44 protein-coding genes are annotated in these 44332 nt (G+C 67.6%); 18 read left to right on the top strand and 26 right to left on the bottom strand.

Annotation, left to right across the window (positions count from 1 at the left end):
* Positions 1 to 1687 (bottom strand): single-stranded-DNA-specific exonuclease RecJ (gene recJ, locus IRZ30_RS02670; RefSeq protein ID WP_294082646.1); only part of this gene is annotated, 1687 nt, incomplete at its 3' end.
* 113 nt (positions 1688 to 1800) lie between these two features.
* A complete protein-coding gene (locus tag IRZ30_RS02665; RefSeq protein ID WP_294082644.1) occupies positions 1801 to 2478 on the bottom strand; it encodes a metal-dependent transcriptional regulator in 678 nt (225 codons plus the stop codon).
* 328 nt (positions 2479 to 2806) lie between these two features.
* Here IRZ30_RS02665 and IRZ30_RS02660 point away from each other — a divergent pair, with 328 nt between their 5' ends.
* The gene (locus tag IRZ30_RS02660) at positions 2807 to 3754 is read left to right on the top strand and encodes a metallophosphoesterase (RefSeq protein ID WP_294082642.1); all 948 of its coding nucleotides are present in this window, start codon (positions 2807 to 2809) and stop codon (positions 3752 to 3754) included.
* Between the two features lie 62 nt (positions 3755 to 3816).
* Complete coding sequence (locus tag IRZ30_RS02655) at positions 3817 to 4908, top strand: DUF1786 domain-containing protein (protein WP_294082640.1); 1092 nt, start codon at positions 3817 to 3819, stop codon at positions 4906 to 4908.
* A gap of 31 nt (positions 4909 to 4939) precedes the next feature.
* Here IRZ30_RS02655 and IRZ30_RS02650 read toward each other — a convergent pair whose 3' ends face one another.
* Entirely contained in the window at positions 4940 to 5980 is a 1041-nt protein-coding gene (locus IRZ30_RS02650; RefSeq protein ID WP_294082638.1) for a polyprenyl synthetase family protein, read from the bottom strand.
* Positions 5981 to 6200: 220 nt separating this feature from the next.
* On the opposite strand from IRZ30_RS02650, the gene IRZ30_RS02645 reads away from it, so the two are divergent.
* Complete coding sequence (locus IRZ30_RS02645) at positions 6201 to 6893, top strand: zinc metallopeptidase (RefSeq protein ID WP_366945312.1); 693 nt, start codon at positions 6201 to 6203, stop codon at positions 6891 to 6893.
* A 151-nt stretch (positions 6894 to 7044) separates the two neighbouring features.
* Complete coding sequence (locus IRZ30_RS02640; protein WP_294082634.1) at positions 7045 to 8625, top strand: glycosyltransferase family 39 protein; 1581 nt, start codon at positions 7045 to 7047, stop codon at positions 8623 to 8625.
* Between the two features lie 10 nt (positions 8626 to 8635).
* On the opposite strand, the gene allB is transcribed toward IRZ30_RS02640, so the two are convergent.
* A complete protein-coding gene (gene allB / locus IRZ30_RS02635; RefSeq protein ID WP_294082632.1) occupies positions 8636 to 10018 on the bottom strand; it encodes an allantoinase AllB in 1383 nt (460 codons plus the stop codon).
* 178 nt (positions 10019 to 10196) lie between these two features.
* Here allB and IRZ30_RS02630 point away from each other — a divergent pair, with 178 nt between their 5' ends.
* Positions 10197 to 10640: a maleylpyruvate isomerase N-terminal domain-containing protein gene (locus IRZ30_RS02630; protein WP_294082631.1), complete on the top strand. Its 444-nt coding sequence runs from the start codon at positions 10197 to 10199 to the stop codon at positions 10638 to 10640.
* A gap of 89 nt (positions 10641 to 10729) precedes the next feature.
* Here IRZ30_RS02630 and clpX read toward each other — a convergent pair whose 3' ends face one another.
* The 4 genes from clpX to IRZ30_RS02610 form a co-directional block, all read right to left on the bottom strand.
* Positions 10730 to 11989 (bottom strand): ATP-dependent Clp protease ATP-binding subunit ClpX, encoded by a 1260-nt coding sequence (gene clpX, locus IRZ30_RS02625; RefSeq protein ID WP_294082629.1) that lies wholly within the window; start codon positions 11987 to 11989, stop codon positions 10730 to 10732.
* 26 nt (positions 11990 to 12015) lie between these two features.
* The gene (locus IRZ30_RS02620) at positions 12016 to 12642 is read right to left on the bottom strand and encodes an ATP-dependent Clp protease proteolytic subunit (RefSeq protein WP_294082627.1); all 627 of its coding nucleotides are present in this window, start codon (positions 12640 to 12642) and stop codon (positions 12016 to 12018) included.
* 41 nt (positions 12643 to 12683) lie between these two features.
* Positions 12684 to 14234, bottom strand: a complete 1551-nt coding sequence (gene tig / locus IRZ30_RS02615; protein ID WP_294082625.1) for a trigger factor — start codon at positions 14232 to 14234, stop codon at positions 12684 to 12686.
* A 185-nt stretch (positions 14235 to 14419) separates the two neighbouring features.
* Positions 14420 to 14692 carry an iron-sulfur cluster assembly accessory protein gene (locus IRZ30_RS02610; protein ID WP_012871877.1) on the bottom strand — a complete coding sequence of 91 codons (273 nt, stop codon included), beginning with the start codon at positions 14690 to 14692 and terminating at the stop codon, positions 14420 to 14422.
* A 186-nt stretch (positions 14693 to 14878) separates the two neighbouring features.
* On the opposite strand from IRZ30_RS02610, the gene IRZ30_RS02605 reads away from it, so the two are divergent.
* The 13 genes from IRZ30_RS02605 (at position 14879) to IRZ30_RS02545 (ending at position 28973) form a co-directional block, all read left to right on the top strand.
* On the top strand, positions 14879 to 15682 hold the full coding sequence (locus IRZ30_RS02605; RefSeq protein WP_294082609.1) for an SCO1664 family protein: 804 nt from the start codon (positions 14879 to 14881) through the stop codon (positions 15680 to 15682).
* 324 nt (positions 15683 to 16006) lie between these two features.
* Entirely contained in the window at positions 16007 to 16450 is a 444-nt protein-coding gene (locus IRZ30_RS02600; protein WP_294082608.1) for a carbon monoxide dehydrogenase subunit G, read from the top strand.
* Positions 16451 to 16506: 56 nt separating this feature from the next.
* On the top strand, positions 16507 to 17001 hold the full coding sequence (locus IRZ30_RS02595) for a (2Fe-2S)-binding protein (protein WP_294082606.1): 495 nt from the start codon (positions 16507 to 16509) through the stop codon (positions 16999 to 17001).
* Between the two features lie 63 nt (positions 17002 to 17064).
* The gene (locus IRZ30_RS02590; RefSeq protein ID WP_294082604.1) at positions 17065 to 19422 is read left to right on the top strand and encodes a molybdopterin cofactor-binding domain-containing protein; all 2358 of its coding nucleotides are present in this window, start codon (positions 17065 to 17067) and stop codon (positions 19420 to 19422) included.
* 4 nt (positions 19423 to 19426) lie between these two features.
* Positions 19427 to 20290 carry a xanthine dehydrogenase family protein subunit M gene (locus IRZ30_RS02585; protein ID WP_294082602.1) on the top strand — a complete coding sequence of 288 codons (864 nt, stop codon included), beginning with the start codon at positions 19427 to 19429 and terminating at the stop codon, positions 20288 to 20290.
* A 349-nt stretch (positions 20291 to 20639) separates the two neighbouring features.
* On the top strand, positions 20640 to 21542 hold the full coding sequence (locus tag IRZ30_RS02580; RefSeq protein ID WP_366945313.1) for a MoxR family ATPase: 903 nt from the start codon (positions 20640 to 20642) through the stop codon (positions 21540 to 21542).
* A 6-nt stretch (positions 21543 to 21548) separates the two neighbouring features.
* The gene (locus IRZ30_RS02575; protein ID WP_294082598.1) at positions 21549 to 22817 is read left to right on the top strand and encodes a VWA domain-containing protein; all 1269 of its coding nucleotides are present in this window, start codon (positions 21549 to 21551) and stop codon (positions 22815 to 22817) included.
* A gap of 23 nt (positions 22818 to 22840) precedes the next feature.
* Complete coding sequence (locus IRZ30_RS02570) at positions 22841 to 23152, top strand: XdhC family protein (protein ID WP_294082596.1); 312 nt, start codon at positions 22841 to 22843, stop codon at positions 23150 to 23152.
* Positions 23153 to 23160: 8 nt separating this feature from the next.
* Positions 23161 to 23964 carry an XdhC family protein gene (locus tag IRZ30_RS02565; RefSeq protein WP_294082594.1) on the top strand — a complete coding sequence of 268 codons (804 nt, stop codon included), beginning with the start codon at positions 23161 to 23163 and terminating at the stop codon, positions 23962 to 23964.
* 2 nt (positions 23965 to 23966) lie between these two features.
* Entirely contained in the window at positions 23967 to 24581 is a 615-nt protein-coding gene (locus IRZ30_RS02560; RefSeq protein WP_294082592.1) for a nucleotidyltransferase family protein, read from the top strand.
* Entirely contained in the window at positions 24578 to 25108 is a 531-nt protein-coding gene (locus IRZ30_RS02555) for an NUDIX domain-containing protein (RefSeq protein ID WP_294082591.1), read from the top strand. The genes IRZ30_RS02560 and IRZ30_RS02555 overlap by 4 nt, the downstream gene beginning before the upstream one ends.
* A 231-nt stretch (positions 25109 to 25339) precedes the next feature.
* A complete protein-coding gene (locus IRZ30_RS02550) occupies positions 25340 to 27658 on the top strand; it encodes a xanthine dehydrogenase family protein molybdopterin-binding subunit (RefSeq protein ID WP_294082590.1) in 2319 nt (772 codons plus the stop codon).
* Between the two features lie 316 nt (positions 27659 to 27974).
* Positions 27975 to 28973 (top strand): hypothetical protein, encoded by a 999-nt coding sequence (locus IRZ30_RS02545; RefSeq protein WP_294082588.1) that lies wholly within the window; start codon positions 27975 to 27977, stop codon positions 28971 to 28973.
* Between the two features lie 96 nt (positions 28974 to 29069).
* Here IRZ30_RS02545 and IRZ30_RS02540 read toward each other — a convergent pair whose 3' ends face one another.
* From IRZ30_RS02540 to atpF, 18 genes are all read right to left on the bottom strand, one after another.
* Complete coding sequence (locus IRZ30_RS02540) at positions 29070 to 29267, bottom strand: CcmD family protein (RefSeq protein ID WP_294082586.1); 198 nt, start codon at positions 29265 to 29267, stop codon at positions 29070 to 29072.
* Positions 29267 to 30010, bottom strand: a complete 744-nt coding sequence (ccsA, locus tag IRZ30_RS02535; RefSeq protein ID WP_294082584.1) for a cytochrome c biogenesis protein CcsA — start codon at positions 30008 to 30010, stop codon at positions 29267 to 29269. Before ccsA ends, IRZ30_RS02540 begins: the two co-directional genes overlap by 1 nt.
* Before the next feature lie 4 nt (positions 30011 to 30014).
* Positions 30015 to 30686, bottom strand: a complete 672-nt coding sequence (locus tag IRZ30_RS02530; protein ID WP_294082582.1) for a heme exporter protein CcmB — start codon at positions 30684 to 30686, stop codon at positions 30015 to 30017.
* Positions 30683 to 31432 carry a heme ABC exporter ATP-binding protein CcmA gene (gene ccmA, locus IRZ30_RS02525; protein WP_294082580.1) on the bottom strand — a complete coding sequence of 250 codons (750 nt, stop codon included), beginning with the start codon at positions 31430 to 31432 and terminating at the stop codon, positions 30683 to 30685. The genes IRZ30_RS02530 and ccmA overlap by 4 nt, the downstream gene beginning before the upstream one ends.
* Positions 31429 to 31815, bottom strand: a complete 387-nt coding sequence (locus IRZ30_RS02520) for a hypothetical protein (protein WP_294082578.1) — start codon at positions 31813 to 31815, stop codon at positions 31429 to 31431. Before IRZ30_RS02520 ends, ccmA begins: the two co-directional genes overlap by 4 nt.
* Positions 31812 to 32303, bottom strand: coding sequence for a cytochrome c-type biogenesis protein (locus IRZ30_RS02515; protein WP_294082576.1), 492 nt, complete (start codon positions 32301 to 32303; stop codon positions 31812 to 31814). Before IRZ30_RS02515 ends, IRZ30_RS02520 begins: the two co-directional genes overlap by 4 nt.
* On the bottom strand, positions 32293 to 34281 hold the full coding sequence (locus tag IRZ30_RS02510) for a heme lyase CcmF/NrfE family subunit (protein WP_294082574.1): 1989 nt from the start codon (positions 34279 to 34281) through the stop codon (positions 32293 to 32295). The genes IRZ30_RS02515 and IRZ30_RS02510 overlap by 11 nt, the downstream gene beginning before the upstream one ends.
* Positions 34282 to 34293: 12 nt before the next feature.
* The gene (locus IRZ30_RS02505; protein WP_294082573.1) at positions 34294 to 34746 is read right to left on the bottom strand and encodes a cytochrome c maturation protein CcmE; all 453 of its coding nucleotides are present in this window, start codon (positions 34744 to 34746) and stop codon (positions 34294 to 34296) included.
* An 82-nt stretch (positions 34747 to 34828) separates the two neighbouring features.
* Positions 34829 to 35311, bottom strand: a complete 483-nt coding sequence (locus IRZ30_RS02500; RefSeq protein WP_294082572.1) for a copper resistance protein CopD — start codon at positions 35309 to 35311, stop codon at positions 34829 to 34831.
* Positions 35312 to 35390: 79 nt separating this feature from the next.
* On the bottom strand, positions 35391 to 35981 hold the full coding sequence (locus tag IRZ30_RS02495) for a TlpA disulfide reductase family protein (protein WP_294082570.1): 591 nt from the start codon (positions 35979 to 35981) through the stop codon (positions 35391 to 35393).
* Positions 35982 to 36113: 132 nt separating this feature from the next.
* Complete coding sequence (locus IRZ30_RS02490) at positions 36114 to 36704, bottom strand: TlpA disulfide reductase family protein (RefSeq protein WP_294082568.1); 591 nt, start codon at positions 36702 to 36704, stop codon at positions 36114 to 36116.
* Between the two features lie 374 nt (positions 36705 to 37078).
* Positions 37079 to 38353 (bottom strand): UDP-N-acetylglucosamine 1-carboxyvinyltransferase, encoded by a 1275-nt coding sequence (gene murA, locus IRZ30_RS02485; protein WP_294082566.1) that lies wholly within the window; start codon positions 38351 to 38353, stop codon positions 37079 to 37081.
* Between the two features lie 191 nt (positions 38354 to 38544).
* Positions 38545 to 38994, bottom strand: a complete 450-nt coding sequence (locus IRZ30_RS02480) for a F0F1 ATP synthase subunit epsilon (RefSeq protein ID WP_294082564.1) — start codon at positions 38992 to 38994, stop codon at positions 38545 to 38547.
* Between the two features lie 127 nt (positions 38995 to 39121).
* Complete coding sequence (gene atpD, locus IRZ30_RS02475; protein WP_294082562.1) at positions 39122 to 40531, bottom strand: F0F1 ATP synthase subunit beta; 1410 nt, start codon at positions 40529 to 40531, stop codon at positions 39122 to 39124.
* 57 nt (positions 40532 to 40588) lie between these two features.
* Positions 40589 to 41455, bottom strand: coding sequence for a F0F1 ATP synthase subunit gamma (locus IRZ30_RS02470; RefSeq protein WP_294082560.1), 867 nt, complete (start codon positions 41453 to 41455; stop codon positions 40589 to 40591).
* A 29-nt stretch (positions 41456 to 41484) separates the two neighbouring features.
* Complete coding sequence (gene atpA, locus IRZ30_RS02465) at positions 41485 to 43008, bottom strand: F0F1 ATP synthase subunit alpha (RefSeq protein ID WP_294082558.1); 1524 nt, start codon at positions 43006 to 43008, stop codon at positions 41485 to 41487.
* An 84-nt stretch (positions 43009 to 43092) separates the two neighbouring features.
* The gene (gene atpH, locus IRZ30_RS02460; protein ID WP_294082556.1) at positions 43093 to 43626 is read right to left on the bottom strand and encodes an ATP synthase F1 subunit delta; all 534 of its coding nucleotides are present in this window, start codon (positions 43624 to 43626) and stop codon (positions 43093 to 43095) included.
* 24 nt (positions 43627 to 43650) lie between these two features.
* A complete protein-coding gene (gene atpF / locus IRZ30_RS02455) occupies positions 43651 to 44154 on the bottom strand; it encodes a F0F1 ATP synthase subunit B (RefSeq protein ID WP_294082554.1) in 504 nt (167 codons plus the stop codon).
* Between the last annotated feature and the right edge of the window lie 178 nt (positions 44155 to 44332).

Here is a 44332-nt window from a genome sequence, read left to right as displayed (position 1 = left end):
GGCGAGCCGTGGCGGGGCGGAAGTCTACGACATCGAGGGAGAGGCGTTCGGCGCCGTTCCAGCGGTCGCGGCGGAGGGTGAAGGCCACGTCCGCTCGTTGCAGGGATGCCAGTTCGTCGAGGCGCTCACCGCCATTGAACGACACCGCGCCCACCCGGCGCACCAACGTACGGTTCCGCGCGACCACGTCGAAGAGGAGATGCTTGCCGTCCCGGCTGAGACGCGGGCGCTGGACGCTGACGTCTCGCATGAAAAAGACGGGGGTCGGGTTACCGGTCCCGCACGGTTCGAGCGCCTCGATCAGCCGCGCCGTCTCGGGGACCAGTTCGTCCGCGTGGAGCTCGGCGTCGAGTTGCAACACCGGGCGTGGGAACCCGTCCGGGAAGGTCTCGCCCACCAAGCTCTGCAGACGCTCTTCCAGGGTGCGAAGGTGCGCGGTCTCGACCGTCAGACCGGCCGCCCGGCTGTGCCCACCGTGCGCCACGAGCAGATCCCGGCAGGCGTCGAGTGCCTCAACGATGTTGAACCCGTCGATGCTGCGCGCTGAGCCGCGGCTCAGTTCCCCGTCCCGCGCCAGCACGACCGCCGGGCGCTGGTACCGGTCCGCCAGGCGGCTTGCCACGAGCCCGACCAGCCCCACGCTCCAGCCCTCCTCCGCCACGAGCAGGACCGATGCGAGGTCGCCCTCACCGAGCGCCAGCCGCTGCTCGGCCTGGACCAGCATCCGCTCGGTCGCCTCCTGCCGACGGGCGTTCAACTGGGAGAGTCGCCGCGCCAGCCGGCGAGCCTCGGCCGCATCCTCCGTCAAGAGCAGGCGCAAGGCCGGCATGGGGTCGTCCATCCGGCCGGCGGCGTTCACGCGGGGCGCGAGGATGAAGGCGAGATGCCAGGCGGTGAGCGCGCGGGCATCCACGCCCGCATCGACGCACAACACTTGCAGCCCCAGCGGCGCGTCGGCGGCGAACCGTCGCAGCCCGTGGTGCACAATGGCCCGGTTGTCTCGCTCCAGCGGGACGACATCGGCAACGGTCGCCAGCGCTGCCAGCGGCAGGAGCTTCGCGGCGCGTTCCTCCCCCAGCAGCGCCCGCGCCACTTGGTAGGCCACCCCGGCCGCGGCAAGACCCGTGAAGGGATAGCGCGAGTCCGGTCGCCGGGGTGAGACGAAGGCCGCGGCGGGAAGGTTGGGATCGCGGACATGGTGGTGATCGAGGACGACCGCCGGGACGCCCGCCGCCTGGAGGATGCGCAGCGCGTCGGCGTCACCCGTGCCGCAGTCGATCAGGATCGCCAGTCCCGCACCGTCCGCCGCGATCCGGTGAGCGGCATTGAGGTTCAACCCGTAGCCGTCCGTGAGCCGGTTGGGGACCATGGTGCGCACGTCGGCGTCCAGCGCTCTGAGCGTCCGCGTCAGCAGCGCGGTACCGCAGAGGCCGTCGGCGTCGTAGTCCCCGTAGACCACGATCCGCCGCTGGGCGTCGATCGTGTCGCGGATCAGGCTGACCGCCGCGGTGAGGTCCGGTAGGGCGTGTGGGTCGGGTAGATCATCGAGCCGTGGCTGGAGAAAGGCATCGACCGTCGCACGGTCGCGGAACCCTCGCCGCCACAGGATCTCACCGAGGAGGAAGTCTTCAGAGAGCCTATGTGCCCAGGGCGCTGGGTCGGGCTCGATCCACTGATACCGTGCCACGGCTCCGCCGCAATCTCTATCCCGCGGGTGTACGTTCACATGAACGATGATACCAGGCGAGAGGCGGACGGGCGAGCCCGGCGAGCGGGGAGTCCAGGCGGCGGGCCGGTCCGTCACCGACGGGACCGCGTGACGTGAACCGACTGCGCCAGCTCCCGGCCGAGGATGTGCTCGGTGCCCCCGAGCGAAATGCGGATCGGGCCGTCAAACGGGTAGCGCTCCAGAACCTCGACCTCGGCCGCGGGGTACAGCCCGAGGGCGCCCAGGTAGCGGAGCTTCTCCGGGTCGCGATCGCACACCCGGTTGACGACGGCCACCTCTCCCACTTCCAACTCACCGAGGTGGACATCGGCGGATTGTTCGATTTCGCCCTCCGGAGTGGGGATGGGATGCCCGTGTGGGTCGGTCGTCGGATAACCGAGCGCCCGGTCGATGCGTGCCTCCAACTCCTCCGAGATGCTGTGCTCCAGCCGGTCGGCCTCCTCGTGCACCTCATCCCAGGAGTACCCGAGCGCCTCAGCGAGGTACAACTCCAGGAGCCGGTGGTGGCGCAAGACTTCCAGGGCGGCCTTCTTGCCGCTCGGGGTCAGGACCACGCCACGGTACGGGGTGTGCTCCACCAGGTTCAGCTCCGCCAGGCGCTTGATCATGTTGGTCACCGACGGGCTCTGCACGTTGAGCCGTTCAGCGATTTGCTGCGTCGTCACGACCTCGGTTTCGGCCTGGAGGCTGTAGATGGTCTTAAGGTAGTCCTCCATGGCGTGGGTGATGGTATCGTCACGTCGCCGCACAGATTCTCACCGCCGTTTCGCCTGGACGTCACTGCCGGAAGGGTGTCGATGGAGCCGGAGGTCGCTCGGCACGGATCGATCACACCGACCCGGCGTATCATGCTGGACGGGCGCCGCCCCCTGGCCCGGCCGCGAGCCGTCACTCGCCGGAGATCGGACCGCGTTCGGCAGCGGTGGTCGCCTGGTTCAAGTATACGCAAATCGACGCTGCTCAGGGTGACGGGCGTCCCGCGCACCTTGCCGAGGTACCGCGCCCTGTCGCAAGATGTCGGGGTGCACGCGGACGGGTACACCGCCGCGGCATTCCGTTGATGGGAGGGTCCAATCCATGCCGCACGACCGCGTCTCCCGGCGTGCCCTGCGGCGCTCCGGCATCGCCCTGAGCGCGCTAGGTGGCCTCGGAGCGGCCGCGCTCCTCTACGCGATCTTCATCGAGCCCCGTCGGCTGCGCGTCCGGCACGTCGCGGTCACCGTGCCGGACCTGCCGGAGGGGCTGGAGGGACTCCGCGCCGCGTTCTTGAGCGATTTCCACCTCGGAGGAGCGCCCGGCAACGAGCGGGTGGCGCGCGCCGCGCGGGCTGCCATCGACCGGGAGCGCCCGGACCTGATCCTCCTGGGCGGCGACTACTTCGACCACGCGCGCTGGCAGAGCGACGGGGAGTCGGCAGCCCCACTTGCCGAATGGCCCGCGCCGACCTTCGCCGTCCTCGGCAACCATGACTTCAAGGGAGGCCCGGCAAACAGCGAGGCCATCGCCGCGCTCCTTGAGCGCCAGGGTGTGTGCGTCCTGCGCAACGCGTCGACCAGCATCCGACTGCGCGGCCAGGACGTGGTCATTGCCGGCGTAGACGACCCCTATCTGGAGTTGGCCGACCTCGACAAGGCATTGGGTGGTGCCACCCGATCACGCCCGCTGGTGCTGCTGGCTCACGCGCCGTCGATCGCGCCGCTGCTCCCGCCGGGCGCGGCGGGAGTGGTCCTCACCGGCCACACCCACGGTGGGCAGGTGCGCCTCTCGCCGTTCACCACGCTGACGCCGCTCGATATCTCCTTCTACCTGGATGGCCTGTACCGGCGGCCCCACTCACCACTCCAGCGGGGATTCCACTGGGTCCGGGGCTCGCTGTTGTACGTCACCAATGGGCTCGGCGTCACCCGCTGGCGAATGCGATTTATGTCGCCTCCGGAGGCCGTCATCCTCCACTTCACGGCGACGCCGGCCGATCCGGACGCGCCCTGCGACGACGTGCGCCGCTACGTCCGTTGGCTCCGATAGCGCCGTCGCTGGCATAATCTCGCGGGATGGCAGACCAAACGGAAAGCGGAGAGCGGTCGGGAATGCTGGCTGAGCCGATCCGGATCCTGGCTATCGACGTCGGCGCCGGGACGCAGGACGTCCTGGTCTATGAGAGCGATCGCGCCCCGGAGAACTGCGTCAAGCTGGTCCTGCCGTCGCAGACCCAGGTGGTCGCCGAGCGCATCCGCCGGGCCACCGCCCGCCGCCTCCCGATCCACCTGGCCGGCACGCTCATGGGCGGCGGCGCCAGCAGCGCCGCGGTGCAGGAGCATCTGGCCGCCGGGCTCCCGGTGACGGCCGCTCCCCAGGCAGCGCGGACGCTGCACAACGACCTGGAGCGCGTCCGAGCGTTGGGCGTGGAGATCCGCGACGAGCCCCCGCCCGGCACCGAGATCATCCGCCTGGGCGATATCGATATCGGCGCCATCGAGGCGGCCCTTGACCGGTTCGAGATCCCGCTTCCGTCGCTCTTCGCTATCGCGGTCCAGGACCACGGCTACGCGCCGGATGCGGGCGGCCGTGAGTTCCGCTACGAGTTCCTGCAGGATCTGCTTTCGCGGGGCGGCGATCTGCTGAGCATGGTCTACCGTGACCCCCCGCCCTACATGCTCCGTATGCGCGCGGTGCGCGAGCTGTTGCCCGGTGCGGCGGTCATGGACACCGGCGCCGCGGCCGTCCTCGGAACGCTGGGCGATCCGGTCGTGGCGCGGGAAGCCGCGACGGGCGGGGCGATCCTGGTCAACGTCGGCAACCTGCACACGTTCGCCGTGGCGGTGCGCGGGATGCGCGTCCTCGGTCTGTTCGAGCATCACACCGGGGGCGTCACGCCCGACAATCTACGGGAACTGGTCGACGCCCTGCGCAGCGGGCACCTCACGCACGACGATGTGGTCGCGCTAGGCGGTCATGGAGCGGCGTTCGCCCCCGACTACTCGACCATGGATCCGATCACGTTCGTCGCCATCACCGGCCCGAACCGAGGGCTCGTCCGCTCCCTCGGCTACTACGAGGCGGTGCCCCACGGCGACATGATGCTCTCGGGCTCCTATGGGCTCGTGGAGGGGTTGCTGGCGCTCCTGGCCCGCGAAGGGTTCCCCACCGGAAAGAGCCTGATCGCGACCAACGGGCGGTAGTCGCAGCCGCACCCGACGCGGTGCGGAGGGGTTAGAAGCGACGGGTCGCCAGCCGCTCGGCCAGCGCAGCCAGCCGCTCGCGGGCCGGACCGGTCGCGCCGGCCTCGTCCAGCAGGCGCAGCGCTTCGGCGTGGTAGTCGGCCACCGCGACCTGCACCTCCGTCTGTACCTCGTACTTCGCGAGCAGGCGCAGCACGGCCTCGACCGCGGCGTCGTTGACCTCGGGCTGTGCGTAGATCGCCTGCAACCGCTGCAGGTCGTTCGCGTCGGCTTTCGACGCCAGCAGAAGGATCGGGAACGACTTCTTCCGGCGGCGGATGTCATCACCTGCCGGCTTGCCGGTTACTTCCGCTTCGCCCCAGATCCCGAGCAGGTCGTCCTGGATCTGGAAGCCGAGGCCCAGAGCTCGCCCGAACGCGCGGTAGCGCTCGGCCCGCTCCACGTCAGCCCCGGCCAGCACCGCACCCGACCATGCTGCGAAGGCCACCAGCGAAGCGGTCTTCCCCTCGATCATGTGCAGGTAGGCCGCGACTGGGATATCCCAGCGCTCCTCGTAGCACAGGTCGAGCACCTGCCCTTCGACGATCCGCAGCACGGTAGCGTTGAACTCGCGGGCGACCTCGATCACGCGCGCCGCCGGCACGCCGCGCGCGTTCGAATCCAGCAGGGGAAGCTGGCTGAGCGCGAAGAGCGCGTCACCGGCGTTGATCGCCTGCCCCACGCCCCACAACGCCCAGACCGTCGGACGGTGGCGACGTCGGTCGCTGCCGTCCTGCACATCATCGTGAACGAGCGTGAAGTTGTGCAGTAGCTCGATCGAGGCCGCGGTCGGCACGGCCACCTCGGGATCCCCGCCCGCGGCCGCGCAGGCCAGGACGCAGATCAGGGGCCGGATGCGTTTCCCGGCGTCGGCCGTCGCAGGCCGGAAGTCCGGATCGGCCCAGCCCAGGTGGTACCGGAGCACACCGTAGAGGGGGAGATCACGGTCGGAGAACCGGTGGCCGGCAGCGGCTTCAGCCTCGGCGACGACCTGCCGCATCGTCCGCTCGACATCGGCGATCGCGTCGTTCACCTGCGGTGTGCCTTCGCCATGAGAGCTCGTGTCCCGCTTCGTTGCCCACCGGCCCACCCAACGGGCATACTATAGCATGATCGGAGGCGATCACCACCCCAAGCCGACGCCACCACGCACCGGGTGGTGCGCCCGCCGAACCTACCCGATTGACCATGCGTATTCGGCAAGGTTGTCCGGCGTGAAAAAGGCCGGAAAGACATAGAGTGAGGGTACGGCTGTGTTTTACATGGATCCACGGTACTTCTTGTTCATCTTACCCCCGCTCTTGTTGATGCTCTTCGCTCAGGCCCGGGTGCGCGGAGCGTTCGCCAAGTACAGCCAGGTTCCCAACCAGCGCGGCATGAGCGGCGCTGAGGTGGCGCGGGCGATCCTCGACGCGAACGGCCTCAGCGACGTGCCGGTCGAGATGGTGCCGGGTGAGCTCACCGACCACTACGACCCGCGGGAGCGGGTACTGCGGCTCTCGCCGCCGGTGTTCCAGGGTCGCTCGGTCGCGGCAATCGGGATTGCCGCACATGAGGCCGGACACGCCCTGCAGCACAAGTCGGGCTACGTGCCGCTTCAGATCCGCTCGCTGCTGGTGCCGGCGGCGAGCATCGGCTCGAACCTGGGTTGGATCATGATCCTCGCCGGGATCGTGATCGGCTTGACCCAGCTCGCCTGGTTGGGTATCGCTTTTTTCGCGGCCGGGACGCTCTTCGCCCTGGTCACGTTGCCGGTCGAGTTCAACGCCAGCAACCGCGCGCTGCAGATGCTGACGACGATGGGCATTGCCGACCGGACCGAGTATCAGCAGAACCGTGAGGTGCTCAACGCGGCGGCGCTGACCTACATTGCTGGTTTCCTCGCCGCCCTGATGCAGTTGCTCTACTGGCTCAGCATCGTCAGCGGCATGAACCGCCGCGACTAGCCATGCCCCACACCGTGACCGCGGGCGGGGCATGCGGGAAGGACCACACGCCCTGAACCCGAGGGATACTACCGGCACCGCCGGACCTCCCGCGGACGTCACCGCACCCTCCCCGCCCGCGGGTCGCATCTCTCGTGTCTCCACACGCCGCGTGATCCTGGCCGGCCTCGTGCTGGCCGGGATTGCCCTCCGCGTCTGGAGCATGGCCCGGGCAAACTGGATGATCGACGGCGACGAGGCCACCTTCGGCCTCATGGCCCGCCACATCCTGCACGGGGAGCGCCCTGTCTTCCTCTACGGCCAGCCGTACATGGGAAGCCTCCAGGCCTACCTGGGGGCGGTCTTCTTCGCGATCTTTGGCATGTCCCGCACCGCGTTCAAGGCGGTGACGTTCATCGAGTTCATCGCCTTCGCCGCGAGTGTCTACCTGCTTGCCCGGCGCGTGGCCGGCAGCCGCGCCGCGGTCATCGCGACTGCCTTTGTCGCCCTCCCGCCGGTGTACGTCCTTTCGGCTACGGCGCGGCTCTGGGGGCCACTGCTCGACGCGATGACGCTGGGCAACCTGATACTCCTCCTGGCCATCGACGAGGCGTATCCCCCGTCCGTGTTCCCTCCGCGTCGCCGCTGGGTGCGCTACCTGCTCATGGGTGTCTTCGCCGGCTTCGGCTTCTGGTTGCACGGGCAGATCGCGACCTACGTCGCAGCCGCAGCTATCATCCTCGTCCTGCACGACAAACGCGTCCTGATCCGGCCCGGTCTGATCGCGGCTGCCGTCGTCGGGTTCGCCGTCGGTGCCGCCCCGGTGCTGGAGTTCGCCCGAACCCACGAGTACACGACGTTCCACCACCTCCTCGGCATCGGCGCCGAGCGGCAGCACGGGGACTATGTCGACGTCGCCAAGTTCTTCTTCCGAGTGAACCTCCCGCGCGTGCTCGGTGTCGCCAATGCCTGGGCGCCGCTCCCCTACTGGCTCAAACTCTTGGGCGCGGTGGCGATCGCGGCGCTGGTCATCGCGGTGATCGTGCAGCGGCGCGCCGGATTCCTCGATTGGCTCCGGCTCTCGCTGCGCCGAGGTCAGCCGATCGACGCGCTCTTCCTCTTCTGCGCCGTGGTCACGCTCAGCTTCATCTTCAGCGCCTTCGGCGACCTGGCGCTCCAGTTCCAGTCATTCGACGCCACAGGGCGCTACGCCATCCCACTGGTTTCAGCGGTCCCCATCATTCTCGCGGTGGGCATTCTCCAGGTGGAGCGATGGGTCCGTGCCCTCGGGTGGGCGCTGGGCGCGCTGATCCTGGCGGTGTCGCTCGCGGGTTATGTCACGGCACCGCCCGAGCAGGTCTGGCAGTCCGCCTACTGGCGGAACCTGCCGCCGTCGAGCACGGAACTGGTGGCGGCACTGGACGAACTCGGAGTCGATGCCGTCTGGATGAACCACTGGGCCGGAAAGCCGCTGATGTTCGACACGGAAGAACGGATCGCGGCGGCGGACTACTACGACCTGGCCATCGGCCACGGCATCGACCGGCTGCCGGCCGCGACCGCCCGCGTTCACGCGTCGCCGCGGCCGGCGTACGTCTTCACCACCGATCAGACTGATCTGCCGATCGAAGACTGGCTAAAGGCCCACGGCATCGGCTACGACAAGCGCGTCGTCCCCGGCTACGTGGTGATCTACCCGCACGAGCGCGTCGACCCGGCCGAGGTCGTGGACTTCCTCGGGTACGACTGGTAACGGGCAACGGTTAATCCCGCATCCGCCCGTACCCACGTGGCAGGAACCGCCCGTGGCCCGGCTCGCCCGTCACCATCGGGGCCCCGTCGTCCTGGTACACGGTTCGTCCGCGGATGATCGTCCGCACGACCCGGCTGCGGACCACGCGCCCCTCGAAGGGCGTCCACTTGTTCCGGTGGAGCATCTCCTCGCCCCGGACCGTCCACTCGCGCTCGGTGTCGTAGATCACCACGTCTGCGTCGGCGCCGGGCTGGAGCGTCCCCTTACGCGGGTACAGGCTGAAGATCCGCGCCGGATTGGTCGCCGACAGCCGGACGAAGGTGCCGACGTCCAGTCCCCGCTGGTGCAGCATGTCGTCGAGGACGATCGGGTACATCGTCTGAATGCCCGACAGCCCGAGCGGCGCCTGCCAGATGTCGTCCAGGCCGGCCTCCTTGCTCTCGATGGTGTAGCCGCAATGGTCGGAGGAGATCACATCGACCGTGCCGTCGGCGACGTAGCGCCACACGCCCTCGACTTCATCGCGGGCCCGGAGCGGCGGCGCGCAGCGCCCGAACGGTCCGAGGCGGCGCAGGTCGTCCTCGTCGAGCGCCAGGTACTGCGGGCATGTCTCGACCGAGACGGGCACGCCCCGCGCCTTGGCCGCCTTGACCAGCTCCAGGCCGCCCGCAGTGCTGCAGTGGCAGATGTAGGCGTGACCGCCGGTCTGCTCGGCGAAGAAGATTGCGCGATGGATGGCCTCGATCTCGACGATCGGCGGCCGTGACTCCGCGTGCGCCAGCGGGTCCTTCCGTCCCTGCGCCTTCATGCGCGCGATACCGGCTTCCAGCAGGTCATCGTTCTCCGCATGCAGCCCGTAGGGGATGCCGGCCTCGGCCACGCGCCGAAAGACCGCGAGGAGTGTGTCGTCGGTCGCCGCCGGGAAGCTGGGGCTGGATCCCGCCATGAACGACTTGAGGGCGACGATCCCCTCGTCGATCATCTCGTCGATCTTGTCAAGATCCTGGTTGACCGCCCCGCCCCAAAGCGCGAAGTCTACGATCGAGTGCTGCTCCCCGACCGCACGCTTCTGCCGGATGTGCGCACCCTCGCTCGAGGTCGGCGTCGCCTGCGGCATCTCGACAACCGTGGTGATGCCGCCCGCGATCGCGCCCAGGCTCCCGTAGTAGAACCCCTCGGTCGGTGGATCACCTGGGTCTTTGAAGTGCGTGTGCACGTCGACGCCCCCGGGGACGACCAGCTTCCCCCGGGCATCGATCCGCTCGTCGGCGTCGATGTCGGACGCATCGAGGGTGATGGCGGCGATGCGCTCCCCCTCGATCACGAGGTCTGCCCTGAAGGCACCCTCCTCGGTCCCCAGCAGGCCCCCTTCAATGACGACGCGGCGCCCCATCGCGCTCCTCCCTCCCGGTGATCCAGGCCGACGCGCGGCCCGGGCCGTGTTACCATTGCCGGCGTGACCGCCTCCGCGAACGACGATGCCGACGGTGCTCTGATGCAATCCGCCCCGTAGTCTAACCGACCTCCAGCCGCCTGACGCGACCCCCGCGACGTCTGAGAGGAGCCATCCAATGCCGATCAGTACGGACGAACGGATCGCCATCCTGCAAGACATCCAACGGGAGTGGCTGGCGCTAGCGCGCGCGGTGCGCGATCTCAGCGACAACGACCTAGAGCACGGGGAGCTCGCGAATGGCTGGACGATCAAGGTGACGATGGGTCACGTCACCGCCTGGGAGCGGAAGCTGATCGACGAGGTCCGGCACGGGGAACGCGGCGAGGCGTTCACCTGGCCCCACATGGACGTTTTCAACCCGCAGCGTGCCGCCCTCGATGCCCGTCGGCCCGCGTCGGAGATTCGAGAGGACTTCTGGCGGACGCACGACGAGCTGATCCAGCTCCTCGAAACTACGCCGATCCTCTCGCGGGAACTCGTTGAGTCCGACACTTACACGCACTACCCGAATCACACCACCCAGATCATGGAGTGGCGTAAACGATCTCGCAGCGGCTAGCGGACTCGCGCGTCCACACGCGGAGACAGACAGCGGGCCGGGCAATCGTGCCCGGCCCGCATATGTCTGTTCTCTTGCTAGGTGTTGACCTAGGCAGACGCCTGGTATTCCACCGGCTCCTCACCGACGCTCATCAAGAGCGGCGGGCGGCGGCGGTTGATGACGTCGGCGTTGATGATGCACTTCCGCACGCCCTCGAGCGACGGGATCTCGTACATGACATCGAGGAGTACCTCCTCGATGGTCGTCCGAAGGCCCCGCGCGCCCGTGCCGCGCTTCAAGGCGTAGTCGGCCGCCGCCTCGAGCGCATCCGGCGTGAAGACCAGCTCGACGTCGTCGAGCTTGAGCATCTTCTGGTACTGCTTCACCACGGCGTTCTTCGGCTCGACCAGGATGCGCGCCAGTTCGTCGCGCGTCAGGTGGTCGAGGGCCACCACGACCGGCAGCCGGCCGACGAACTCGGGGATGAGCCCGTACTTGAGCAAATCCTCCTGTTGGACGTGGTGCAGTACGCTCTCCTGCCGCTCCGTGCGCAGCGGCGCGCCGAAGCCGAGCGTTGCTTCCCGCCCCAGGCGACGGCGGACGATGTCCTCCAGCCCTTCAAAGGCACCGCCGCAGATGAAGAGGATATTGCGGGTGTCGATCTGGATGTATTCCTGGTGGGGGTGCTTGCGCCCGCTCTGCGGCGGCACATTGGCGACGGTCCCCTCGATAATCTTGAGGAGCGCCTGCTGGACCCCCTCGCCCGAGACGTCGCGCGTGATCGACGGGTTGTCGCTCTTCCGGGCGATCTTGTCGATCTCGTCGATGTAGATGATCCCGGTCTGGGCCCGCTGCACGTCTCCGGCCGCCTGGATCAGGCGAAGCAGGATGTTCTCGACATCCTCACCGACGTAACCCGCTTCGGTCAGCGCGGTCGCGTCGGCGATGGAGAAGGGCACATCGAGGAGCTTGGCCAGCGTCTGCGCCAGCAGCGTCTTGCCGCTCCCCGTCGGGCCGAGAAGCAGGATGTTGCTCTTCTGCAGCTCCACGTCATCGTCGTTGGGCGCGGTGATCCGCTTGTAGTGGTTGTACACCGCCACCGAGAGGATCTTCTTCGCCCGGTCCTGGCCGATGACGTAGTTGCTCAGTTGCTCGTAGAGCGCCTTCGGAGTCGGGATCCGACCTAGCGACGGCTCAGGCCGGCGAGCAGGAGCTTCTTCCTCCTCGATGATCTCCCGGCAGAGCTGCACGCACTCATCGCAGATATAGACCGCGCCCGGTCCCGCGATGAGCCGCCGGACCTCCTCCTGTCCTTTCCCGCAGAACGAGCAGCGGTAATGGACTCTTCCCCCACGAGAACTCGACATCCCCCGTACCCCTCAGCGTCGGCCCGCTAGGACGTAGTCACTAGCTTTGCGGGCTCCAGCACGTGATCAACGATCCCGTATTCCTTTGCCTCCTGAGCCGACATGAAGTAGTCGCGTTCGGTGTCGCGCTTCACACGCTCAAACGACTGCCCGGTGTGATACGCCATGATCTCGGTCATCTTGGTGGTCAGGTTGATCGTCTCACGCGCCTGGATCTCGATGTCCGGCACCGAGCCCCGGAACCCCGACGACCCCTGATGGATCAAGATGCGCGAGTTCGGCAGCGCAAAGCGCTTGCCCTTCGTGCCCGCCGCCAGGAGCACAGCCGCCATGCTGGCGCCCAGCCCAATGCAGTACGTGGCGACATCGCACCGGATCATCTGCATCGTATCATAGATGGCTAGCCCGGCATAGACGAGGCCACCGGGGCTGTTGATGTAGAGCTTGATATCCTGCTCCGGGTTTTCGTACTCCAGGAAGATCATCTGGGCGATGATCGCGTTCGCGATCTGGTCATCAACCGGCGTGCCCAGAAAGATGATCCGGTCCCGCAGCAGCCGCGAGTAGATGTCGTAGGCACGCTCGCCCCGGTTCGTGGTCTCCACCACCATCGGGATGAGCGCTTCCGGTCGCGCCCGCTCGTAGAAGTACATCGTGGGGTTCCTTTCTCGCTGTCGGTCGGTGCGCACCCCGGTTAGCCGGTCGACTCCTGCGACTCGGCCTCCTCGGCCTCTTCCTCCGCGGAAGCGGCCGACGCCTCCTCAGCCGCGCCTACCGTCACCGCGGCCCCATCCTCAGGGGCTGCTTTCGAAGACGCGTCCTCCGCGTCCTGGGTCTCCTGCGAGTCGTCCGTATTCTCTGCCTCGTCGCCCTCAGGCGCTGCGGCTGCCTGCTCGGGCTCAGCCGTCACGCCCGCTTCTGCCCGAGCCAGCACCTCGGCGGCCTCGCCGATGACGGCGCCCCGCCCCTCGGTGACCAGCTCGACGAGCCGGTCCATGACCTTCCGGTCCTTCAACTCGGACATCAGCAGGTCGGTGAAGTAGGGGCTGGAGTAAATCTGGCGCATCTGGTCGGGATTCTGCGACTGGTTGGACAGCCGCTCGATCTCCCCCAGCAGATCCTCTTGGTCGACGTCGATGCCCTCGGCCTCAGCAAAGGCCTCCAGCACCAGCGAATTGCGGAGCCGCCGGACGGCATCCTCGCGCCGCGACTCCTTGAATTCCTCCAGCGTCTGCCCTTCGAAGCGCAGGTACTCTTCGAGGCTGCTGCCCTGCTGGGCCAGCCGCGTGCGGAGTTGCTCCACCTCCCGGTCGAGCTGGCTCGTCACCATCGCCTCAGGGATCTCCAGCGTCGCCTGCTTCGCCAGCGCCTCCACGGCCTGGTCGTAGAACTCGGCTCGCGCTGCCAATGCACGGCTGCGCAGCAGATCCTCGCGGATCGCCGCCCGCAGGTCGTCCAACGTCTCGTAGTCGCCGACGCTCTTGGCGAGGTCGTCGTCCAGCTCGGGCAGTTCCCGCTCCTTGATCTCGTTGAGCGTCAGCCGGTAGTGCAGGGTGGAACCGCGGATCTCCGGGCTGACCTTCTCATCGTCTTCTTCAAAGGTGATATCGAACTCGGCGGTCTCCCCCGGGTGGAGCGACTTGATCGCCTCTTCGATCTGGGAGAAGAGGCTGCTCTCACCCAAGACGAAGTCCGCACCCTGCAGCGGTTCCTGGAAGGGTTCGCCGTCGCGGGTCACTTCCAGGTCGATGATGACCTGGTCTCCGTCCTTCGGCGCCCGCTTCTCGGCGGGCTCGACCCAGACGGCGTTCGCTCGCTGCACCTCGGCGAGCGCCTCGTCCACATCCGCGTCGGTCACCTCGACCTCGCGCGGGTCGAGCCGGATACTGCGGTAGTCACCGAGATCGACCTCGGGATAGACCTGAACCTCGACCCGGAAACCGACCGGCTCGTCCTGGTAAACATCAACCTGGGGATCCGAGACCGGGATCAGGTTCTCCTGATCGAGCGCCCGGCGATAGAGCGTGTCCATGATCTCACGCTGGGCTTCCTCGACCAGAACCTCGCGCCCGAGCCGCTGTTCGAGGATGAACCGCGGCGCCTTACCGGGACGGAAGCCCGGAATCCGCACCTGCTGGTTCACCCGCCGGAACGCGCGGTCCAGCGCCTGGTTGAATTCATCCGAGTCGGCGACGATATCCAGTCGCACTGAGCTCTGCGGCAGCTTCTCGACCGATACTCTCACCTACTCCACCCTTGTCGCAGCACGGATTCGCCCGCCGGATTATAGCAAAGCCCTTTCACTCCAAACCATCGCGCCACGGGGGTGGCTCGGCACCCGATCTCGTCCGCCGTGCCGCCCGGCATCAAAGCCGCCGCGCCCCGGCAACGGCGGGGCACGGCGGCGCATCTGCAACGGCGACCAGTTGGTCAGGGGCGCGTCAGGGTAAACCCCTCTTGCCCCGGCACATCCTGGTAGTCGATGATCACGCCATCGAGCGGGTCCATCAGGACCTTCGGGATGATGATCACCGGCTGCCCGTCCCGCTCGACCACCTGATCGTCCTCCTGGGGCCATGCCAGGGCAAGACCGAGGTCACCGCTGTCGTCCACCACCAACGTGATGCCCTGTCCAGGCTGCGGGTTGCTGGCCTCGCGGATTGCCTCAAGCTCGTCCAGCGCCCGCTCAGTCACTTCAATCACCAGAAGACTCCCTCCATACTGGCGCCCATTCAGGCACGTCCACACGAGAACGTCCGACGCGCGTGATCCGTGCCACCGCTTCTGAAGGCACGGGGCGTGCCTCCGAACCGCCACCGTTGGGTACACTTGTCACCGACACGCTGTGACCACGTCGCATCGGGCCGTCGCCCCAATCCGGGAAGTGCTATGACCGACCTCCTCCCACGCAACCGCACCGACCGTGACGGAGACTCCCCGGGGATCCCCCCGAGACTCGCTCCAGTCGATCGATGCACCTGGCATGCCCCGGATGACGCCATACTCCGCCTCCTCCGGGAGGCGCGCATCACCGACTGCGAGCTCGTTCCCTGGGGGTCGAACTACACCTTCGCAGTCCGCCTGGAGCACGACGAGCACCCACCGACCGTCGCCATCTACAAGCCACGCGATGGCGAGATCCCGCTCTGGGACTTCCCCTCCGGGACCCTCTACCGCCGGGAGTACGCGGCGTTCCTGGTCAGTTGCATGCTCGGGTGGTACTTCGTGCCGCCTGTCGTGATCCGCAACGGGCCTCACGGGGTTGGCACCGTTCAGCTCTACGTGGAGCCGGCCCGGGGCGTGCACGACGGGAGGCTTGGGGATGACTTCACCAGCCAGTTACAGCGCATCGCGCTCTTCGACCTTATCACCAACAACGCGGACCGAAAGGCGAGCCACTGCTTCGTCGGCGGTGACGAACAGCAACTGTGGGGCATCGACCACGGTTTGACCTTCCACGTCCATCCCAAGCTGCGCACCGTCATCTGGGACTTCTGTGGCCAGCCGATCGAGCCAGAGTTGCTGGAGGCGATGGCGGCCCTGGAGCGCGAGGCTGACCGAGTGCGCGCCACACTGCGGCCGTATCTCACCCGGCAGGAGGTCGAGATGTTCCTTCGCCGGGTCGCGGCGCTGCGGGAGGCGGGCATCTTCCCCCACCTCAACCCGCGGCGCAACATCCCCTATGGCTGGTAGGCGGCCCGTCAAGACAGGAAACTCTTGACCGAATTCGACGCTGTGCTACGATGATGCTGCACGGCGCACGACCCCGCACGATCCGCCCGCCGGAGCGGCCAAAGCCGCGCGAGCTCGGGACACCCTGGGACTCGGGACGGGCACCGCCCACCGCCAGGGATATAGCTGGCGCGACGCGCCGAGCGCCGATCCGGCCGGACAGCGCAGGAGGGAGGCAACAGAGGGAGCCTGGTAGCCCTGCCGCGATGGCAGGAACGACGGTTCGCAGACTCTGATGCGGCCGGCAGCCGGGCACCGAAGCCCGGGCCTGGTCAGGGGGGTAGGATGAAAATCTCAGGTTCGTACACCATGCAGGCGCCGCGCGAGGCGATCTGGGACAAACTGATTGATCCCGATGCCATCGCCGGTTGCTTGCCCGGCGTCGAACAGCTCGAGAAGGTCGGCGAAAACGAGTACACCATGGCGATGACCGTGGGCGTTGGGCCGGTCCGCGGGACCTACTCCGGGAAAGTGTCGCTGGCCAACCTCAACCCGCCCGAGAGCTACGAGATGCACATCGAAGGATCGGGCCGACCCGGGTTCGTCAAGGGCACGGGCATGCTCCGCCTGGCAGAGGGCGCCAACGGTTCGACTGAGATCACCTACGAGGGCGACGTCGAGGTCGGTGGCCCCGTCGGCTCGGTTGCGCAGCGCATGCTCGGCGGCGTCGCCCGGCGCATGGTGGAACAGTTCTTCAGCTGCATCGAGAAGCAGATCAGCGGTGGTTAGAGCCGTCGCTGGCGCGGCAGTCTGATGGCATCCACTCCAATGCAGGAGGGAGATCGATGAAACAGCAGATAACTGTGACCGTCAACGGCGTCCAGTATACGAGCGAGGTGGAGCCGCGCCTCTTGCTCGTCCATTACCTTCGCGACGTCCTCAACCTCACGGGCACGCACGTCGGCTGCGATACCAGCCAGTGTGGCGCCTGCACCGTCATCATGAACGGGTCCGCCGTCAAGTCCTGCACCGTGTTGGCTGTCCAGGCCGACGGCGCCGAGATCACCACCATCGAGGGTCTGGCCAAGGACGGGCAGCTCCATCCGCTCCAGGAGGGCTTCTGGGAGATGCACGGCCTGCAGTGCGGCTTCTGCACGCCGGGCATGATCATGACCGCCTACGACCTGCTCCAGAAGAACCCGAACCCGACCGAGGAGGAGATCCGCCACGGTCTGGAGGGGAACCTGTGCCGCTGCACGGGCTACCAGAACATCGTGCGCTCGATCCAGTACGCCGCTGACAAGATGCGCGGTGCCGCGGCCGCGGCGGGCGGCGAGTAGCCCACCGATCGCCGGACCACTCGGCGTCGCCCATCGGGTCCGTACCAGCCGAAGGAGGTTCCCGTGGCCGTCACGAAGATGTTCGGTGCCTCAGTCAAACGGCGGGAAGACCCCCGAATGATCACCGGCCGGGCTAACTACACGGACGACGTCCGTCTGCCCGGCACGCTCTCGCTGGTGATCCTGCGCAGCCCCTACGCGCACGCCCGCATCAAGTCGATCAACGTCGAGAAGGCGCGCCAGATGCCCGGTGTGGTCGCCGTCTACACCGGCAAGGATCTTGTCGATTCCCTTGCTCCCGTCCCGTGCGCCTGGCTGCCGCCCAATTCCGATCTGAAGGTTCCGGAGTACCGCGCGCTCGCCGTTGACACGGTCCGCTACGTCGGCGACGGCGTCGCCGCGGTGGTGGCGGAGAACCGGTACCAGGCACAGGATGCGGCGGCCGCGATCGAGGTCGAGTACGAGATGCTGCCGGCGGTCGTCGACCAGGAGAAGGCCACGCAGGACGGCGCGCCGCAGCTCTACGCGGATGTACCCAACAACACGGCATTCGTCTGGCGCCTGGCCGGCGGCGACATCGACGCCGCGCTGCGCGATGCGGACGTGGTCGTCTCCCAGCGGCTGATCAACCACCGGCTCATCCCGACCGCTATGGAGCCGCGCGCCGCCGTAGCCCACTACAACCCCGGCTCGGGCGAGCTGACGCTCTGGTGCACCAGCCAGAACCCGCACATCCATCGCCTGCTGATGTCGGCGGTCACCGGCATCCCCGAGACCAAGATCCGGGTCATCGCCACTGATGTCGGCGGCGGCTTCGGCTCGAAGATTCCCTTCTACGCCGGGGAGATGATCGCGGTCGCCATCTCCAAGGATCTCGGGCGGCCCGTCAAGTGGGTAGAGGACCGCCGCGAGAACTTCGTTGCCACCACTCACGGCCGGGACCACATCGACTACGTCGACGTTGCCGCGAAGCAAGACGGTACCATCACCGGCATTCGGGTCAAGGCGTACGCCAACATGGGCGCCTATCTCTCGACGGCCGCGCCCGGCGTGCCCACCTGGCTGTTCGGGCTGATGCTCTCGGGTCCGTACAAGATCCCGAACATCAGCGTCGAGGTCCACGGAGTCCTGACGAATACCACCCCGACCGACGCCTACCGCGGCGCGGGCCGGCCTGAGGCGACCTACGTCCTGGAGCGGATGATGGATCTAGTGGCCGACCGGCTGGGCATGGACCCGGTCGAGGTCCGCCGCAAGAACTTCATCCCCAAGGAGGAGTTTCCGTACACCGTCGCCACCACGCTCCAGTACGACAGCGGCGACTACGAGGCCGCCCTGAACCGGGCGCTGGAGATCGTCGGCTACGAGCAGTTCCGCAAGGAACAGGAAGCGGCGCGGGCGCAAGGCCGGCTCCTCGGCATCGGGTTCTCCACCTACGTCGAGGTCTGCGGCCTGGCACCGTCCCAGGCGGCCGGCGCGATGGGCTTCCAGGGTGGCCTCTGGGAGAGCGCGACGGTCCGCGTCCACCCCAGCGGCAAGGTCTCGGTCTTCACCGGCTCCAACCCGCACGGGCAGGGTGAGGAGACGACCTTCGCCCAACTCGTGGCCGATGAGCTCGGCGTGCCGCTGGACGACGTCGAGATCGTGCACGGCGACACCGGCCGCATCCCCTTCGGCATGGGGACGTACGGTAGCCGCAGCACCGCGGTCGGCGGCAGCGCGCTCATCTACGCCGCCCGCAAGGTCCGGGACAAGGGCGCCAAGATCGCGGCGCACCTGCTGGAGGTTTCCCCGGACGACATCGTCTTCGATCAGGGCCGCTACTACGTCAAGGGCGCGCCTGATCGGGTCAAGACCTTCCAGGAGGTCGCCGGTGCCGCCTACCTGGCCTGGAACATGCCGGAGGGCGTCACGCCGGGCCTGGAGGAGACGCACTTCTTCGACCCGATCAACAACACGTACCCGTTCGGCACCCACGTTTGCGTAGTGGAGGTCGACCCGGCCACGGGCAAGGTCCAGTTCCTCCGTTACGTCGCGGTGGACGACGTCGGCAACGTCATCAACCCGATGATCGTGGACGGGCAGGTCCACGGCGGGATCGCCCAGGGGCTGGCGCAGGCCGTCTACGAGACGGCCGTCTACGACGAGAACGGCCAACTCCTATCCGGCTCGCTGATGGACTACGCGCTCCCCACTGCCAGCATGGTGCCGACCTACGAGGTCGATCGCACCGTCACCCCGACGCCCGTCAACCCGATGGGCCTCAAGGGGGCCGGTGAGACCGGGACGATCGCGTCGACGCCGGCGGTGGTCAACGCCATCATTGACGCGCTGAAGCCGTACGGCATCACGCATCTGGACATGCCCTTGACGCCGCAGCGGATCTGGCAGGCGATCCAGGAGTCGCAGAAAGGAAGCTGAATCGATGTATCCGGCAGCTTTCGAATACTACCGGGCAACGAGTGTTCCCGAGGTCGTCCAGCTCCTGCAGCAGCACCCGGACGGCAAGATTCTCGCCGGTGGTCATAGCTTGCTCCCGATGATGAAGCTCCGCCTGGCGGAGCCGGCTGCCCTGATCGACATCGGGCGCGTGCCGGACCTGAACGGGATCCAGGACGCGGGCGACAGCATTGTCGTCGGGGCCACCACCACCTACTGGAACCTCTTACAGTCGGATGTGATCCGGCAGTCGCTCCCGCTGATCACCGAGGCGGCCAATGTGGTCGGCGACATCCAGGTCCGCAACCGCGGCACGCTGGGCGGTGCGATGGCGCACGCCGACCCGGCCGCGGATATGCCGGCCGTCGCCCTCGCGCTCGACGCCTCGATGAAGGTGGTCGGACCGAACGGCGAGCGGACCATCCCGGCGAGCGAGTTCTTCGTCGATATGTTCACCACGGCCCTCAGCCCCGACGAGGTGCTCACCCAGATCATCTTCCCGAAGCCGCAGGGCACCTCAGGGCAGGCGTATGAGAAGTTCGCCCACCCCGCCTCGGGCTACGCGGTCGTGGGGGTAGCGGCCTTCGTGACGCTCGACGGTGGCAAGGTCCAGACGGTCCGCGTCGGGATCACCGGTGCCGGCACCGTCGCCAAGCGGGCCAGCGCGGTGGAGCAGGCGCTCGCCGGGCAGGAGCCGACCGAGCAGGCCATCGAGAGCGCAGCCGCCCACGCCGCCGAGGGTCTGGAGCTGAACGGCGACATCTTCGCCTCGGAGGAGTACCGGGCGCACCTCGCGCGGGTCTTCACCCAGCGGGCGCTCTCGCGCGCCGTTGCGGCCGCGCGCGGCTAGGTCGCCTACGCAGCGCATCCACGGGGGCGGCCGGATGGCCGCCCCCGTTTGTCATCATCGGCGAGCCGAGTCAACCGCATACGCTGAAGAAAATGTCACTCGGTGTCACGAGTGGTGCGGGCTCACCGGTGACGTCGCTGACGGGCTGAGGATTCACGCCCCACATCGCAGGAGGTCCGGCCGACGGCTGGGTCGCGTCGCAGGGGCACCGCTCGCCGAAAACGTGCGCCCGCTTCCGGATTGGTCACGGAACCGTGCGCCCCGATGGGGCCGGATTTGCTATCATTGAACACGGTGCCCTATGCACGGACGGAATGTCGGACCGGGATCACCCGGATTCCATGAGGTGATGTGCTTGGAACTCAACTCTGTTGAAGCAGTTCAGAAGGCGCTTGCCACTCAGCGGTACGTTTGCGAGGAGAGCCTCGCCACGGCGATCTTCCTGGCGCTTCGCCTGCCCAAGCCCCTGTTGCTCGAAGGCGAGGCCGGCGTCGGCAAGACCGAGGTCGCCAAGGCATTGGCCGCGATCCTGGACACCGACCTGATTCGCCTCCAGTGCTACGAGGGGCTCGACGTCAGCCACGCCGTCTATGAGTGGAACTACCCCCGCCAGATGCTGGCGATCCGCCTCCTGGAGGACAAGTCGGTCGCGCGCGATGAGGCCATGGAGGAGATCTTCAGCTCCGAGTATCTCATCGAGCGCCCGCTGCTCCAGGCGGTTCGCCACAAGGGGAAGGCGCCCGTCCTGCTGATCGACGAGATCGACCGGGCCGATGAGGAATTCGAGGCGTTCCTCCTCGAGTTGCTGTCGGACTTCCAGATCACGATTCCGGAGATCGGCACAATCCGGGCGGAGACGCCGCCCATCGTGATCATCACGTCGAACCGGACTCGGGAGCTGCACGACGCGCTCAAGCGCCGCTGCCTCTACCACTGGATCGACTACCCGAACGTCGAGAAGGAGCTGCGGATCATCACAGCCAAGGTGCCGGGGATCTCGGAGCGCCTGGCTCAGCAGGTGGCGGTCTTCATCCACCAGTTGCGGCGGGAAGATCTGTACAAGCTGCCCGGCGTCGCCGAGACGCTGGACTGGGCCGCCGCGCTCCTGGCGCTCAACCAGCAGGAACTGACCGCCGAGATCGCGTCTGCAACGCTCGGGGCCATCCTTAAGCACCAGGAAGACGTGCACGCGATCCGGAAGAACAAGTTGGATTCCCTTGTCTCGACCGCTACAGCGGCGAGCGGAAGCTAACGGAACATGGCCACACCGGACACCTTTGTCAACCGCGCCATCAGGTTCGGGCGTGCGCTGCGCCGGGCGGGGATCAACACCACGTCCGGGCAGGTCATGGACTTCGTGCGCGCCGTCGAACACATCGACATCGGCCGCCGGTCAGAGTTCCGCGAGGCCGCGCGCGCCTGCCTCGTCACGCACCGGGACGACCTCGAGGTCTTCGACAAGATCTTCGACATCTACTGGCGGGCCAAGCCGGACTTCACGGTTGAGGCCCCCGAAGGCGTCCAGCCGGACGACACCATCCCCTTCGAGGACGAAGAAGCGGAGGAGGGCGAGGGCGAACAGCAGCAGGACGGCGCCGAGCGCGAGGGTGCGGAGGGTCGCCGCCGCCTGGAGATGGTGGAGTCCTCCGAAGAGGCGGCGGATCTCGACGACAGCGACAGCGAGTCCGACGTCTTCAGCTACAGCGCGGCGGAGATCCTGCGCGAGAAGGACTTTGCCGACCTGACCGAGGACGAGCTGGCCCAGACCCGCCGGCTGATGGAGAACCTCCAGTGGCGCCTGGGCAAGCGCCGATCGCGGCGGAAGGTCGCCTCGCCCAAGGGGCGCTTCATCGACCCGCGCCGCACCATGCGCCGCAGCCTGCAAACCGCGGGCGTGCCGCTGCGCATCTCCCGGCGCCAGGTGAAGCTGAAGCCGCGTCAGTTGGTGGTGATCTGCGACGTCAGCGGCTCGATGGACCGCTACTCGCGGATCCTGCTCCAGTTCATCTACGCGATCGAGAACGGCATGGCTCGGGTCGAGGCATTCGTCTTCGGCACGCGGCTCACCCGCGTCACCCGGCTGCTACGCCACCGCTCGATCGACGAGGCGATGGAGCGTGTCTCGCGCGAGGTGCAGGACTGGTCCGGCGGGACACGCATCGGCCAGTCGCTCCAGACGTTCAACCAGGACTGGGCGCGTCGCGTGCTGCGCAACGGCGCCGTGGTCCTGATCATCAGCGACGGCTGGGACCGCGGCGACCCCGAGATCCTGCGCCGGGAGATCGCCAAGCTCCAGCGCAGCAGCTACCGGCTGATCTGGTTGAACCCGCTCCTCGGCTCGCCGCGCTATGAGCCGCTCACGCGGGGAATGCAGGCGGCCCTCCCGTACGTTGATGATTTCATGCCGGTCCACAACCTGGCGAGCCTTGAGGCGCTCGCCAAGCACCTCAGCACCATCGACGATCACCGCCCGGACCGGCGCCAGCAGCCGCTGATGATGAGCGGCGCAAGCTCGCCCGCGGCCTGACCCAGCACCTGAGGAGGTCCACCATGCGCGACATCCTTCCAGAGATCGAGAAGTGGCAGCAGGAGGGTGAGGAGATCGCCCTCGCGACCGTCGTGCGGGCGTCGGGCTCCGCGCCACGACCGGTCGGCGCCAAGCTGGCGGTGACCGCCAGCGGGCGCATGGCCGGCTCGGTCAGCGGCGGCTGCGTCGAGGGCGCTGTCTTCGAGACCGCGCGCGAGGTCATCAAGAGCGGCCGGCCACAGCTCGTGCATTACGGCATCAGCGATGAGATGGCGTGGGACGTCGGCCTGAGCTGTGGCGGGCAGATCGACGTCTTTATCGAGAAGCTGGTGTGAGGGCGCCGATGAGTGCCACGTTCCAGGAGCTACGCGACGCGATCAACCAGGAAATCCCGGTCGCCCTGGCCACCGTCGTGGCCGGCGAGCAGGTGGGCGCCAAACTCCTCGTCTATGAAGATGGGCGCCGGTCGGGCTCGCTCGGGAACCCGGAACTGGATGCGCGCGTCGCGGCCGACGCGCTGGAGTTGCTGCCACGGGGTGAGGCCCAGACACGCACCTACACCCTCGACGACGCGACCACGGCGGACGTGTACATCGAGAGCCACCGCCCGCCGCGGCGCATGATCATCGTCGGCGCGGTCCACACCGCCATCCCACTCGAGAAGTTCGCGCGGGAGCTCGGCTACTACACCATCGTGGTCGATGCGCGCGAGTTCTTCGCCACCCGCGAACGCTTCCCCGATGCGGGGGAGTTGATCGTCGGCTGGCCGGACGAGGTACTGTCGCAACTCCCGCTCGGGCCGGAGACGGACATCGTGCTGCTCTCGCACGATCCGAAGTTCGAGGATCCCGCCTTGGAGGTCGCCCTGCGCAGCCGGGCCGGTTACATCGGCGCCATGGGCAGCAAGAAGACCAGCGCCGAGCGCAACGAGCGTCTCCGCGCCGCCGGCTTCACCGATGAGCAGATCGCCCGCATCCACGGGCCGATCGGCATCAACATCGGTGCACGAACCCCGGGGGAGATCGCGGTCAGCATCCTCGCCGAGATCATCGCGGTACGTCGTGGCCGCGACCCGCGCCAGCCCGGATCGGGCCTGGCCCCGGCCAAGGCCGACGCAGCCCCGGCCGCAGGCGAATCCGGCACGTAGCCATGCCCCGCGTTGCCGGTGTCGTCCTCGCCGCCGGGGCCGCCACCCGCATCGGCGGCCGGAAGCAGCTCCTCTCCCTCGGCGGCCGCCCGATCCTCGACTATGTGTTAGATGCAGCACGCCAAGCGCCGCTCGACCCCTTGCTCGTCGTCCTCGGCAGCGCCGCAAGCGAGATCAAGGCCCAGGTCGACCTCACCGGCACCCAGATCGTCTGCAATCCCCGCTACCGCGAGGGTCAGAGCACCTCGGTCATCGCCGCCGTCGAGGCGTTGCCCGACGACGTGGAGGCCGCGGTCTTTCTGCTTGGAGACCAGCCCGAGGTCGCCGTGCCGGTGCTGGAGCGGATCGTCGAGACGTACCGCGGCACGCGATCCCCGATCGTCCAGCCGCGCTATGCCGAAGGCCGAGGCAACCCCGTGCTGATCGCCCGCGAGCTCTTCCCCGAGTTGCGCCGCCTCCGCGGCGACGTGGGCGCCCGCCCCCTGCTGGTACAGCACCGTGACCTGATCGCCTTCGCCGACGTGAGCGAGTTCTCCCGCCCCGTCGACATCGACACTCCCGACGACTACGAGCGCGCCCGGGAACGCTTCACCGCACGGCAGGAGGAATCACGGTGAGCGTGAACATCGTGGGCGAGATCCGCTTCTGCCCCCACTGCGGCCGCCCGGTCGAGCAGCGCGAGGTCGCCGGACGGTCTCGGCCCCACTGCCCTGCCTGCGGCGAGACTTTCTTCGCCGACCCGAAACTCGCCGTGGCCGTCGTCATCGAGCAGGACGGGAAGGTCGTGCTGCAACGGCGCAGCATCGACCCGGGCCTCGGTGCCTGGACCTTCCCATCCGGTTACGTCGATCGAGGCGAGCCGCCGGAGGTGGCGGCCGTCCGTGAGGTACAGGAAGAGGTCGGGCTGACCGTCCGCCTGACACGGCTGATCGGCCTCTACGCCGAGCCGGGCGACATCGTGGTCCTCGCGGTCTACGCCGGCGAAGTGGTCGACGGCGACCTCTCTTGCGGGGATGAAAGCGACGCCGTCGGGCTCTTCTCTCCCGACGATCTGCCGCCCCTCGCCTTCCCCCACGACGCTGAGATCATCGCCGCCTGGCGTGCCGGATCGTCCGCATCACCGTCCCCCGATCGCGCTCCATGATGCCTGGAGCCAACACCGGGCCACGCCCGAGGCATGTGCCACGAGGCGGTGAACTCGGATATCCCGCAGGCCCGGATGCCGGCGAGGATGCGGCAACGCCGGCGCGGGCGACCATCCTGTGCCTTGTACGTGCTATGCTGCATCAGGAAGACGAGCAGTACGCAACGAAGACCCGGCCGGCCCCCCTCATGGTGCCGCGCCGGACTTGCATGAAGGGAGGGGCGACGGCGCATGATTGCCGGAAACCAGGCAACGCGTCGCTATGTCGGCCAATCGGTTCGCCGCGTCGGTGATGGTCGCCTCGTGACGGGAGCGGGCACCTTCGTGGACGACGTCCGCCTTCCGGGCACGCTGCACGCGACCATCGTGCGCAGCCCGTACGCCCACGCGCGGATTCGGGGGATTGACACCGACGCGGCAGCGGCCGTCCCTGGGGTGGTCGCCATCCTCACCGGCCAGGACATCGCGGACATGATGCAGCCGCTCGAAACCCGCCCGGACGCCCCACCGGGACGCGTCCTGCGACGCTACCCGCTGGCGCTCGACCGCGTGCGCTTCGTCGGGGACGCCGTCGCGGTGGTCATCGCGAACGATGCGTACACCGCGCGCGATGCCGCGGACCTGGTGACGGTCGACTACGAATCCCTTCCCGTGGTGGTCGATGCCGAGCAAGCGCTCGCCGAGGACGCGCCGCTCCTCTACCCCGAGTGGGGCAACAACGTCGCCTACGATTGGACGATCGACCACGGCGATGTGGAGGGAGCCTTCTCCCGCGCGGCGCGGGTCGTGTCACTTCGGCTGGTGAACCAGCGCGTCTATGCGGCCTTCATCGAGCCACGCGCGGCGCAGGCCCGCTTCGACCCGGCCACCGGAGAAATGACGGTCTGGGCGTCGACGCAGGTTCCCCACACGCTGCGTGGCGGGATCGCCGGCGCGCTCGGCCTGCACGAGCACGCGGTGCGAGTCATCGCACCGGACGTCGGCGGAGCGTTCGGCAGCAAGGGTGGGATCTACCCGGAGTACGTCCTGACCGCCGCGCTGAGCTACCGTTTCCAGCGCCCCGTCCGGTGGACGGAGACCCGCAGCGAGAGTTTCCTTGCCACCAACCACGGCCGCGATCAGATCCAGATCCTCCGGGCCGCAGTCACCGAGGAGGGCGTCGTGCTCGGCCTCGACGTCGACCTGATCAGCAACCTCGGCGCCTACTCGGCGGCCACCGTGGCGACGCGCACGGCGCTGATGTCCGGCGGTCCCTACCGTATCCAGAACCTGCGGGTCCGAGTGCGCGGCGTGATGACCAACACGACCCCGACCGGCGCCTACCGCGGCGCGGGGCGCCCCGAAGCGGCTTATATGCTGGAGCGGCTGATGGACGCCATCGCGCGCGAGCTCGGGCTCGACCCGGCGGACGTCCGGCGCCGCAACTTCATCCCGCCCGACGCCTTCCCGTATACCGGCGCCACCGGGGTCGTCTACGACAGCGGCAACTACGCCCGGGCCTTGGATGAGGCCCTGGAGCGTCTCGACTACGCCCGGCTCCGCGAGGAACAGCGCGCGGCCCGCGCCGAGGGTAGGCTCGTCGGCGTCGGCCTCGCCGTCTACTGCGAGTTCGCCGGGCCAGGCTGGGACAGCGCCACCGTGCGCGTGCTTCCGAGCGGCGCCGTCGTCGTGACCACGGGCATCTCGCCGCACGGCCAGGGTGAGGAGACCACCTTCGCCCAACTCGTGGCCGACGAACTCGGCGTCCCTCTTGAGGCGGTCACCGTCCGCGCCTCCGACACCGCGATCACCCCGCAGGGCATCGGCACCTTCGGCAGCCGCGGAACCTCCATCGGCGGGTCGGCCGTGCTCCTGGCCACCCGACAGGTTCGCGACAAAGCGCAGCGGATCGCCGCCCATCTGCTGGAGGTTGCGGAGGATGACGTCACCGCTGCCGACGGCGTGTTCAGCGTCCGTGGCGCCCCGGATCGCGCCGTAGACTTCGCAGCCGTCGCCCGAGCCGCCTACGCCTTTACCGGCGCGCCAGGCGGCCTCGAGCCGGGCCTGGAGGCGACCGCCTACTTCATGCCGCCTGGGCGCACCTTCCCCTTCGGCGCCCACGCTGCGGTGGTCGAGGTCGATCCCGAATCGGGCCGAATCACGCTCCGGCGCTACATCGCGGTCGACGACTGCGGCCCGGTCATCAATCCCCAGCTTGTTGAGGGGCAGGTGATCGGCGGGCTGGCGCAGGGGCTCGGGCAGGCGCTGCAGGAAGCCATCGTCTATGACGAGGCCGGACAGCCCATGACCGGCTCCTTCCTGGACTACGGACCGCTCCGCGCCCCGCAGATGCCCTCGCTTGCCGCCATGGAAACCGCGCACACCGTCACCCCCAGCCCGTTCAACCCGCTGGGAGTCAAGGGCGTCGGTGAGGCCGGGACAACCGGTGGACCGCCCGCGGTGGTGAACGCCGTACTGGATGCCCTCACCCCGCTCGGGATCACCCACCTGGACATGCCGCTCACACCGCAGCGCATCTGGCAGGCCATCCAGACGGCCAAGACGCGTTGAGCGTTCCGGCGGGCCTGGCGATACACCATCAGGCCCGCCTGTCGCTCCTGCGCAGGGGCTCGACGCCACATCTGTGCCGCGTACAGACGACGCGCCATCCCGATTACACCATTTTGCAGCCCTCCTGGGCACAACCACGCGCGTTTGGTATCGTTACGTAATAAGAACAGGTACATAGGGCGGACCCCACGGACCGGCGCCACCTCGTCATCACCACCACATGCGACGCATCCGGCCACCGGGCCGCTCCGCTCCGACCCGATGTGAGGCCGAGATGTGGCGCCTACTTCTGCGTGCTCGACAGCGTGTACTCCCCTTGATCGGCTCAGCGCCGGCTCTGGCGCTGGCGATCTACTTGCCGATGGTGGTGCTGCACACCGTGGCGAGCACGCAGATGCATCGGATCGACGAGCCACGCGTTGAGGTGCGCCAGTTGGGTGATCCTCACCGCGCGCTGGAACGCATCCTCAGCTCGTCCATCACCACCGTCGAGCATCTCAATGCCGTAGCGAACGACCCTGATGCCAACCCCCTGGATCGGCTGGTGTTCGCCAACTCGCCGCTGCTGCTTGAGACGCCAGGGATGTTCTCCGGGACCAACAACACGCCGCTCGGGCTCTACTACACCGTCTCTGCGAGCGAAGGTCCGGAGTCGCGGGTCGTCACGCTCCGCTATTTCCTCTATTTCACTGATGAGGATGAGGGAACGCCGATCCGTACGCGCATGGGCCGCTACGGTCACCCATTCGACGGGGAACTGCTCTTCCAGGTGACGTTCATCGACGACCGTGTGCTCTCCGCCTCCTACCAGGCGCCCGGGCACAAGTTGGTCTCGTTCCCCTACCAGGCCGGCGAGCGCCCGACGTTCGCGATTGCCAGTCCGAACCACAACTTCCGGCGTGTCGTCCGTGACGAAGGACCGGTCGTGGCCTTCATCCCGCAGAATGAACTGATCGCCAACCCGTTCCACGACCCCGATTTCATGGCGCTGGCCGCGCGCGAAGCACGGCGGCAGTGGAACGTCGACGTCAGCCAGTACGTCTACGTCGCGTTCCAGAACCCTGTGGCTCGGGTGCCGGTGGACGTCTCGGTTCGCGTCCGCGGCCGCTGGTACCACCTCCACGAGGTCGTGCTCGACGGCATGCCCGGCGCAAGCCTCACCGTGCAGGGCTATCACCAGGTTGGCATCCGGCTCGGGTTTATGCCGAGACCCGAGGACATCGACGAGGTTCGCATCATCGCCCGCAGTCGCCATCCCGTCTCCGTGGCGATCTTCGCCCTCTACGTCTATTCCGACCCCGTGGTCAGCGCGTAGTCAGCTCCAGAGAAACGCGACGGGCGACACCCCCAAGGGGATGCCGCCCGGATCGTCGACATACGCAGCAAATGGCCCCGAGGGCGGGGCCACCGCTCACGCCTGGCTCGACTCGACCTGCTCCTGCCGCCGTGGCGTAGCCGTCGGCGCCTCAGCGGGGAGCTCAGCGTTCTCCAACGCCTCGACCTCGTCCCGCAGGTTGCGCACCTGGCGACCGATCGACCAGAGGTAGGCCGCCATGATCAGCCAGGTAATGAGGAACGCCACGAAGAGATAGATCAAGTTGTCGCCCATCAGACCGACGCTCCTTCGCGCATCTCGCGCGCTAGTTGCCGCTCATACAGCCGGTAGTGATAGTCGGCGATCTCATCCTTGGTCCGCTCGATCCAGAAGCGCTGGTACAGCATGTAGGCGTAGATAAGAGTCGTGGCTGCGAGCGCGACGAGGAGCGTGACCACCATGCTGCCCGGCATCGCCGCACCCCCGGTGGACACCACCGGCCCCGGATGCAGCGTCCTCCACCAGTCGACCGACTTGTAGATGATCGGCACGTCGATGAAGCCGAAGATGCCGAGCACCGCCGCGTAGCGCGCCGCCCGCTCCGGGTCACTGACGTACGAGCGGAGCATGAAATAGGCCAGGTAGATGAACCAGAGGAGCAGCGTCGTCGTCAGACGCGCGTCCCAGGTCCACCATGTACCCCAGATCGGCTTGCCCCACAGCGAGCCGCTCAGCAGCACAATGGTGGTAAAGACCAGCCCGATCTCCGCCGAGGCACGCGCCAACTGGTCCCAGCCCCGGTGACGCTTCCAGAGGTAGCCGATTCCTCCGATGAAGGTCACGAAGAAGGCCAGGAAGGCCACCCAGGCCATCGGCACGTGCAGGTAGAAGATGCGCTGCACATCGCCTTGCAAGGCGTCGGCCGGAGCGTACACGAACGCCATATAGAGGGCGATCGCCATGACCACCCCAGCCAGCGCCCCGACGCCCTGGGCAAAACGCCAGCCGGGCAAGCCGCGCGTTGACCCTTGCTTCACCTCGCTACTCCTCTACGATCCGATCGAAGACCAGGAACGCAATCGTCAGAAAGACTACGTCAAAGCCTACCAGCAAGTTGAGCCAGCGGCCTACATCTCCCGTGGTGCCGCTCAGGGTCATTGACGCGACGCGAACTGTGGCGATCACCACCGGCACCGCGACCGGGAACAGCAGCACCGGGAAGAGGATCTCCCGGGCGCGCGTCGTGGACGCCATCACCGCGAAGAGCGTGCCGATTCCGGCGAAGCCGATCGTGCCGAGCAGGAGCCCCAGGAGCAGCGTCGGTCGGTAGATCGGCAGGTCGTAGAGCGCGCCGAACACCGGAACGCTGATCGCCTCGACCAGCAAGATGAAGATGAGGTTGCTCAGCAGCTTGCCCAGGTACAGGACGCCGCGGTCGACCGGGCAGAGCAGCAAGCCGTCGAGCGATCCGCGGTCGCGCTCCACCGCGATCGAGCGTCCGAGGCCCAGCATCGCCGCGAAGCTAATCGCCACCCACAGCGCGCCGGCGCCGCTGGCCGCCCGATCGACCCCGGTGAGGTCGAAGGCGAAGTTGAAGGTGATGATCGTCAGCAGGGCGAAGACCGCCATGCCGCCGAACATCTCCTTCGTGCGGATCTCGCTGAGCAGGTCTTTCCACGCGACGGCGTAGATCCGGCCCAGTTCCCGCCTCACCGGTAGCCTAGCCTCCGCTCGATCTCCGCCACGTCGAGGTCCGCCGCGGGCGCATCGAGCACCACCTGGCCCTGCTGCAACAAGACGACCCGATCGGCCACCTCCAACCCCAGGCCCAGATCGTGGGTGGTCAACACCGTCGTGCCGCCCGCGGCAGCATGCTCCTCGACGAGCCGCGCCAGGATGCGAACCCCTGCCCGGTCGAGGGCCGAGTCCGGCTCATCGAGCAGCAGGACGGACGGGCGGTGCAGCATCGCTCGCGCGAGGGCAAGGCGCTGCTGCATCCCGCGCGAGAATGTGCGGACGCGCTCCCTTCGCCACCCCGCCAGCCCGACACGCTCGAGGACCTCGTCGATGCGCGCGGCGGCGTCCTCGACCGCGTACATGCGCGCGTAGAAGCGCAGGTTCTCCTCGGCCGTCAGGTCGTCGTACAGGTACGACTGATGCGCCACCACGCCGAGCCGGCTGCGCACCGCCTGCGCGTCCCGGTCCGGCCGGAATCCTGCAATCTCGACCGTGCCGCTCGTCGGCCGGCTCAGCGTCGCCAGGATGCGCAGCAGCGTCGTCTTCCCGGCGCCGTTCGGCCCCAGCAGGGCCACCCGTTCTCCTGGCTGAACGGTGAGCGTGATGCCGCGCAGCACCCCGCGCCGGCCGTAGCGCTTGGTAACGCCCACGGTACGCACACTCGGCGGTGCCGAGGTGGGCGCAAGATCGGGTGGCGCGCCGCGCAGGCGGGTGTCGCTCACGAGACGTCCGCGGCCCCGTCCCGCTCGGTGACCGACCGACCCGGCTCGCGGGCAAGCTCTTGCAGTCGCGCGATCTCGCGCTCGATCTCGGCATCCACCGCGCTCGACTCGCGCTCCAACTCGCGCAGCACCTCAGCCGCCTCGCGCAGGTACCGCCCGCGAACCTCCTGGTACTCCGCCTCGGTCACCTTCCCCATCGAATAGTCGAAGTCCACCTCGCGGATCGCATCCAAAAGGTACGCCCGGCGGGCCTGGAGGTCCGCCAGCCTTGCGGGCGGGATCGATACGGGTCGCCGCCGCGCCGACAGCAACGGCTGCAGGACGAAGGCAAAGACGACCACCGTCACGGCAAGCAGCACGATGTAGCCCAGTGTGGCACTCATGACGTCGGCGCGTCCATTCTGTCAAGTTCGCGTCGGAGCCGCTCTTCGTAGGCCCTGAGCTCGTCCCCGTCGCCCGGCTCGCTGCTCTCACGACCCACCCGCTCTCGTCGGGCCCGGCGCTGCACCATGAAGGTTGCAAGCACAAGGACGCCGACCGCCAGGCCGATGACGGGACCCCACCACAGGGTGAGGACAAACCCCTCCTTCGGCGGATCACGGAGGATCCCCATGCCGTAGCGCTCGACGAAATAGTCGATGATCTCCTGCCGGGTCTTTCCCTCGTCCAGCATGCGCTGGATCTGCGCCCGCATGTCCCGCGAGAGCTGGGAGTCTGAGTCGCGCACGCTCAGGCCCTCGCAGATGGGGCAGTTGAGCGAACCCGCGATCTCCAGCGCCTCCGGCGACAGGGTTTCCTCGGCCGCCGCGAGCGTCGGTGTGAGCAGGATCCCCACAACGATCAGGATGGAAACGACGATGCTACGCTTCACTGAGGGCAGCCTCCCGAACCGGTCGCGTGACGGGCCGCCGCGCCGGCATCGGTGCCGGCCACAGCACCGTCACCATCCCCAGCACGTAGACCGCGCCACCAACCCAGATCCAGCTCACCATCGGGTTGATATAGGCGCGCAGCGATGCGGTGCCGTTCTCGTCCCACTGGTCGAGGACGATGTAGATGTCATCGATCCCGATGGTCTTGATCCCCATCTCGGCCGTGGGTTGGTTCTCGTAGTTACGGTAGAAGAAGCGCTTGCTCTCAACGGTCCCGCGCGGCTCGCCGTTCTTGGCGATGTCCACCACGGCAACCACAGCCTGCCCCTGGGCGTTCACCCGGTTGTCAAGCCGCTGGTAGGTCAGGGTATAGGGGCCGATCGTGCCCGACTGACCCGGCTGCAGGGTGAACTGCCGTTCCACCTGGAAGAAGGTCGAGCCGATGATCCCGACGGCCATGAGCGCCACCGCCAGGTGCACGATGTAGCCACCGTAGCGCCGGCCGTTCCGGCGTACCAGCATCGCGACCGCGAGCGCGTACGATTCCCGCGTGGTCCGCCGCCGCACCCGCGCCCCGCGGACATACTCCAGCACGATCGTGCCCACCGCGAAGACGGTCACGGCGAGCGACGCCGCCGCGATGAGATGGCCCGACAGCACCGCCATCACGATCCCCGACGCAACGCCGGCCACCGCGGGCCAGAGCAGGTTGCGCAGCAGCAGGCCCGTGTTGGAGCGGCGCCAGGCCAGCAGCGGGCCGACACCCATCAGCAGCATCATGACGAAGAGCAGCGGCCCGTTGACCTGCCGGTAGAACGGCGGCCCAACGGTCAGCTTCGTCTCCCGGACCAACTCGGTGACCAGCGGGAAGACCGTGCCCCAGAAGGTGGCGAAGGCCATCGCCGTGAACAGGAGGTTGTTGAGCAGGAAACCGGACTCCCGTGACACCACCGACTCAATGGCGCGGTCGCTCTGCAACCCCGGCAGCCGGTAGATGAGCAGGCCCACCGAAACCAGCACGACGACCGCCAGGTAACCCAGGAACCACGGCCCGATCGGCGACAACGCGAACGAGTGGACTGACGAGATCAGCCCACTCCGGACGGTGAACGTGCCGAAGACGGAGAGCGCGAACGTGGCGACAATCAAGGCCATGTTCCAGACCTTGAGCATGCCGCGCCGCTCCTGCACGATCACGGAGTGGATGAACGCGGTCCCCGTCAGCCACGGGAGCAACGCCACGTTCTCAACCGGGTCCCAGCCCCAATAGCCACCCCAGCCGAGGACGTGATAGGCCCACCAGGCGCCGAATAGCAGGCCGACGCCCAGAATGCCCCACGCGACGAGCGACCACCGCCGAATCGCGCGGATCCAGTCGGCCCCCAACCGGCCGGTGATCATGGCCGCCATCGCGAAGCCGAACGGCACCGTGAAGCTCGCGAACCCGGCAAGCAGAAACGGCGGGTGGAGGATCATGCCCACGTCGCGCAGCAGGGGGTTCAGCCCCTGGCCATCATCCGGCCGCATCGGCAGGAGCGTGAAGGGACTGGCAATGACAGTCAGCATGAAGAGGAGGAACGTCTCGACCGAGAGGACGGTGGCCGCCACGTAGGGGATGAGCGCGCGATCGCGCTTGCGGTGGAGGTAGACGGCGAGCGACGACAGGATCCCCGCGATCATGGACCAGTAGAGGAGACTCCCCTCCTGACCACCGTAGAAGGCCGCCGCGACGTAGTAAATCGGCATGTCACGGCTGGATCGACCATAGACGTACTCCAGCCGGAAGTCGTGGGTCAGGAATGCCGTCAGGAGCGTGACGACGGCCACCAGGATCAGGGCCGTCACGCCCCAGACCGCGCGGATGCTACTCTCAACCAGCTCTGGGATGCGACGCCGGGCACCAAGTACCCCGGCCACGATGCCGTAGACGGCCAGCGCCAGGGCAACGACGAGTGCACCGGAACCAAGCTGCGCCACGGGGTCTCCCCTCTACGAGTCGGTCGGCTGCGCTGCCTCGAAGCGCGAGGGGCACTTGGTCAACAGCGTGTCGGCCTGGAACTCTTGACCCTTGTGGAACGTACCTTCCACGACCACCTGGACGTGGTCGGAGAAGATGTCGGGCACGACCTCCGTGTAGACCACGTCCATCGTGTGCGTGCCGTCCGTCACCTGGAAGCGGATCGGCTGCCCTGGTCCGCCCATCTGAATTGAGCCGGGAACCACGTCGCCACCAACCCGCACGCGCGTCCCGTCGACCTTGTCCGCCTGGGCCTGCAACTCGCCCACCGTCACGAAGTAGGACGCCGCGGTCCCCTGCATACTGTTGTAAATCAGGAACCCGACAGCCAGGGCCAGGACGACGCCGGCGACGAGGATCTTCGTGTTGAGCCACGGGGCGCGACGGCCCACCGCAGCCGGCTCGGCGGCCACTCCGCCAGTCATCGCTCCTCCTCCCACACACCGGACCCGCTCGCCGCGGGCCGCTGGCGCGCCCGGCGCCCGGCAGCGCCGAGGGCGACGCAACTCATCGCTGTCCAATCCCGGTGGGGTACACGCTCGACAGGATCACGCCGAGCAGGAATGCCACGCTCCCGAGCATCAGGATGAGCCAGGCGCGATCGAACCGGGACGGCTGCCGGGGAACCTTCCGACCGGGCAGCGACACCGTACGCCGCGCGCGGACGAATGACCCCGCCAGCCAGAAGGCTGCCACCGCAGCGGCGACCTTGATCGCCAGCAGGACGACGTAGGCAACCGTTCCACGCCCGTCGGCAAGCCCGTCCCACATCAGGACGACCCCGGAGCCGACCATGAGGAACGCAGCCACCGAGGCCCAGCGGCCGAACTCCCGCTGCGCCGCGCGCGCCAGTGCCCTCGCCTCCTCGTCCGCCTGCCGCATCTGCGGCCGCAGCGCCAGGACGTAGTACACACCACCTCCCACCCAGGCTGCCGCCGCCAGTGCGTGCGTCAGCCGGAGCAACAGCCGCGTGATCGACGGGATGTCCACGGTTCGCCTGTCTCACCTCACCGGCTCCCACGTCCCGCCGGAACTGTACCAAATTTCACGATCGCCGGGCCCCACCGGTCTATCCGGCACCGGTCAACTCCCGAATGAAGCCGTGGAGCTGTTCCACCGACTTGATCGGGCCGTTGTACTTGCCCAGCAGCGTGCCATCCGGCCCGATGATAAACGTTTCCGGCACGCCACCGACACCGTAGTCAATCGTGGTCCGCCCGTTGTCGTCGACGGCATTGGGATACGACAGCTTGTGCTCCTCAATGAAGGCCTGGGCAGCATCCTGCTGATCCCAGATGTCGATCCCGATGATCACCGTGTCACCATCCAGGGAGGCCGCAAAATCACGCAGGACCGGGGCCTCCTCCTGGCACGGGGGGCACCACGATCCCCAGAAGTTGAGCACCACCGTCTTACCCCGGAGCTGCTCCAGGGAGATCTGCTGGCCATCGAGCGTCCGAAGGGTGAACGAGGGTGCGGTGCGGTTTTCAAAGCGGATGAGGTGGCCGACGGTGTTGATGCGGCCGCCACTTGCCAGGCTGGTCGAGTCACCGGGGGACCAGACGGCATAGGCGAAAAGGCCGAGAAGCGCAACGACGATGACGACAACGAGCGTCGGGATGAGACGGTTCCGTAGCGAATCCTGTGGCACGCGGTCCACGATCCAGCCCTCACGTTCCACCGGACGGTAGGACACCGATCCGGCGGCGGATGCCCGCGCAATTACCCCCTACACCGGCCCCCACGTCCCGCCGGAACTGTACCAGATTTCACGATCGCCGGGCCCGCCGATCTATCCGGCGCCGATCAACTCCTGAATGAACCCGTGGAGCTGTTCCACCGACTTGATGGGTCCGTTGTACTTGCCCAACAGGGCGCCATCCGGCCCGATGATAAACGTCTCCGGCACGCCACCGACGCCGTAGTCGATCGTGGTCCGCCCGTTGTCGTCGACCGCATTGGGATAGGTCAGCTCGTGTTTCTGAATGAAGGCTTGCGCCGCGTCCTGCCGATCCCAGATGTCGATCCCCACGATCACCGTGTCGTCGTCCAGAGAGGCGGCAAAGTCGCGTAGGACCGGGGCCTCTTCCTCGCAGGGCGGGCACCACGATCCCCAGAAGTTAAGGACCACTATCTTGCTCCGGAACTGCTCCAGGGAGATCTGCTGGCCGTCGAGCGTCTGCAGCGTGAACGAGGGGGCAGTGCGGTTCTCAAAGCGGATGAGGTGGCCGACGGTGTTGATCCGACCACCGCCCGCCAGGTTGGTCGAGTCACCGGGGGACCACATGGCATAGGCGAAGAGGCCGAGAAGCGCGACGACGATGAGGACGACCAGCGTCGGGATGAGACGGTTCCGTAGCGAATCCTGTAGCACGCGCTCCACGGTGCAGCCCCCACGTTCCACCGGACGGCAGGGCACCGATCCGGCGGCGGATGCCCGCGCAATTATCCCCCACGGCCCGACGCTTTCAAGGGCGCGCCACGGCTCGCCGTCTCTGAGCCAGCCTCGCCGTCGCGTGACCGCGTGGCCGTCGCACAGAGCCGCGGCGCAACGCCCAAGCCGGCCACGCCGCGAGGTCACCCGTGCCCGACAACTCGGACCGAGGACGTCATGGAAGTTCCGTCAAGTGGCGGTTCGACGCGCCGGCCCGTCATCCTGAGCGAAGCGAAGGATCTCGGACGAGTCCAACCGTCCGGCATACGATACTTCGCGCCGCTCAGCATCACGCGGCATCAAGCGACCAACGGCACGCCGTCTTAGAGGTAGGAGATTTCCGCTCCCAGGGAGGCAAACTTCTCGACGATATCCTCATAGCCGCGGCGCAGGTGCTGGATCTGCCCGATGCGGGTCTCACCCTCGGCCACCAGGCCCGCGAGCACGAGGCAGGCGCCGCTTCGAATATCGAGCGCCTCCACGTCGGCGCCCCGGAGCCGGGTCGGCCCGTTGATGATCGCCTGCTGCCGGTCAATCACCGTGATGTCGGCGCCGAGCTTGGCCAGCTCCGCGGCGTAGCGCAGCCGGTCGTTGAAGACCCGCTCAAAGATGCGGCTCTGCCCCTTGGCCTGGGTCATGAGCACCGCGAACGCGGCTTGCAGGTCCGTCGGGAAGCCGGGGAATGGGAGCGCCTGGATCTCGGTGGCGTGCAGTTCCCCGCGCCCGCGCACGAGCATCGACGTCTGATTCCACCACACCTCGGCTCCGGCTTCGCGGAGCTTGTAGGTAAGCGGGAGCATGTCCGGCTCGGAGACGTTGTCGAGGATCACCTCGCCGTCGGTGATCGCGGCGGCGATGGCGAAGGTTCCTGCCTCGATGCGGTCCGGGAGGATCGCGGCGCGGTACCCGCGGAGCCGATCGACCCCGTGCACGCGAATGTGCGGGGTGCCGACACCGGAAATGCGCGCGCCCATGTCGCGCAGGATCGAACCGAGGAAGCTGATCTCCGGCTCGCTGGCGGCGTTGACGATCGTGGTCGTGCCGCGAGCCAGGGTCGCCGCCATCAGCAGGTTCTCAGTGCCGGTGTGGCTGGGATAGTCCATGTACAGCTCGGCACCGTAGAGGCGACGGGCCCGCATCACGTACCCACCGTCGGTCTGCGTGATCTCCGCCCCCATGCGCCGGAAACCGCGCAGATCCACGTCGACCGGCCGGGTGCCGAGACGGCAGCCACCTGGCGGCGACGACGATGCCTCGCCGAAACGCGACAGCAGCGGACCGGAGACGAGGAACGACGCGCGCATACGCTCGACCAGTTCGGGCGGGGCGTCGAACCGGTGGATGTTCGCCGCGCAGATGCGAACCCGACGGTTCTCCTGATCAAACTCGACATCGGCGCCGAGCCAGCGCAGGAGATCCGCCATCACCAGCGTGTCCTCCAGCACCGGGACGTTATCGAGCAGGCACTCCTCGTCGGTGAGCAGAGCCGCCGCCATCGCGGGCAATGCCGCGTTTTTCGCCCCGCCGATTGCGACGCGCCCATACAGCCGCGTGCCGCCGCGTACCCGGATCGTCTTCGCCTCCGTCGCCACCTGCATTGCGCCGCTCCGAACTCTGTTCAGGGAGATGTGGGTCTCGGTTGTTTCCTGTGGGTGCCCCGACGCCACGCGCGCGGTGGACCCGGTTGTCCCAATTCCACACCGGTTCCCCCGCTTGAGCAACCCGCCGGACGCGTCCGTAGAAGACGCTGCGGTCCCGGGACTGCCCCGGGACCGACACACGGCACGCGCTACAAATTGCCGAGTTCTTGCTGCGGACCGACCGGCTGCCGGCCACGGCTGCGGCGCCCGACCTTCAAGCGGATGATCGAGCGGCGCAGCGCCGCCTCGGCCCGGATCAGGTCCACATCGGCCTGGGCCCGCCCAAGTCGTGCCTCGGCTCGCTTTCGTGCCTCCTCAGCCCGCGCGAGATCGATTTCCTCGGCCCGCTCCGCGGTGTCAGCCAGAACCCGCACCCGGTTGTGCGCGACCTCGACGAACCCACCGAAGACCGCCAGCGACTGCTCCTGGCCGCCTTTGATGACGCGCATCTCGCCGAGCGACAGGAGTGAGATCAGCGGGGCGTGCCGCGGCAGGATGCCGAGCGTACCGTCGGCCCCGGGGACTACCACCATGTCCACGTCGTCCTCCTGGAAGACGACGCGCTCCCCGGTGACGACTTCCACACTCAGCTTGGCCATGCCTGTCTCCTCAAGCGACTGTCGTCATGCGCCCTACATCATACGTCATACGTCACACGTCCTGCCCGGGCTGCCCGGGTTCGGACGAATGACGTATGACGCATGACCGTTGACGCCTGCTCCGGTGTTACTGCTCCCGTGCCATCTGCTCGGCACGCTCGACCGCCTCGTCGATGGTCCCCACCATGTAGAAGGCCTGCTCCGGAAGCGAGTCGTGCTTGCCCTCGAGGATCTCCTTGAAGCCGCGCACCGTCTCCGAGCGCTCGACGTAGCGGCCCGGGCGGCCGGTAAAGGCCTCGGCCACGAACATCGGCTGCGACAGGAAGCGCTGGATCTTGCGGGCGCGCGCCACGATCAGCTTGTCATCCTCGCTCAACTCCTCGATACCGAGGATGGCGATGATGTCCTGCAGGTCGCGGTAGCGCTGCAGCACCCGCTGCACCTCGCGAGCCACCTCGTAGTGCTCCTGGCCCACGATGTTCGGGTCAAGGATGCGCGAGGTCGATGCCAACGGGTCCACCGCCGGGAAGAGCCCCTGCTCCGCGATCGAGCGCTCCAGCGAGATCGTCGCGTCGAGGTGAGCGAAGGTCGTGGCCGGTGCCGGGTCCGTGTAGTCGTCGGCCGGGACGTAGACCGCCTGCACCGAGGTAATCGAGCCGCGCTTGGTGGAGGTAATGCGCTCCTGAAGCTGACCCATCTCGGTCGCCAGCGTCGGCTGGTACCCCACTGCGCTCGGCATACGACCCAGCAGTGCGGACACCTCGGAGCCCGCCTGCACGAAGCGGAAGATGTTGTCGATGAAGAGGAGCACGTCGCGCCCCTCGTCCCGGAAGTACTCAGCCATGGTCAGCCCGGTCAGGCCGACACGCAGGCGCGCTCCGGGCGGCTCGTTCATCTGCCCGAAGACCAGCACCGTCTTGTCGGCGACGCCGGACTCCTGCATCTCGCCCCAGAGCTGGGTTCCCTCGCGGGTCCGCTCGCCCACACCGGTGAACACGGAGTAACCACCGTGCTCAGCGGCGATGTTGCGGATCAGCTCCATGATGATGACGGTCTTGCCGACGCCGGCCCCGCCGAACACACCCGTCTTACCACCCTTGGTGAACGGGGCGATCAGGTCGATCACCTTGAGCCCGGTCTCAAACGGCTCGACCTCGGTCGACTGCTCCTCAAACGTGGGCGCCGGCCGGTGGATCGGGTAGTACACCTCCGCCTGCGGCGCCGGCCCGTCATCGACCGGGCGGCCGACGACGTTGAAGATGCGGCCGAGGGTTGCCTGGCCGACGGGCACCTTGATCGGGCCGCCGGTGTCGAGAACCGGCATGCCGCGGCGCAGACCGTCGGTGCTGCTCATCGCCACGGTCCGCACCCAGTCATTCCCCAGGTGCTGCTGCACCTCGAGCACGAGCGGCTCGTCGCCCTCCCGCTCCACCTCGAGGGCGTTGTAAATATCCGGCAGTTGGTCCGGCGGGAACTCGACGTCCACCACCGCGCCGGTGATCTGGACGATCCGGCCTGTCGCTACCGTGGTTGCCATGTCCGGTGTATCCTCCCTCGCCCGCTGCGGTCCCACCGCCCGCACGGGCGCCTCTGGCTAGCCCAACGCCGCCGCGCCGGCCGCAATCTCCGTCACCTCGCGGGTGATCTGGGCCTGGCGCGCCTTGTTGTAGGTGAGCGTCAACTCCGACACCAACTCGCGCGCGTTGTCGGTCGCGTTGCGCATCGCCACCATGCGGGCGCTGTGCTCGCTCGCGATCGACTCCAGCAGCGCCTGGTAGAGCTGCACTTCGACGAAGCGCGGCAGCAGCGCCTGCAGCACGGCCTCCGGGCTGGGCTCGAAGATATAATCCGTGACCTCGTCCGTGCCGGGCGGTGCCTCAATCGGCAAGACCTGCAGCACTTCCGGCACCTGGCGCAGCGTGTTGATGAAGCGCGTGTACACCACGTACACGGCATCGACCTTGCCTGCGACGAAGTCGTCCGTCGCGATCCGCACCACCGGCCGGATCGATTCCAGCGACGGATAGTCACCGACGTCGGTGAACGACGCCACCAGCGGCCGGCCGTACCGCGTCAGGAAGTCGCGCCCCTTCCGGCCGATGGTCACGATGTCGATGTTCTCCAGCGACTCCGGCCGCTCATTCATGACCTGAATCGCGCGGCGGATGACGTTCGTGTTGAAAGCACCGGCCAGTCCGCGGTCGGAGGTGATCAGAATGATCTGCGAGCGCTGAATCGGCCGCCGCGCAAGGAGCGGGTAGCGCGCCTGCTCCTCGGTGTCGGCCATGGCCGCCAGATCACCGATCATGGCGCGGATGCGCTCCGCATAGGGCCGGGTGGCCAGCACGTGCTGCTGCGCTCGCCGCATCTTGGACGCGGCGACCATCTCCATCGCGCGGGTGATCTGCGCCGTGTTGCGCACGCTCCGGATGCGGCGCCGGATCTCTCGCGGTGTGGGCACGGTCTGTCTCCTCCCTCAGATCCCCGGCGCTATGCTGCCTGGCCGCCAGCCCACATCGACCGCTTGAACTCCTCGACCGACTTCCGCAGCTCCTCGATCATCTCATCAGTGAGCTGCTTTTCGGTGACGATGCGCTGCAGCAGGTCAGACTTGCTGGTCCGCATGTAGTCGAGGTACTGCTGCTCGAACGTCCGCACCTGCTCCACCGGCACGTCGTCGAGGTACCCGTTCGTCGCGACCCAGATGATCGCCACCTGCTCTTCGACCGGCATCGGCTGGTACTGCGGCTGCTTCAGCACCTCGGTCAGCCGCTGGCCGCGGTCGATCTGCCGCTTGGTGGCCGGGTCCAGGTCGGAACCGAACTGGGCGAACGCCGCCAGCGAGCGATACTGCGCAAGCTCCAGGCGCAGCCGACCGGCAACCTGACGCATCGCCCGGATCTGCGCGTCACCACCCACGCGGGACACCGACAGACCGGCGTTGATCGCCGGGCGGACACCCGCGTAGAACAGGTCCGGCTCCAGGTAGATCTGGCCGTCGGTAATGGAGATGACGTTCGTCGGAATGTAGGCCGACACGTCGTTCCCCTGGGTCTCAATGATCGGCAGCGCGGTCAGGCTGCCGCCGCCCAGATCATCGCGCAGCCGCGCGGCGCGCTCCAGCAGGCGCGAGTGCAGGTAGAAGACGTCGCCCGGGTACGCCTCGCGGCCCGGCGGGCGGCGCTGCAGCAGCGCGACCTGGCGGTACGCCCACGCGTGCTTTGACAGGTCGTCGTAGACGACCAGCGCGTGGCCGCCGCTCTCCATCACTTCCTCGCCCATGGCGCAACCGGCGTAGGGCGCCAGGTACTGAAGCGGCGCCGGATCGGCCGCCGACGCGACGACGACGATCGTGTTCTCCATCGCGCCCTCACGCTCGAGGGTCGCCACGATCTGCGCCACCTGCGACTGCTTCTGGCCGATGGCGACGTAGATGCTGACGACGCCGGTGTCGCGCTGGTTGATGATCGTATCGAGCGCAACGGCCGTCTTACCCGTCTGGCGGTCACCGATGATCAGCTCGCGCTGGCCCCGGCCGATCGGGATCATGCTGTCGATCGCCTTGATACCGGTCTGGAGCGCGGTATCCACGTTCTGCCGGGCAACCACACCGGGGGCGATCCGCTCCAGCGGCCGGAAGCGATCGGTCTGGATCGGGCCCTTGCCGTCGATCGGCTCGCCGAGGGCGTTCACCACGCGACCCAGGAGCGCCGGGCCCACCGGCACCTGCGCGATGCGGCCGGTCGACTTGACCTCGTCGCCCTCCTCGATGCCGGTGTAGTCACCGAGAATGATGACGCCGACCGAGTCCTCCTCGAGGTTGAAGGCCATGCCCATGACCCCGTTGGAGAACTCCACCAACTCACTGGCCATGACATCGCGCAGGCCGTGCACGGTCGCGATTCCGTCACCGACCTCGACGACGTAGCCGACGTTGGTGACGACCATGCGGCTGCCGTAGTTCTCAATCTGTTGGCGCAGAATGTCGCTGATCTCGCTCGGTCGTACGACCATGGTTCCTCCCGATTATCCGCTTGGGCCGCTCGTTTCTGTCATGTCAGAAGCCGGTGGCACTCGCCCGACTCGAGGCGGCCCCGGCTAGCTCACCATCCGCTGTCGAAGCTGGTGGAGTTGCGTCCGTACGCTGCCGTCGATCAGGTTGTCCTCCACCCGCACGACAATTCCGCCGATGATATCGGGATCGACCCGCGGCCGCATCTCGACCTGCTTGCCGATCAGGGCCGCCACGCGCTCGCGCACCTGCGCCTGCTCATCCTCATCGAGCGGGACCGCGGTCGTCACCTCGGCCACGGCAATGCCGCGCTCCTCCATGACGAGCTGCTGGAAGACCTCGGCCACCTGCGGGAGTTGCGGCAGCCGCCCGCGCTCCAGGAGCAGCAAGGCCAGATTCCGTACAAGCTGCTGCGACTCGTCCGGCAGGATCGCCTCGATCGCCTGCCGCTTGGCCGTCTCGGGCACTGCCGGGCTATCGAAAAACTCCGACACGCTCGGGTTCGCCATCACGCCGGCCAGTTGACGGAGATCCTGCTCCCACTGGTCGAGCTCGCCGCGCTCCCGAGCTATCTCAAATGCCGCTTGCGCGTATCGCTTGGCCGCGCCGGCCACTGGCATCGCACTCTCCCCCTTGCATCCGCGTCACTCGCGGGCGCGGCCGTTGCCGGCCTCTGCCAGGGTTTCCTGGATCAGGCGCGCCTGATCGGCACGGTCCAGCTCGCGCCGCACGATCTTGGTGGCGGCGGCAATGGCCAGATCAGCGACATCCTGACGGAGCTGCTGCCATGCCTGCTGCTGTTCGGCCTGGATCGCCGCGCGCGCCTTCTCGATGATCTGCTCGGCCTCGGCTCGGGCCTGCGCCTGAGCACGGGCGAGCACCTGCTCGCTGTTCTCTCGCGCCTGCGCCAGGATCTGCTGGGCCTCGCGACGCGCCTGGTTGAGCACCTCTTCATTCTGGGCGCGCGTAGCCTCCAGCTCGCGCTGCATGCGCTCCGCCGCCTCCAAACCCTCCTGGATGCGCCGGCGCCGCTCGTCGAGCATGTTGGTGATCGGGCCGAGCGCCAACTTCCAGAAGATCACGATGAACGCGACGAACGCGATCAACTGGATGATGAGGTTGGCGGGAGTGATGCCGAGACTTTCCATCAGCGCTTCCTCATGGTCTTGATCGCTCCCCGGTTGCGCGATCACCCGGTCAGACGGTCTCCACACCCATCAGGTGGGGCGGGGCCCCCTCCATGTCCCATGTGTGAGATGTGCCGGTGGGGGGGCGGGGCCGGGGCGGCCCCCGGGGGCCGCACGAGAGGGCGGCGGGACTGGCGCG

The sequence above is a fragment of the Sphaerobacter sp. genome (assembly GCF_019683595.1).
GTDB lineage: Bacteria > Chloroflexota > Chloroflexia > Thermomicrobiales > Thermomicrobiaceae > Sphaerobacter.
The sequence above is the reverse complement of the archived record's forward strand: the minus strand, read 5'-3'. Positions and strand labels throughout refer to the sequence as shown.

Coding starts and splice junctions, on each gene's coding strand:
- IRZ30_RS02660 (WP_294082642.1), top strand. CDS start 2,807: ATGCCGCACGACCGCGTCTCCCGGCGTGCCCTGCGGCGCTCCGGCATC.
- IRZ30_RS02655 (WP_294082640.1), top strand. CDS start 3,817: ATGCTGGCTGAGCCGATCCGGATCCTGGCTATCGACGTCGGCGCCGGG.
- allB (WP_294082632.1), bottom strand. CDS start 10,018: ATGGGGCGCCGCGTCGTCATTGAAGGGGGCCTGCTGGGGACCGAGGAG.
- IRZ30_RS02630 (WP_294082631.1), top strand. CDS start 10,197: ATGCCGATCAGTACGGACGAACGGATCGCCATCCTGCAAGACATCCAA.
- clpX (WP_294082629.1), bottom strand. CDS start 11,989: ATGTCGAGTTCTCGTGGGGGAAGAGTCCATTACCGCTGCTCGTTCTGC.
- IRZ30_RS02620 (WP_294082627.1), bottom strand. CDS start 12,642: ATGTACTTCTACGAGCGGGCGCGACCGGAAGCGCTCATCCCGATGGTG.
- IRZ30_RS02605 (WP_294082609.1), top strand. CDS start 14,879: ATGACCGACCTCCTCCCACGCAACCGCACCGACCGTGACGGAGACTCC.
- IRZ30_RS02600 (WP_294082608.1), top strand. CDS start 16,007: ATGAAAATCTCAGGTTCGTACACCATGCAGGCGCCGCGCGAGGCGATC.
- IRZ30_RS02595 (WP_294082606.1), top strand. CDS start 16,507: ATGAAACAGCAGATAACTGTGACCGTCAACGGCGTCCAGTATACGAGC.
- IRZ30_RS02585 (WP_294082602.1), top strand. CDS start 19,427: ATGTATCCGGCAGCTTTCGAATACTACCGGGCAACGAGTGTTCCCGAG.
- IRZ30_RS02580 (WP_366945313.1), top strand. CDS start 20,640: ATGTGCTTGGAACTCAACTCTGTTGAAGCAGTTCAGAAGGCGCTTGCC.
- IRZ30_RS02575 (WP_294082598.1), top strand. CDS start 21,549: ATGGCCACACCGGACACCTTTGTCAACCGCGCCATCAGGTTCGGGCGT.
- IRZ30_RS02570 (WP_294082596.1), top strand. CDS start 22,841: ATGCGCGACATCCTTCCAGAGATCGAGAAGTGGCAGCAGGAGGGTGAG.
- IRZ30_RS02565 (WP_294082594.1), top strand. CDS start 23,161: ATGAGTGCCACGTTCCAGGAGCTACGCGACGCGATCAACCAGGAAATC.
- IRZ30_RS02560 (WP_294082592.1), top strand. CDS start 23,967: ATGCCCCGCGTTGCCGGTGTCGTCCTCGCCGCCGGGGCCGCCACCCGC.
- IRZ30_RS02550 (WP_294082590.1), top strand. CDS start 25,340: ATGATTGCCGGAAACCAGGCAACGCGTCGCTATGTCGGCCAATCGGTT.
- IRZ30_RS02540 (WP_294082586.1), bottom strand. CDS start 29,267: ATGGGCGACAACTTGATCTATCTCTTCGTGGCGTTCCTCATTACCTGG.
- IRZ30_RS02520 (WP_294082578.1), bottom strand. CDS start 31,815: ATGAGTGCCACACTGGGCTACATCGTGCTGCTTGCCGTGACGGTGGTC.
- IRZ30_RS02505 (WP_294082573.1), bottom strand. CDS start 34,746: ATGACTGGCGGAGTGGCCGCCGAGCCGGCTGCGGTGGGCCGTCGCGCC.
- murA (WP_294082566.1), bottom strand. CDS start 38,353: ATGCAGGTGGCGACGGAGGCGAAGACGATCCGGGTACGCGGCGGCACG.
- IRZ30_RS02480 (WP_294082564.1), bottom strand. CDS start 38,994: ATGGCCAAGCTGAGTGTGGAAGTCGTCACCGGGGAGCGCGTCGTCTTC.
- atpD (WP_294082562.1), bottom strand. CDS start 40,531: ATGGCAACCACGGTAGCGACAGGCCGGATCGTCCAGATCACCGGCGCG.
- atpA (WP_294082558.1), bottom strand. CDS start 43,008: ATGGTCGTACGACCGAGCGAGATCAGCGACATTCTGCGCCAACAGATT.
- atpH (WP_294082556.1), bottom strand. CDS start 43,626: ATGCCAGTGGCCGGCGCGGCCAAGCGATACGCGCAAGCGGCATTTGAG.
- atpF (WP_294082554.1), bottom strand. CDS start 44,154: ATGGAAAGTCTCGGCATCACTCCCGCCAACCTCATCATCCAGTTGATC.